Source organism: Paenalicyclobacillus macrosporangiidus, from assembly GCF_900116805.1.
GTDB lineage: Bacteria > Bacillota > Bacilli > Alicyclobacillales > Alicyclobacillaceae > Alicyclobacillus_H > Alicyclobacillus_H macrosporangiidus.
Genome location: NZ_FPBV01000025.1, coordinates 1 through 48,672, shown reverse-complemented (window position 1 = coordinate 48,672; position 48,672 = coordinate 1). Strand labels below are relative to the sequence as shown.

Here is a 48,672-nt window from a genome sequence, read left to right as displayed (position 1 = left end):
CAAGCCTCATCGACAAATTTTGGCCAACACGATTGGAACTGAGGTGGTTTGACCCTGACAAAACCCAGTTGTTGAGAGCAACTGCATAGCGCCTGTTCATTCATCTTCTGGAAATCGATCTTCTCCAGCAGCCGCCGCGTGGTCAGGTCCGCCAGCCCGATGCCGAGCGCGTTGCCGTGGGACGCCTCGCTGAGGTCGCGCGCGAAGATGTACTGGATGCGCGGCCGCTCGGGTTCCGGCACGCCGTGAATGCGGATGCGGCCGATGATGTTGGTGTCCATGCCGGTGCCGCTGTAGTTCTTGCCGATCTCGTCGACAATCAGCAGGTCCGCATCGTCCACCGGCAGCTTCGGCATCCACGCGGCCGACAGGCGCAGGAGCTCGGGCTCGCGCTCCGGGATGCGCGCGGGTTCGACGGCCTCGATGTGGGCGGTCTGCTCGAAGGCGTTCTCCAGGATGGCCAGGCCGCACAGGACCTTGCCGGAGGCGAGCACCACCTTCGCCACCTCGGGCATGTGATCGCGGATGCCCGGCACCCCGTAGGCGTGGATCTCCAGGGCCTGCCGGTGCTTGCCGAGCCCGATGGCCATCATCTTCATCAAACCGCTTTCAATCCCGATGGGCGACTTGAAATCGGTATGCAGCTTCACCCGCCCGACCACGACGACGCCGTCCGCCGCCGCCGCGTAAGCGTCCATGAAGACGGGCATCCCCTGCGGTGTCGTCCCAATCTGCACCACGTCCATCGAGGAGCGAATGGGCGCCTCGCAGAACGCCTCCGTCACGCCGAGGCTCTCCAACACCTCCCGCTGCCCCTCGGCGGTGGCCCCGCCGTGGCTGCCCATCGCCGGGACGATGAACGGCTCGGCCCCCAGTTGTTTCAAAGTGCGCACCACCGATTGCAGAATGAGGGGGATGTTGGCGATCCCGCGGCTGCCCGCCGTGATGGCCACCCGCATCCCGGGCCATACGCACGGCTGTGCCAAGCCCCGCTCGCCGCCAGGTTCCCGCTGCGGAGCGTCCGCAACGGCCAGAACGCGCCGCAATTCCGCCTCCACGCGGGCGGGGATGTCTTCGACCACGGGCCCTTCGAAATGCTGACGCACCCGCCGCCACTTCGGAAATCCCATCCGAATCCCTCCTTGTGCGCCGCCCTTGCGCGGAGGTCATCGGATGCTTCGCCGTGGATGGGCACCCGCTGCACTCCGGGGGCGACGTGTCCATCCGATGGTTGACAAGCAAATTCCGTGCCAAATCGAGTGAGGAGGACGAGAGAGGTGCGCCGATTGCCACAGCGCCCGCGCGCCATCAGCTCATCAGCTGGCCGCCGTTGACCTCGATGATCTCGCCCGTGATGTAGCGCGCGTGCGGCGAGGCGAGAAAGAGGATGGCGCCCACCGACTCCTCCGGCGTGCCGGCGCGCCCCAACGGGATCTGGCGGACCATCGCCTCGTACGCGTCGCGCGGCGTGAAGCGCTCGTGAAAGGGCGTGTCAATCACCCCCGGCGCGATGGCGTTCACCAGGATCCCGTACTCCGCCAGGTCCTTCGCCAGGGCCCGCGTCAGATTGCTCACCCCCGCCTTCGCCGTCGCGTAGGCGATGCTGCCAGGGCCGCCGCCGTTGCGCGCCGCCACCGACGTGACGTTGATGACGCGGCCCCGGCTCGCCTTGAGCATCGGCAGCGCCGCCCGCGTCACCAGGTAGACGGATTTCAGGTTGACGTCCATCACCCGGTCCCACAGGTCTTCCTCCAGCTCTTCCAACCTCGCCCGCCGGATCAGCGCGCCCGCGTTGTTGACCAACACGTCGAGCCGGCCGAAGCGATCGCGCACCTGCGCCACCATCTCCGCCACCTGCGTGCGGTCCGCCACGTCCCCGGCCACCGCCAGGCTCCGCCTTCCCATCCGTTCAATCTCGGCGGCCAACGCCTGCGCAGCCTCGCGGTTCTCGTTGCCATGCACGACCACGTCGGCCCCGTGTTCTGCGAAGGCCACCGCCGCCGCCCGGCCGATGCCCGTGCTGCTGCCGGTCACCCACACCACTTGTCCCGTGAACGTGTACATGCGCTCCCCCTCCTCGCCGATTCCGTCGTCAAACTTTTCTGCTGCGCTATAATGATACATGCATACGCATTCTCCGGAAAGCATCGCAAGCGGAACCAGACAAGACAACACGATGGAGGCGTTGGCATGTCGGCACCCATCCCCACCCTGACGGAAGATCTCGCGCGCCTGCTGAACCCTGGGCAGGTGTCCGCGGGGGAGAGCATTCTCGAACAGCACAGCCACGATGAGTCCTACCACCGCGGCGGACGGCCGGACGTGGTGGTGTTCCCCGAGTCGACCGAGGACGTGGTGAAGGTGGTCCGGTACGCGGCCGAGCACCAGATCCCGGTGATCCCGTTCGGAACAGGCACCGGCCTCGAAGGCCACGTGGTCCCGGTGCGCGGCGGCATCAGCGTCGATCTGACGCGCATGAACCGCATCCTCGAGGTGCGCCCAGACGATTTCCTGGTGCGCGTCCAGCCCGGCGTCACGAAGAACCAGCTCAACGATGCGCTGAAACGGTACGGCCTGTTCTTCCCGGTCGATCCCGGTTCCGACGCCACCCTGGGCGGCATGGCGGCGACCAACGCCAGCGGCACCACCACCGTCCGCTACGGCGCGATGCGCGACAACGTCCGCGCTTTGCAGGTCGTGCTCCCGGACGGCCGCGTGATCCAGACCGCCTCGCTCGCCGCGAAATCCTCCTCCGGCTACAACCTGACCGCCCTGTTCGTCGGGTCCGAAGGCACGCTCGGCGTGATCACCGAACTGTGGCTGAAGGTGTACGGCATCCCGGAAAAGACCGTCGCCGCGCGCGCCCAGTTCCGCGACTTTCAGGCATGCGTGAACGCCGCCACGGCCATCGTCGGCGCCGGCATCCCGGTGGCCCGCATCGAACTGCTCAGCCAGGAGTTCGTCACGGCCTTCAACAAGTACAAAGGCGTCAACTTTCCGGTCGTGCCGACGCTGCTCATCGAATTCCGGGGCAGCGAGCAGGGCGTGCAGATTGACGTCGAGTTGGCCCAGGAGATCGCGCGCGACGAGGGGTGCTTGTCGTTCGACTTCGTGATCGACGAAGAGGCGCGCCACGAGATGTGGGAGATGCGCCACAACGCCCTGTACGCGTTTATGCACCAGTTCCCGGGGCTCGGGCACATGTCGACGGACGTGTGTGTGCCGCTCTCGAAGCTGCCGGACGCGTGCACCTTCGCCCAACGCCGTCTGCAGGAGACCGGCGTCCGCGGGGCCATCGTCGGCCACGTCGGCGACGGAAACTTCCACGTCAGCATCGCCATCGACACGAATGATCCCGCCGACGTCCAGCGGGTGCACGCATTCAACGAAGAAGTGGTGCACTACGCGCTCCAGCTCGGCGGCACCTGCACCGGTGAGCACGGCGTCGGCCTCGGCAAGATGAAGTACCAGGAGCTCGAGCACGGACCCGCCCTCGCCGTGATGCGCGCCATCAAGGCGGCCATCGACCCGCAGCACATCATGAACCCGGGCAAGCTGATTGACGAAATCCCCCACTGATCCGGGCCGGTTGGCGGCAAACGGCGCGGCCCCTGGGGCCGCTCCACGCAATCCCCAGGGGCCGCGCCCCGGATGGCCGCTCGTGCGGGTGCCGGTGAGCCTACCGTGCGGGTGCCGACGAACCGTCCGTGCGGATCAGCCGGTTTCAGCGAGCTCGTTCGGCCGGGGCCCGCGCCAGGCCATCGCGAGATAGTACACGGCGTAGTAGGCCACCAGAATGAACATGGCGCCGGCCGTCCACGGGTCGACAGTACTCGCCGCCGCAGCGGACGCATGCGCTCCGCCTGCCGGCACGAGCCCTCCCGCCGCCTTGCCCTGCCCGTTCCACAGGGCCTCCGCGGCGGCCAGGCGATACGCGATACGCGCCAGAAACAGCAGGATCACCAGGGCGCCGATGGCCCCGTGCGGGCGGTAGTACCAGCCGTCGTCCCGCCGCTCGTACCGGGTGTTGCGCAGGGCCAGCCAGGCCAACGCCGCCCCGGCGGCCACACCGGCCGCGTCCCACCAGGCGGTGGAAGGATGATACAGCGTGCTCACCAACAACAGCACGCCAATCACGATGAACACGCTCCCCCGCACCACCAACCGCCGTTTGACCAGAGGTTGCCAATGCAAAGTGCGCCGCACGCGGCGGTACACGCTCCACGCGATGAGGGCCGTCACGACGACCAGAACTTCCGTTTGATGCGACAATGGACACCTCTCCTTCACGTCACGTCGTTTCTTTACAAGTCCTGCGGCGTATCACGAGTCGCGCGGCGACGGCGGTGATTCCGTGCGCCCGTCGTGCGGCGGCTCCTCCCGCACTTCCCGAGGCGGTGTCCGATCCCCCGCTTTGCCCAACCGCCCCGCCCGGCGTGCCGCGTCGCGGAGCAGGTATTCGATGTGCGCGTTCACGCTGCGCAGTTCGTCCGCAGCCCACCGCTCGAGGATGGCGTACAACTCCGGGTCCAACCGCAGTGGATACTGCTTCTTCGGCATGACGCGGGCCTCAGTACAGCGATCCCGTGTTGATGACCGGCGCCGCCGCGCGGTCCGACGTGATGGCCACCAACAGGTTGTTCACCATGTTTGCCTTGCGCTCCTCATCCAACTCGACGAACCGTTCCTTCTCCAACTGCCGGATGGCCGCCTGCACCATCGTCACCGCTCCTTCCACGATGCGCTCCCGGGCTGCCACAATCGCTTCCGCCTGCTGGCGCTGCAGCATTGCGCTAGCAATCTCAGGCGCGTACGCGAGGTGCGTCAACCGCGCCTCCAGCACCTCCACGCCCGCGACCTTCAAGCGCTCTTCGAGTTCGCGGACCAGCTCACCGGCCACCTCCTCGGGGTTGGCGCGCAGAGACAACTCCCCGGTTTGATAGGTGTCGTAAGGGTACCGGCTTGCGACGTGCCGAAGCGCCGTCTCGCTCTGGATCTCGACGAACTTCTCATAATCCTCCACGTCAAACAGCGCCTTGGCCGAGTCGATCACGCGGAACACCACCACCGCGGCAATCTCGACCGGATTCCCCCGCACATCGTTGACCTTCAGCTTGGCGCTGTTGAAATTGCGCACCCGCAGCGACACCTTGCGCCGCCAGGTGAACGGCACCGTGATCCACAGTCCGCTCTCCCTCACGCTGCCGAGATAGGTGCCGAACAGCACCACCGCCACGGCCTGATTCGGCTGCACGACGAACACGCCGGAGACCAACACCACAGCAATGAGCCAGAGGACCACGGCCAGAAGGACATGCCTCATCAACAATTGCCAGACGCCCCCGACGAGCAACAAGACAAACAACAACACGCCGACATACCCGTTGAGCTTCCACGTACGACGCTCGTTCATCCTCCAGCCTCCGTTTGCGATTGATACCAATATGATATCACATTCGTATCGACCTGCGCGCGCCTAAACCAAACGGGCGCCCATATCGGGCGCCCGCTCCATTCCCGGTATTCCCCACTCAGCGCGCTTCGCGCCGGCGCGGCAGCGAAAACCACAGTTGGTCGAGCCAGTCCAACTCCTCCTGCGTCAACGGCTGCGTCTCGGCCACTTCGGCCGCGCGCAGGGAGGCATCCAACTGCTCCGGCCTGCTCGCGCCGATGATGGCCGACGTGATCCCCGGCTGCTGGATGACCCACTGCACCGCCGTCGTCGCCATGTCCCGATCCCGCTCCTGGCACCACGCACGGTACCGCTCCACCGCGGCGAACACCGCGTCGTTCCAATAGCGGGTCTGGTACATTTGGCCCGCGTTGGTCACCCCGCCGAGGGCGAACCGGGTCCCCGGCTCCACGTCTTGCCCGGGCCGGTAGCGCCCCGTCAACATCCCGCCCGCCAGCGGGTTGTAGGTGATGAGCCCAATCCCCTCGCTCTGGCACAGCGGCACCAGTTCTTCCTCAATCATACGGAACAGCAGGTTGTAACGAGGCTGCACGCTGGCGATGGGATTCCAGTGAAACCGCGCCGCCAGCCCCATCGCCTTGGCCACCTGCCAAGCGCGCCAGTTGGACACGCCGATGTAGCGCACCTTGCCCGCGCGCACCAGGTCGTCGAACGTCTGCAGGGTCTCTTCCATGGGGACGGTCGGATCGAATTGGTGGGCCTGATAGAGGTCTAAGTAGTCCGTGCCGAGACGGCGCAGGCTGGCGTCGATGGCGTCCAGGATGTGCTTGCGGGAAAGCCCCCTGTCGTTCGGGCCCGGGCCCATCGCACCGTGGCACTTCGAGGCGAGCACGACCTTGTCCCGCTTGCCCTTGAGCCACCGCCCGATGATCTCCTCCGTCCTCCCCAGTTGTTCGTAGCTGCCGCCGAGCGGATACATGTCCGCGGTATCGATGAAGTACACTCCGGCGTCGAAGGCCTTGTCGAGAATGGCGTGAGACGTTTTCTCGTCCGCCTGGTTGCCGAAGGTCATGGTCCCCAGGCACAGGCTGGGTACGCGCAGTCCGGTACGACCGAGGTGCCGGATCTCCATGAAAGCATCACTCCTCCACATAGGGGATGGTCAAAGGCCCCAGCGGCAACACGGCCACCGTCATGTTCGGGCCGTATTTCCCCCGCAATTCCGCCAGGGTGGCCTCGATGTCGTGCGTCGGTTGAAGCATCGCCGCCCGCACGTCCTCATCCGGCAGGGACGAGTACACGTACACGTCCGCCCATGTCTGGATGACGGCCTGCTTCTGGACCTGCCACTGATCGAACATCTGGAACGAAGGGTCTTCAATCATCTGCAGGAGTTCTTGCGGCGTCCGCCGCATCCGCAGGATCTTCGCGTAGTTGCCGTGGTCAGGGAGCCCGTCCGAGCACTCGCTGGCACAGATGATGGTGCCGCCCCGCTTGACGATCTTGTGCGCCGCGCTCATGCCCTTGACCGCCTGGTACAGATTCTGGTCCAGGGGATAGCCGGAGTTGGACGTGATCACGACGTCGAACCGGTGCGGGCAGCGGATCATCGCGTGCTCCTTCGCGAACCGGCATCCCGCCTCGTGGGCAGCCGCGAGATCGCCCGCGAACACCGCCGTGATCTCCTTGTCCCGGTTGAGCGTGACATTGAGGATGAAGTCGGGCGGACACATGCCGTTGACCTCGCGCGCCATCTCCTGCAACGGGTTACCCTCCATGTGCCCCCAGGTGGCCAGGGGATGGCCAATCATGCGGGCATTGTGGAAGGTGAGGATCGTCTCAATTCCCGCTATTCCCGGCATGATCCCCTTCGGGCCGCCGGAAAAGCCGGCGAAGAAGTGCGGCTCGATGAACCCGGTGACAATGCGGACATCCGCCTCCACGTACGCCCGGTTGAGGTACACGTCGCAGCCGAACCGGCTGTGCCCCACCTTGACCAGCTCGTCCCGGTTGTGGCAGTGGTGGTTGATGACCCGGACATGATTCACCACCCACTCGCCGAGCATTTGGATGAACTCCTCCCGCGTCTGGTCGCGGTGCGTCCCCGTTCCGTTGATGATCACGATGTTCTCCAACGGCACGTGGGACAGCTCCTCCAGCAGCCACGGCACCAGCTTGTGATTCGGTGTCGGCCGGGTGATGTCGGAGATGACGATGGCGACGCGGTCGGTCGCTTTGACACGCTCGCGGAGCGGAGCGCTTCCGATGGGCTGGCGCAGCGCCGCCATCACCGCCGCCTTGTCATCCGGCAGCGCAGGCAGGTGCTTGGGCTCCACCACCAAGGCGTCGTCCGGCACCTCGATGGTCAGGCCGCCCCGGCCGTACAGCAACGTGGTCTGCATGCGGATCACCTCCTCCTCGCTGACACCCACCTCGGTGACACCGTCTATCTTACCGCGAACCACGCTGGATTGCGCGTCCAGCCTCACGCGACCGCGGTTTCCTTCTCATGCCTGCGATCCCGGCGCCCAACCGGTGATCCCGTGGCGCATGTAGCGCCGGCTCTGGATCACGTAGTGCTCCGCCCCGGCCCGCAGGCGCACGAGGTCCTCTTCGGTCAGTGCGCGCACGACCCGCCCGGGGCTGCCCACGACCAGCACCCGCGGCGGAATCTTTTTCCCCTCGGGGATGAGCGTCCCCGCGCCAATCAGCGCCTCCTCCCCGATCTCCGCATGGTTGAGGACGATGGCACCCATCCCAATCAGCGCGCCGTCGCCGATGGTGCACCCGTGCAGGATGACGTTGTGCCCGACGGTCACGCGGTTCCCGATGCGCATCGGCGCGTCCGCATCGACGTGCAGCACGCACCCGTCCTGAATGTTCGTCTGCTCGCCGATGACGATGGGCGCGTTGTCCCCGCGGATGACCGTGTTGAACCACACGCTCGACTCCCGTCCAATCTGCACGTCCCCGCTGATGTGCACGCCGGGTGCGATGTACACCGTCTCGTCCAACTTCGGCTCCGTATTCTCCAACCGGTACCGCATGTCTGTCACCTCCTGAGGAAGGCGAGGATGGGCCCCCATCCAACGCCCTGGTGCTGCAGCAGGAAGGCTGGGTGGAAGCCGCAAGGCACACGTCACCCAGCCATCCGGTTTCTGCTAGAATACCCAATCTTCCAACGGCGGTGCAAGGATGAATCACACCGTTCCGGCTGCGGCCGCCGCGTCGGGCGCCGGGGCACGAGAGCCCACGACGGACCGCTCCGGATCGAGCAAGAACAGCCAAATACACGCGCCGAGGATGAGGACCGCCGCCTCCACGTAGAAGGGCGCCGTCCATGAGCCCCCTTGGACCAAGGCACCAAAGACAATGGGAGACACCACACCGGCCAGGTTGCCGCCCATGCTCATCATCCCGGAGACGGTGCCCGAGTACGCACCGCCCACGTCCATGGGAACGCACCACTGCGGACCGATCATGCCTTCGAGGAAGAACAGGGACACCGCCAGGCAGGCGACCGCCACGTACGGATTGGCCGTCGTCGCCGCCGGGATCAAGGCGATGGCCGCCACGACCAGCGCCGGCACAGCGACCACCTTGCGCGAGAATCGCGCGTTGCGGGTGTTCCGGTAGATGCGGTCCGTGATCAACCCGCCCAAGGTGTCCCCAATCACGCCGGCCAACAACGGAATGGAAGCGAAGAATCCCATTTTCAACAGCGTGAAGTGTCGGTACTCCTGCAAATAGGTGGGCAACCACGTCGAGTAAAAGTAGAACGCGTAGTTGTAGCAGAAATATGCCATCATAATGAACCACATGTTTCCGGACGAAAGCAGCTTCCGCCAGGGCACCTGTGGCTTCTTCAGGGTGTCCACCGGCGGAATGAGGTTCCCTTGCGCGTCCACCCCCCGGATGTACGTCAACTCCGCCCGGTTCACCCACCGGTGCTCTTCCGGGATGTTGCGATACACAAGGAAGAACAGGATGGCCCACAGAATCCCCAGCCCGCCGAACGCGTAAAACACGGCCCGCCATCCGTAATGCAGGATGATGGTGGCGGCGATGGGCGGCACGATGGCGGCGCCGAACCGGCTGCAACTGTGCGTGATGCCCTGGACAAATCCGCGTTCCTGCTTGCGGAACCAGAGCTGCATCGCGCGCGTGGCGGTCGGGAAGGCGCCCGCCTCTCCCAGACCGAAGAGGAATCGGATCACGATGAATGCGGCATACGTGGCTGCCTGCGCCGTGATGATGGTGAAAATCGACCACCAGGTCACGATGGACGCCAGGACGCGCCGCGGCCCGAACCTGTCGCCCAACCATCCGCCGGGCACCTGTCCAATCGCGTACGCCCAGACGAACGAGCTGAAGATCACCCCCATCTGCACTTTGCTAAACCCGAAGTCGCTGCTGATGGAGGGCGCGGCGACGGAAATGTTGGTTCTGTCGAGGTACGTGATGAGATACATCAGACAGATGACGCCGAGGATCACCCATCGGAAGTGCGTTCTCCGACCTTCCTGTTGTACGGACATCCCGTATCGGCCTCCCCTGAATCTTGAAATGCCGTCGTTTTGACCATCTTGACCGTCCATAAAACACGTTTAGTTTCCAATATTCAGTATTTTATTTGCGAAGTGGCTCCTGGCCCGGTGCGTTCAGCACTCGGGCCGCTGCAGCCATACCGCCTCCGCCGCTCGCACGCCCGCGCCGAGCTCCACGTCACGTCCGATGTGCCGCAGCGCCAATTCCAGGACGGCGAGCATCTTCAGCACATCCCCTGCGTCCGTGTACCCCATGTGACCGAGGCGGAGCAGTTTCCCCTTGCATTTTCCGAGGCCGCCGCCGACGGCCATGTGAAACGTCTCGCGCAGCACCTGGCGGAACGCGTCCGCGTCCATCCTCGGATCGTCCCACACCACCGACGTCAGGGTGGGGCTGGCGTGGGCATCGTCCACGAGCAGCGGCAATCCGAGTGCCCGCACGCCCGCCCGGGTCATGTCGCGCAGTGCGGCGTGCCGCCGATAGGACGCCTCCACGCCACCCCCGGCCTCCATCATCCGGCACGACTCCAGCAGACCACCCACCAGGGCGATGTTCGGCGTGTACGGGGTGTGCCCCTGCGGCAGCAGCGCCCGGTACTTCTTGAGATCCAGATAGAACGACGGGCACTTGTGCCGCTCCATCCTCCGCCACGCCTTTTCGCCCACCGCCACCAAGGAGATGCCGGGCGGCAGCATCAGCGCCTTCTGGCCCCCCGTCGCGACCACGTCAATCCCCCAGGCGTCCATGTACAACGGCGTCCCCGCCAGGGAGCTCACGGCGTCGACGACGAACACCGCGTCTGTCGCCCGCACGACGGCCGCCAGCTCCCGGACCGGGTTGACGGCGCCCGTGGACGTCTCGCAGTGCGTGGCAAACACCGCCTTGACCTCCGGATGCTGGCGCAGGACGCTGCGGAGGGCTTCGGGATCGACCACCTGGCCCCATTCGGCCTTCACCTGTAACACCTCGGCCCCGATGTGCGCGGCGATGTCCACCAAATAGTCGCCGAAGTAACCGATGTTGCAGATGACGATGGTGTCTCCCGGGCCGACCAGGTTGACCATCGCGGTCTCCAGGGCCGACGCGCCGCTCCCGCACAGGATGTACACGTCCGATTGCGTCTGAAAGACGGGCTTGACCGCCTGCTCAGCCGCCAGCAGCACCTCCTGGAAGGCGCCCGTGCGGTAGTCCATCACCGGGTGATCGAACGAGCGCAGGATGGCCCGCTGGATCTCGCGCGGCACCTGGACGGGGCCCGGCAGGCGCAGGTCCATCTTCTCCGAGAACAACAGCCTCTCCCCCTCCGTCTCCGTCATCCGGCCGCGGAGGCGGCGTCACGCGCCCGCGTGCCGGTCCGGGTACTTGTCGTACACCACGCCTTGGTCGTACAATGCCTGAATCTCCTCCGCCGAGTAGCCGGCCTCCCGCAACGTTTCGGTGGTGTGCTGGCCGAGCCACGGGCCGGGCGTCCGGATGGACAACGGCGTCCCCTGGAACTTGACGGGAAGCCCCAGGGACCGCATCCGCCCCATGATGGGGTGATCCAACTCCACCACCATCTCCCGGGCTTGCACGTGCGGATGGGCCAGCACCTCGTCATACCGGTACACCGGCCCGCCGGGCACGCCCGCCTCGTCCAACTTGGCGACCCAGTAGGCGGTCGGCCGCTGCACGGTGATGGCCTCGATCTCGCGCTCCAGCGTATCGATGTGTCTCATGCGCAGGCCGAGGTCCAGGAACCGCGGATCCTCAATCCACTCGGGCCGCTCGATGACCTGCCGGCAGAACCGCTCCCACAGGCGCTGGTTCCCAGCCCCGACCGTCACGTATCCGTCCTGCGTCCGGTACGCTTGGTAAGGGGTCGATCGGCGATGGCGCGTGCCGGTCGCCTCCGGCAGCTCGCCGCCGCCGAAGTACGCGCCCGATTCCCACACGGTCCAGGCGAGGACGGCGTCGACGAGCGACGTCTCCAGGTACTGCCCTTTCCCGGTTCGCAGCCGGTGCACGTACGCGGCGAGGATCCCCTGCGCGGCCGCGTTGCCGGCCGCCAGATCCGCGATGGCGATGCCGACCTTCGCCGGCCGGCCGCCCGGTTCGCCGGTCATCCGCATCAGGCCGGTGAACCCCTGGGCGATGATGTCGAACCCGCCCTGATGGGCCAACGGCCCGGTCTGGCCGAAGCCGGAGATGGAACAGTAGATGATGTCCGGGTTGACCGCCTTGACCGCGTCGTAGTCGACCCCCAGTTTCCGCGTGGTGCCCGGGCGGAAATTCTCGATGATCACGTCGGCCCTCTCGGCCAACCGGAAGAACACCTCCTTTCCGCGGGGATGCTTGAGGTCCAGCGCCAAGCTCTTCTTATTGCGGTTGGGTATGGCGGCGCAGTAGCTCTCGCCGTTGACGAAGGGCGCCAACCGGCGCGAGTCGTCCCCGCTGGGGAAGCGCTCGATTTTCGTCACCTCCGCCCCCATATCGGCGAGCACCATGGTGCAGTAGGGCCCTGCCAGAAACTGCGTCATGTCCAGGATCTTGACGCCATCGAGCGGCAGCATCCCTGCACCCCTCCCGTCTCCTCGGCCCCCTCACGACCAGGTGAAATTCGGACGCCGTTTCTCCAGGAACGCGCGCACGCCTTCCTGGTAGTCCTCCGTCTCGTACGAGTCCAGCACCAGCTGGCGGATGTCCTCCGTCTCCTCCGTCACCCCGTCGAGGATGCGGCCGATCACGTACTTCGATCCGCGCACCGAGAACTGCGCGTTGCGCGCGATCATCCGCGCGTACGCCCACGTCTCCCGCTCCAGGTCCTCCGCGGGCACAATGCGGTCGACGAGACCGATCCGCAGCGCCTCCTCCGCGTCCAACAACCGGCCGGTGAACAGGATGTCCTTGGCTTTTGCGGGACCGACGAGATCGACCAACGTCTTGGTGGCTGGCAGGTTGTACACGTGCCCCAGCTTCGCCGGGGTGATGCCGAACTTCGCCGTCGGATCGGCGAACCGGAAGTCGCACGCGACGGCGATCTCGCAGCCGCCCCCGACGCAGTACCCCTGCACCATGGCGATGGTCGGTTTGGACAGGTGGTGAATGGCGTGCTCCGCGGCCACCGTCGCGCGGTTGTACTGCATCGCGCCCTCCTTCGTCGCCCGCAGCGTCAGGAACTCGCTGATATCCGCCCCCGCCGCGAACGCCGTCGCGTCGACGCCGCGGAAGATGACCACCTTGATGGCCCGGTCGGCCTCGCATTCCCGCATCAACTCGGACAAGCGCACCCACATGGCGTGATTGAGCGCGTTCCGTTTTTCCGGGCGGTTGAACACCACTGTCGCGATCTCGCCTTCCTTCACCAGGTACAGCCAATCCTCCACGCCTGCCATCCGGTTCCCTCCCTGGTCTGTGATGTCTGCTCGGTGCCCTGCGTGTCGTTCCGTCCCGAGGTGAGGGAGCGGCGCCACCAAACGATTCACACCAGCACTTCGTTCAACGGTGCGCCCCCTCGCTGCCCTCAGCGGATGACGCCCCGGTCCCGCAGCGCCTGCAGCCGGTCCGCCCCGACGCCGAGTTCGGACAGCACCTCGTCGGTGTGCTGCCCGAGCAACGGCGCCGCGCGGCGGACGGTGGGCTGCTCCTCCGAATACTTGGTGGGAATGCCGAACATCTTCATCCGGCCAATGACCGGGTGCTCCACCTCCACCACCATGTCCCGCGCCAGATAGTGCGGATCGCGCACGACATCGTCGAGGGTGTAGATGGGGCCCGCCGGTACGCCCGCCGCCTCGCACCGCTCCAGCCAGTGGGCCGAGTCCTGCGTGCCGAACACCTCCTCGATGAGCACTTCGAGATCGTCGGCGTGGCGCGCCCGGTCGGAGTTCGTCCTGAAGCGCGGATCGTCCAGCCACTCCGGCCGGTTCACCACCTGCCGGCAGAACTTCTCCCAGTTGCGCTGGTTGGCGCAGCCCAGCACCACGTATCCGTCTCGCGTCCGGTACGCCTGGTAGGGCGCGGACACGCGGTGGCGCGATCCGGTCCGCTTCGGCAACTCTCCCGCCCCGAAGTAGGCAGCCGCCTCCCACGCGTACCACGGCAATCCCGACTCGGCCAGCGAGACGTCCACGTGCTGTCCAATCCCGGTGCGCTGCTTTTGGATGTACGCCGCCAGGATGCCGTAGGCCGCCGTGAGCCCCGCGCCGATGTCGTACACCGCCACGCCCGCTTTCGCCGGCGGCTTATCCGGATAGCCCGTCATCGCCATCAGGCCGGTCATGCCTTGGGCGATGAGATCGAACCCGCCCTTGTGGGCGTATGGCCCCGTCTGCCCGTAGCCCGAGATGGACCCGTACACCAGCCCGGGGTTGATCTCGTGAAGCGTCTCGTAGTCGATCTTCAGCGACTTCGTCACCCCGGGCCGGAAGTTCTCAATCAGGATGTCCGCCGTCTTCACCAACTCGTAGAACAGCTCCAGTCCCTCTGCCGATTTCAGGTTCAGGCACACGCCCCGTTTGTTGCGATTGATCTGGAAATAGCAGACCGACTCCCCGTTGACGAACGGCCCCATCTGCCGGGAATCGTCTCCGCCGTTCGGCTTTTCAATCTTGATGACGTCGGCGCCCAAATCGGCGAGCACCATGGCGCAGAACGGCCCGGCCATGATCTGCGACAAGTCCAACACCCGGATGCCTTCCAATGGAAGCAAGTTCTCCACTCCTTTGCCTCGATGCGATGCTGCACTGTGTCCGCGCCGGCCCCGGACATCAGGGGCGCGGGGCGCCAGCCCGCGTGACGCGCGGGCGCGGGTAGCGTGGGCCCGCGGGCCGGGGGGCCCGCCGCGGCCCCCATGGCGCGCGCAGGTTGGGCGGCGCCAGGCCCGCGGGAACCGGCGCGATCGAAAAGGGATGTTTTCATCACAATTCCGACAGCAATTTGCGTGCCAAGTGGTGCGGTGCCGGCCCGCGGCATGGGGGATGTCCAGGGGGCGCCGTGCCAGAGGCGGCGGATGAAACCCGTGTGCGGTGGAAGGGGCGCAATCGTCAGGCCATCATCGTGCCTGCGCGCAGAAATGGGTTGCAAATGGGGGAAATGGGTGGTGAATGGGTTGTAAATGGGGGAAATGGGTTGTCAACAGGGGCCCCCATAGAGGCATTTTATGTACGAATTGTGCTTAACCCATCAGGCGCACGCTCGAATAACAACAACTCTGTATTTACGAACATACATGAATACACCGATAGCGACAGTTTTGTCCGTATCCAGGCCCGCCGGCAGCATGGTCCGCTTCATTAAATCACGTTCTTCACCTTATGCCATTGCCCGGGACCCGCCGTAACATCAAAACCGGCGGAGGGATATCCCGCAGGCACGGTGAGAGCCGCATGAACCGTGGCGCCGAAGGCTTAGTAAGAAAACCCAGCTTATCCGCCTGTTTCGATCTCGCCGACAGGCCGCTTTGTCCGAAAACCCGGCCTATCCGCCCGATCACGGGCACCGTCAGCAACACGTCCCCTCCGATAGGCGGCAAAATCGGATAATCCCACAAATCAGCCCGGGCCAGTTGACCTGATTACCGTCCTTTTCGGACAGACAGCGGCCGGCTCAAGAACCCCCAGCCGACCCCACCCCTTCCTCCCCGGCACCGCGGCGTCGCTGCAGATACGCCATCCCGAGCGGCGTGATCATCGTCCCCTGCCTCCCGCGCGCCGGCGCCACCAGACCCAATTCCTGCAGCACCTTCAACCGGGACCGCATCTGTTCCGCCGTCAACCGCGCAGAGGTCACTCGTTCGGCCAGCGCGCGTCGGCCGAGCCCCCCACGGTTTGACCCCGCCTCTGCGAGCAGCGCGAGGATCTCCAGGAGCACCGGTTGTCCGTCCAGCCAGCCCAGATCCCGTCCGGCGCCGGCCTCACCCTGGGCACCCATTCCCGCCGCCTTGTGCGATCGCGCGGCTCTCACCGCACCCTTCCTCGCACCAACCTCCCCGGACCTCGCGATCCCAGCCGTCCCAGCCGTCCCAGCCGTCCCAGCCGTCCCAGCCGTCCCCGCTCCCGCCGCCATGCCCGCCGGCGACACCCCTGCCGGCACCCCGTCTCCCACGGCCGACACCCCCGCGAGCGCGCGACGCAGCGTCGGCGGCAGTTCGGCGAAGCCCACCTTGCCGTCCGCGACGCCTTGCACGTACAGGGCGCAGTTCTGCAGCTCACGCACATTGCCCGGCCACGAGTACGCCGTGAGCCACTGGCGCAGGCGCGGATCGAAGCGAAAGCGGCCGGCGTCGCCGAGAAAGTGCAGGAAGAGGCGAAACACGTCCTCCAAGCGTTCGCGCAGGGGCGGGATCTCCAGTGGAAACACCGCCAGGCGATAGTACAGGTCGCGCCGAAACTGGCCCGACTCCACCATCTCGGCCAGATCCCGGTGCGTCGCCGCAATGACGCGGATGTCCAGCGATCGCACGCGCGTGCCACCCACGCGCAGGATCTGCTTCTCTTGCAGTACCCGCAGGAGGCGCACCTGCACGGCGGGGCTGGCATCACCGATCTCGTCCAGGAACACCGTTCCCCCGTCGGCGAGCTCCAGAAGCCCCGCCTTGCCGCCTTTGCGCGCCCCCGTGAACGCGCCCTCCTCGTATCCAAACAGCTCGCTCTCCATCAACGTCTCCGGCAGAGCGCTGAAGTTGACCGCCACGAACGGCCGGCCCGCCCGCCCGCTGGCATTGTGGATCGCCTGCGCGAACATCTCCTTCCCGACACCGCTCTCCCCGAGCAGCAACACCGTCCCGTCCGTGCGGGCCATCTTGGCGGCCAGCGCCTTCGCCTCCAGGATGCGCGGGCTCTCCCCCAGGATGTCGTCCATCGTATAGCGCGCCACATGCCCCAGGCTCCCGCCCGGGGTGACACTCCGACCCGCCTTCGGCCCCCCGTCGGTCCGGACACTCCCGTCGGACTTCACACTTCCGCCCGCCTGAACACCCCCGCCCGCCAGCAGCTCCCGGTAGAGCGTCACCATCTCCTTCGTCCACTTCACCGACAGCCGCTCCGCCTGGCGATCCAACTGCAACCGGTACAGGATCTCCACCACCGTCGTCACGTCAATCGTCCGGGTTCCGATGTCGATCACGCTCTTCACCGTCCCCGGCACCAGATGCCGCTTCCCCGGCGTCACTGCCACCGTCACGTGCTCGGGCACCGGCGATCCCGGCGACCACGGGATGTACGCCAGGTGACCCAGGCCCGCCTCCTGCAACAGCTCGCGCAGGGCGATGGCGTCCTGTTCAAACAGGATCACCAACAACACCGGCGTGCCCCGCGGCAAGTCCAGGAGGGGTTTGATGCGGCGCGGATCGAAGGAGCGGCGGCAGACCATCACCGGGCACGCGAGATCGCCCCATCGGCGGCCGATCTCCTCCAGGATGGCCGGCGTCGACACCAGGCACAGATCCGCCTCCGGGCGCGGACCCAGCGCATCGAGGCTGCGCGCCTCCAGCCACACCACGTCACGTACGTCCTCGAGCACCTGGCGCAGCTCTTCCGAAAGCGACTTGCGCGCGTACTCGTCCGCCGTCACCAACACCAACCGCTTCATGCCGCGCACCCCCAGCTTCGTCCTCTCCCTTGCCCCGATCTTATCACCCAATCCGGGGCCGCTGTTTCGAGACACGTAGGAAAAACGAATCGGGTGTAGAAATGTAGACATTGTCACACAAGTTCGAAAGGAGCATGCCCCATGTCGACGCGTTCCGGCGGCCACGCCGTCGTCGAGGTCCTCGCCCGCGAAGGGGTGCGGCACGTCTTCTCGGTCCCCGGCGAGAGCTACCTCGGCGTCCTCGACGGCCTGTACCAGCATCCTTCCATCCGACTGATCGTGAACCGCCACGAGGGCGGCGCGTCCTTCATGGCCGAAGCGTACGCGAAGGCCAGCGGCGAAGTCGGCGTATGCGCCGCGACGCGCGGTGTCGGATCCGCCAACCTGGCCATCGGCCTGCACACCGCGATGCAGGACTCCACCCCCGTCGTCGCGCTGCTCGGGCAGATTGAGCGCCCGTTCAAATACCGGGAGGCGTTCCAGGAGGTCGATCTCGCTGCCTGGTTCAGCCACATCTGCAAATGGACCGTGCAGATTGACGACGCCGCCCGCATCCCCGAGCTGCTGCACCGCGCCTTCGCCGTCGCGCGGTCGGGCCGGCCCGGTCCGGTGGTGGTGGCCCTGCCCCACGACATGCTGGAGGACGCCTGCGACGCGCCGGCCCTCGAACCGTACCGCATCCCCGCCCCCGCCGCACCCGCCGAGGCCGTGGCGGAGGTTTGGGAGGCGGTGCGGCATGCGCATCGGCCCGTCATCCTGGCTGGCGGCGGCGTCCTGCGCGCCGGTGCGACGCCGCAGCTGACGGCGCTGGCGGAGCGGCTGCAGATTCCGGTCGTGACCGCGTTCCGCCGGTTCGACGCCTTCCCCAACACGCACCCGTGCTACGTCGGTTGGCTCGGCTTCGGTCCGGCACCGCACGTGCTCGAGGCCATTCGGTCGGCCGACCTGGTGCTCGCCATCGGCACCCGCTTCTCCCAGGTGACCACGCAGGACTACAGGCTCCTCTCGCCGCAGTCCCGGCTCATCCACGTGGACATCGCGCCGGAGGTGCTCGGCCGCGTCTACCCGCCGTCCATCCCGGTGGTCTCCGACGCCGCCCGCTTCCTCGACGTCCTGCTCGGCCTGGTGCCCTCCGGACAAACGGAAGCCGCTGCGGCCCGCGCCGCCTGGGTGGCGGACCTCCACCAGCGCTACTTGGCGCACTCGACGCCGCCCGCCGATTCCCGTGACGACGTGGTCGATCTCGACGGCTTCATGCACGACCTCAACCGCTTCCTGCCCGAGGACGCCATTCTCACCAGCGACGCCGGAAACTTCTTCGGCTGGCTGGTGCGGTACCGGCGGTTCCAACGCCCGGGGACATACGTCGGCCCCACCTCCGGCGCAATGGGCTACGGCCTACCCGCCGCCATCGGCGCCAAACTGGCGCATCCGGACCGGCTGGTGATGTCGTTCTCCGGCGACGGCGGCTTCCTCATGACCATTCAGGAGCTGGAGACGGCGGTGCGGCACCAGGTGCCGGTGGTGGCGGTGGTCATCAACAACCACCTGTACGGCACCATCCGCGCCCACCAGGACCGCCGGTTCCCCGGGCGCGTCGTGGGCACCGAGCTCGGCAATCCCAACTACGCCGAGCTCGCCAAGACGTTCGGCGCCTTCGGCGTGCAGGTGACGCGCAACCAGGACGTGCTGCCCGCCCTGCAGGAGGCGGTGGCGGCCGGGCGGCCCGCGGTGGTCGAGGTGCTGACCGATCCCGCCATCCTGTCGGCCAACCAGCGCAAACGCTGAAAGGAGGTCGTCGCCATGGCCGGCGCCTTGGCCGGCGTGCGCGTGTGCGATCTGTCGCGCGTGTTAGCCGGGCCCTTCTGCACCATGACCCTGGGCGATCTCGGCGCGGACGTCATCAAAGTGGAATCCCTGCAGGGGGACGACACCCGCGCCTGGGGGCCGCCGTTCGTGGGCGAGCACAGCGCTTACTTCCTGTCCGCCAACCGCAACAAGCGCTCCATCGCCGTCGACCTGAAATCCCCGGAAGGCCTGGAGGTGGTCCGGCGCCTGGCGCAGACGAGCGACGTGGTGATTGAGAACTTCCGCCCCGGCAAGGCCGCGGAATTGGGACTCGGGTACGCCGAGTTGGCCCGGCACAACCCGGGCCTGGTGTACTGCTCCATCTCCGGATTCGGCCAGACCGGCCCGTACCGGGATCTGCCCGGCTACGACTTTGTCGTCCAGGCCATGTCCGGGCTGATGAGCGTCACCGGGTTCCCGGACGGGCCGCCAACCAAGGTCGGCGTCGCCGTCGGCGACGTGTTCACCGGCCTGTTCGCCGCCGTCGCCATCCTGGCTGCGTTGCGGCACCGGGATCGAACCGGGGAAGGTCAGCACATCGATCTGGCGCTGATGGACGCCCAAATTGCCGCCCTCGTCAACATCGCCAGCAACGCGCTGGCGGGCGTGGTGCCGGGACGGCTCGGGAACGCCCACCCGAGCATCGTGCCGTACCAGACGTTCCCGGCCTCGGACGGGGAGTTCGCGGTGGCCGTCGGCAACGACGGGCAGTTCCGCCGCCTGTGCGCCGCCCTCGGCCACCCGGAGTGGGCCGAGGATCCGCGGTTTCGCACCAATCCCGACCGCGTCGCCCACCGGGATGCCCTCATTCCTCTGTTGGAGGAGGCGTTTCGGCGGCGGGATCGCAAGCATTGGATGGAGGTGCTCACGGAGGCGGAGATCCCGTGCGGGCCCATCCAGACGGTCGATGAAGTGTTTCGCGATCCGCACGTCCTCTCCCGCGGCATGCTGCGGACGGTGGCGCGGCCGGACGGGGCGGAGACGCGATTGGTCGGCAGCCCGCTGCACCTGTCGGCGACCCCGGTCGATACCTACCGCCACCCGCCTCGCGTCGGCGAACACACGGACGAGGTGCTGCGGGAGCTCGGGTACGGGGAGGCCGACCTCGCCCGGCTGCGGGCGCGAGGGTGCGTACGGTGACGCACGACGGCGCAGTACGGCGGCACTGCATGACGGTGCACCACGACGGTGAAGCACGACAGTACACCATGACGGTACAGCACGACGGGGAAGGATGACCCAGAGAGGAGCGAGATTGTGCTCGATTTCAGCCTGACGGAAGAACAGTTGGCCGTGAAGCACCTGGTGCGCAAGTTCGTCGACGAGGAGATCCTGCCGCACATCCGCGAGTGGGACGAGCAGCATCACGTGGAGACGAGCGTGTTCAAGCGCCTGGCCGAACTCGGCCTGATGGGCGTATGCATCCCGGAGAAGTACGGCGGGGCGGGGATGGACTACAACACCCTGGCGATTGTCTGCGAGGAACTGGAGCGCGGGGACACGGCATTTCGGACCGCCGTCTCGGTGCACACGGCGCTCAACTCCCTGACCCTTCTGCAGTGGGGCACCGAGGCGCAGAAGCAGAAGTACCTGGTGCCGCAGGCCCGCGGGGAGAAGATCGGCGCCTTCGGGTTGACGGAGCCGGGCGCGGGATCGGACGTGGCCGCCATGCAGTCCACCGCCGTGCGGGACGGGGACGTGTACATTTTGAACGGATCGAAGATTTGGATCTCCTTGGCCGACATCGCCGACCACTTCATCGTCTTCGCCTACACCGACAAGAGCAAGCGCCACCACGGCATCTCCGCGTTCATCGTGGAACGCACCTTCCCGGGCTTCAGCAGCCGGCCCATCCGGGGCAAGCTCGGCATCCGCGCCGGCAACACGGGCGAGCTCATCTTCGACAACGTCCGCGTTCCGGTGGAGAACCGCCTCGGCGAGGAGGGCGAAGGCTTCAAGATCGCCATGTCGGCACTCGACAACGGCCGCTTCACCGTGGCGGCCGGGGCCTGCGGGACCATCGCCGCCTGCCTGGAGGCGTCCCTGAAGTACTGCCACGAGCGGCAGACCTTCGGCAAGCCCATCGGACAGCACCAGTTGGTGCAGCAGATGATCGCGAAGATGTCCGCCAACCTCGAGATCTCGCGCCTGTTGGTGTGGAAGGCCGGCTGGCTCAAGAACCAGGGCGTGCGCAACACCCGCGAGACGTCGCTGGCCAAGTGGATCGCCTGCGACGCGGCGTGGGAGGCCGCGAGCGACGCCGTGGAGATCCACGGCGCCTATGGATACTCGAACGAGTACCCGGTGGAACGGTACCTGCGCAACGCCAAGGCGCCGGTCATCTACGAGGGCACCCGCGAGATCCACACCCTGATGCAGGCGGAATACGCCCTGGGCTACCGGGTGGACAAACCGTTGCGCAAAATGCTGCCGGCGTGGCCCTTCCAGGAGTGAACTGGAGCGGACCCAGGTCCGGCCGGGCGGGCCGAAACTGGGCAGGGGGGGGGCTGCCGGCCCCCGCTGCCCGGCAGGGCCCCCGGCCTTCACACATTCGCCCAGCGATCCGGGTGAAGAAGCGCCGTGGACCGCCGCATTCCCACCGTTGTAGGTTGCGCATGGGGGTTCAGTGGGAGGCGAATGGGGGAAATGGGTTGTCAATGGGTTGTGAATGGGGGGCCCACGACTGTCGTCGTCGAGTGGTAACAACTGAAGTGTACTTATACATCCGGAACGTCTGGTCCATAAAAACCGATTTGCCTTTATTCGACCGGCCCTATGTGTCCATAGCAACCGTTTTGCATTTAACCAGGCCAACCGGAGGCCTCGCTGGCATCGATAACATAACATTTCCACTTTATCTGCCCGCTCCTGCCTCAACATAACGCCGAAACGGTGTCTATCGCGTCTTCCCCACGTGCAGATAACGTGCATTCGGTTTTTACCACTTCTCACAAACGACTGCCCGCGCCCTGGCCTCCCGCGCCCTGGCCTCCCGCGCCCTGGCCTCCCGCGTCCCGGCCTCCCGCGCCCCGGCTCCCGCGCCCCAGCCCCAGCCCCAACCCCTGCCTCAGCTTCCGCCCCCGCCTCTCCCTCCACAGCACATCGCCCCGGCAGGATTCCGCCCGCCGGGGCGATGATACAGTCCCCTGCAATCCTGTGAACCCCCTCCGAATGGCACAGTCAGATCCGCCACGGACACCGCTGACGAACGCCTATCGCTTGAACGACGCCGCACCGTCGTCCACGAACACGACGCTGCCGTTGACGAACGACGCCTCGTCGCTCGCGAGAAACGCCACCACGTTCGCCACCTCTTCCGGCGTTCCCGCCCGGCGCCGCATCTGCGCCTGCTCCACCGCAGCCCAGACGCGGGCATCCGCCTTCCATCCCGACACGATCCCGGTGTCGATCAACCCCGGCGCGATGGCCACCACGCGGATGTTGTATTTGGCCAACTCAAGCGCCGCGGCCTTCGTCATCATCGCCACCGCCGCCTTGCTGGCGTGGTATGCGAACTGCCGCCGATCCGCCAGAAACCCGTACACGGAGGCGGTGTTGATGATGACCCCGCCCTGTTCCCGCATCGCTCGGGCGGCCGCCTGGATGCCGTGGAACACGCCGGTTTGGTTGACGGCGATGACGCGCAGATATTCCTCCTCCGGCAGATCGAGCAGAGAATACGGCTGGCTCGTCCCGATGCCCGCGTTGTTGAACATGACGTCGATCCGCCCGAACGTCCGCACCGCCTCGTCCACCAGTCGAAACACCTGTTCCCGCACGCTCGTGTCAACTCGCACGAAGATCGCACGGCCGCCCGCCGCGCCGATGCGCGCCACCGTATCCTCGCCGGACTCCGGCCGTACATCCGCCACCACCACGGCGGCCCCTTCTTCCGCAAACCGAAGAGCGGTGGCCCGGCCGATGCCGCTGCCCCCGCCGGTCACCACCGCCACCTTGTCCTTCAACCGCATCTCCGTTCTCGCCTCTCCCTTGTTTATCCAAAAGCCCCGTCCCCATGCCTCTGTCTCTACTCCCCGCCGAACAGCCGCCGCGGGTTGTCCACAAACATCGTGTGCAACTGCGCGTCCGTCACCCCTGCCTGCCGCAAGACCGGGACGACGTCTTCGAACAGGTGTGTCGGGTGCCAGGAGGCCATCAGCGCCTGCACCTGCTCCGTCATCTTGAACGGGCGACCGCACCAGCAATTGACCGTGTCGTGGGACAGCACGATGCGATTCGCATGACCCATGCCGATGAGGCCAATCAGCACCGTCTCGCGCAGATGATCCATCGGGCAGCCCACGATGCCCTGCAGCCCGAATCGGTCAAACGCAATGGTGACGCCGTACTCCAGCGTCTTCCAGTGGTACGCCACATCCGTGTTGCCGTCCATATGGCCGATCACGATGCGGCTCGGATCCGCCCCCTCCGCGATCAACAGCTCCGCCTGCTCCGGACCCATCGTCCCCTCCTGGGTGTGCGTCACGATGGTGACGCCCGTCTCCCGTTGGACCCGCGCCGCCTGGCGGAAGAACATCTGCTCATACTCCGTAATGCCCCCTCGGCTGGAGCCCAGTTTGATGATGCCCGGCTTGATGCCCGTCTTGCCGATGCCCTGGGTGATCTCGGTCATGAACATCTCGTAGATCTCCGCTTCTGCGTCTCCGAACGCGCGGCGCACTTTGAAGTACGCGGGCGCCCCCTCCCCCTCGTAGTAGTAGCCGGTCGCACAGATGATCTGTAGCCCAGTCCGCTCGGAGATCTCCCGCAAAAACTCGGGATCCCGGCCGCAGTCGTTCGGCGTCGGATCGACCACCGTCTGCACCCCGTGCGCCTGCAACCGCCTGGCCACGTCGATCCCGATGCGCAGCGCCTCCTCTCGATCCAACGGCCCCAGCGTGACGTCCCCCTGGTACCCCGGATATCCGAATAAAAAGTGCTCGTGCATCAGGGTCTTGCCCAGTTGCTCCACCGGGACCGGTCCCGTGACCGTGTTCACCATCCGCGCCATGCCGCCGCCCCCTTCGTGATCTCGGTTCCCGACGCCGCGCCGCCCCTCCGGCCGGACCGACCGCAGAACAGCGCGGCCGTGTTTGACCCCCTGCTTCCCCGCCGTTTTCCCTCTCTACGCTTGCTCTATCCCTGCGCCTCTTGGTACCGCTTGCGCTCCTCCTCCTGCAAGAGCCGCCACATCACCTTGCCCGTGCCGGAGAGCGGCAGGGCGTCGACGAATGCCACCATCCGCGGGCACTTGTACGCCGCCATGTGCTCCCGCGACCAGGCGATGATCTCCTCTTCCGTCACCTGGCCGCGGTGGGACGGCTTGAGGACGATGTACGCCTTGACCGTCTCGCCCCGGCGCGGGTCGGGCACGCCGACGACGCAGGCCTGCTCCACCGCCGGGTGCCGGAAGAGGATGGACTCCACCTCCGTCGGCCAGACCTTGAAGCCGCTGGCGTTGATCATCCGCTTCAGGCGGTCGACGATGAAAAAGTACCCTTCCTCGTCGACGTAGCCGATGTCCCCCGTGCGGAAAAAGCGCTTGCCGTCCACCTGGACGAACGCTCGCTCGGTTTCCTCCGGCCGCCGCCAGTAGCCGAGGAAGACCTGGGGCCCCGAGACGACGATCTCGCCCTGCTCGCCGGGGCCCAGCTCGCGCAGGGTATCCGGATCGATCACGCGCGCGTCCACATCGAACACAGGTATGCCGGCACACTGCAGCTTCGGCCGGTCGGGTGGGTTGGAGTGGGTCTGCGAGATGGTCTCCGACAGACCGTACCCTTCCGCGTAGCGTAGGCCCGTCAGCTCGTACAGCCGCTCGCCGACGGCCTGTGGCAGAGGCGCGCCGCCGCCCCCGATGCGCTTGAGCGACGACAGGTCGTACTGGGGCAGGTTGGGGTTGGCGAGGAAGTCGACCACCATCGTCGAGATGTTGATCCAGCCGGTGCACTGGTGGCGGGAGATGAGTCGCCCGGCCAGATCCCGGTTCCAGCGCGTCATCAGCACGATGGTGCTGCCGGCGAAGATGGGCGCGTGCATGCTGTGCACCATTCCCGTGACGTGAAACAGGGGTAAGGTCGCCAGTACCACGGCGTCCTGGGTCATCGCCGACCAGACCACCCCGCCGACGGTGTTGGCCTGCACCGTGGCGTGGGTGTGCATGCACCCTTTGGGACGGCCCGTCGTGCCCGAGGTGTACGGGAGCACGGCGAGATCGTCCGCGACCGCCTGCGCCGGCGCTGGGCTACGCTCCAGCGCCAGGGCGTCCCGCCAGGCGACGGCCGCCGCGTCGTGCAGAGGGATCCGAGGCGCCGCGACGAACTCGGGGGTGTCTGGATCCGCGTCTGGCCCGAGGTAGTCGGAATAGGCGGCCACCACCACCCGCTGCAGGGTCCCTTGCCCGACCAACGGCTGGATGCGCGGAAACAGCTCCTGCCCCACGATGGCCACCTTCGGTTCCGCGTCTTCGATGTAAAACACCAGCTCCTCCGTGACGTTCATCGGGTTGACCGGGACCACCACTGCGTCCGCGCGCAAGATGGCGTAATAGGCGACGACAAAGGAAGGGGAGTTCTGCATGTACAGGAGGACGCGGTCGCCCTTGGCGACACCGAGATCGTGCTGCAGAAACCCGGCGAAGTGGTTGACGTCCCGGTACAGCTCGCTGTAGCGGATGGCGTGGCCATAGTAGTGGATGGCCACCTTGTCCGGGTAGCGACGGGCCGAGACCTCCAGGTTGTCGAACAGGGTGGTCCGCGGGACCGTCAGGGATTTCGGAACATCCTTCGGCCAAAATTCGAAATGGCGGTCGGGCACAACCCATCCCCCTTTCGTCAATCCATCCATTCGCCCACTTTCACGTGGCCCTTGAGCAGATTGCGCGAGATGATGTACCGCTGGATCTCGTCGGTGCCGTCGAAGATCCGCCACACGCGCATCTCCCGGTACCAGCGCTCAATCGGCAACTCTTTGGTGTAGCCCATGCCGCCGTGAATCTGCAGGACCCGATCGCACACCCGGTTGGCCATATTGGCCCCGTACAGCTTTGCCATCGACGCCTGGTGGCGGTTGTCGAGCCCCTGATCGTGCATCCACGCGGCCCGCAGGGTAATCCACCGCGTCGCCTCAATCTCCACCGCCGAATCGGCGATCATCCACTGAATCGCCTGCCGCTCGGCGATGGGTTTGCCGAAGGTGACGCGCGTCTTGGCGTGATCGATGGCCATCTGCAGCAGCCGCTCGGCGGCCCCGACGCCGCGCGCGGGGATGACCCAACGGGCCTGGCCGATCCACTCCAGGCCGAGCTTGAATCCCCAGCCGACCTCGCCGAGCACGTTCTCCTCCGGCACCCGAACGTTCTCGAAAATGAGCGCCGCCGGATCCCACTCGCCCATCGTCGGGATCCGTTCCGAGCGCCAACCCATCTCGCGGTCGACGAGGAAGCACGTGATGCCCCCGCGCGCCCCTTTTTCCTTGTCTGTGACGGCGAACACCATGGCGAAATCCGCCTCGTTGCCGTTGGTGATGAAGATCTTCTCGCCATTGAGCACCCACTCGTCGCCGTCCTTGACGGCGGTCATCCGGATGCTGCTGGGGTCCGAACCGGCCCCGGGCTCCGTCAGCGCAAAACAGGAGCGCCGCTCCCCGTTGATGGTGGGAATGAGGTACCGCTTCTTCTGTTCCTCATTGCAGTAATAGAGGATGTTGTCGGCGGACCCGCCGAACGAGAAGGGTACAAACGTGCGGCCGAGCTCCATGTGCACCAACGCGGTCATCATGGCGCCGAGGTTGGCGCCGCCGTACTCCTCCGGCGTGTTGATCCCCCAGAAGCCCAGCTCCTTGGCCTTCAACTGCAGGTCTTTCAACTGCTCGCGGGTGATGCCCGGTTTGCCCTCGCGCTCGTTGCGCAGGACTTGCGGCTCGAGTGGCATCAGCTCCTTTCGCACGAACTCTCGTACCGTCCGCTGCACCATCTTCTGCTCCGGAGTCAAAGTGAAGTCCACAGATGTAACCCCTTTCATGATGTAACGAATGTTCGGTCGGTAGACTCATCATAACCTTTCGATATTTATGACCGGCCTCCTGCCGAGCAGAACCTGCTCCATCGACTTTTTTCCCGCAGATCTTGTTGACACTTGTCGAACTATGTCAGATAATCTACTAAAGACAGAGAGAGATTTTGTAACATACATAGAAAGTGTGATAATGGCAAACCAGTGGAAACGCTGGGACGCAAAGCCACGGGTCTACGGACGAATGTCTATGACAGCCGGGCTGCCACACGGAACGCCGATCAGACACGGCGATGGGGCAGCCCTGCGCATATTCGCAGGGCTGCCCGTTTTTGATGTGTGCGGAGTCACGCATACAGGGGTGCTTTTGATTCCATGGGCCGGGTGATGTGAAGTGAAACTTGTCTGCGAAAGACAGTATCTTTCGGCATGGGCTTCTCCGCGTTGGACGTGGCGATCCGTCTCGCCCACGCGGCCCATGCTTCCCAGCCTCGTCCTCGGGGCTGGCCTGCGGCGTCACCAAACAAAAGCTCCCCACCTCGAAAGGCCTCAATCTCATGGATGTTTGGCCCCAAGACGGCTTGCTGCTGGGTTTCAACGCCCCTACTCCATCTGTTCTGCGTTGGCTGGCCGTCGTCATCCCGTACAGGGTGGCACCGGGCATGGCCGGAATCCCGTGGTGATCCCGGCGCCTTGCCCTGCCGGTGAAGCAGATGGCGGCGCACGTGAAGCTGCAGTCGTTGGCCACCTCTTTTCAGCGGTGAAGGTGAGGTGAGCCCAATGGCCGTGGCATCCTTCACGCACAAAGCAACCTTGCCTTCCTGCGGTGACGAGACGGTGTTGTCGCTCCTGAATGACGAGGCGTTGATCAGTGCCTATCGCGGCGGCAATGAACAGGCCCTCGCCGTGTTGTTCGAGCGCTACCGGCCTTTCATCCAATGGAAGTCACGCATGTATTACATCAGCGGCGGCGATCGCGAAGACCTGGAGCAAGAGGCGCGCATCGGCCTGTTTGAAGCCATTGAATCGTATCGCCCGGGTGGGCCCCCATTTGGGCCGTTCGCTCGCATGTGTATCACGCGCCAGATCCTGCAGGCGGTGAAGGTCGCCAACAGCCGAAAGCACCGGCTCCTCAACAACGCGATCTCCCTCGACGCGCCCGTGCACGGCGAGTACGAAGAAGATCGATCCCTCGCCGAAATCCTCGCGGATCCCTGCACACCCACTCCGGAAGACATCGCCATGGCGCGCGAGCACCTGCACGGAATCCGTGACGCGTGCGACACGCGCACACTTCCGCTGGTGCGGAGAAACCGCCACGACACGCACCTGACACCCTTGGAGCGGGACGTGCTGTTCCTCTTCGCCGTCGGGTATTCGTATCACGAGATGTCCCAGCGGCTGCGGAAGAGCAGCAAGGCGGTGGACAACGCGCTGCAACGCGCGAAAAAGAAACTCGCCCAGCACCTGTCCCGCGCATGACGGTGGAACCAAACGACAGACCAGCGCGGGAAACGCGCGAGGGCCGGGCGCCCACCTTGGCGTCCGGCCTCGTCGTACGAAGGCCTCTGTTCACTTGGCCCGGATGTAGTACACCCGCGTCGCGTCGTCCCTCTGCTCCGACAACAGTTCATGCCCATGCACCCGCCAAGCCATCCCGCGAAGCGTCGGGGCATCGGGCGCAGCGGCTTGCGAAGCACTAGCGAAGCCCGGCGCCCCTACGCCCCTACAGTTTTCTCAACAACACCTGCCGCACGGTGTGATCCTCCGCTTTCTCCAGAATCAGGTGGGCGCGATTGCGGGTCGGCGCGATGTTCTCCCGCAGGTTGACCGCGTTGATCTCCTCCCAGATACTGAGCGCCGTGCGCTCCGCCTCTTCCGCCGTCAGGTCCGCGTAGCGGCGGAAGTAGGATTTCTCGTCCCGGAACGCCGTCTCCCGCAGCGTCTGGAACCGCTCCACGTACCAGCGCTTGATGTGCTCCTCCTTGGCATCCACATAGATGGAGAAGTCGAAGAAGTCAGAGACGAACACCTGGGGTGCCCGTTTTCGGCCGCCGTCCGGGTTGGTCTGCAACACGTTGAGCCCTTCGAGGATCATGATGTCCGGCTGGCGGATGCGGATGAACTCCCCGGGAACGATGTCGTAGGTCAGGTGCGAGTACACCGGCGCCAGCACCTCCGGCTTCCCCGACTTGACGTCGGCGACGAACTGGATGAGTCGCCGCACATCGTAGCTCTCCGGGAACCCCTTGCGCTTCATCAGGCCCCGCTCCTCGAGGACCCGGTTCGGGTAGAGGAAGCCGTCGGTGGTGACGAGATCGACCTTGGGATGATTTGGCCACCGGGCGAGAAGCGCCTGGATGATGCGCGCCGTCGTGCTCTTGCCCACGGCGACGCTCCCCGCGATCCCGATGATGTACGGCACCTTCGCCTCCAGATGCCCGAGAAACGTGTTCGTCGCCTGATACAGATTCTGGGTCGCCGCCACGTACAGATTGAGCAGGCGCGACAGCGGCAGGTAGATGTCCGCCACCTCGTCCATGGAGACCCGCTCGTTGATGCCCCGCAGCTGTTCCAGCTCCGCCTCTGTCAGCGGCAACGGCGTGGAGTCGCGCAGGTGGCGCCACTCCTCGCGGGAAAAGGTGATATACGGTGAAAACCTCTGCCTGGTTCCCTGGTTCGTCATACGGTTCCTCCTCTGGAGCTGGCCGCAGTAACCGTGCGCGTGAGCCGGGACAACCGCATCTGCAGCCCCATCGCCAGCACGGTGAATCCGAGGATCATGGCGATCACGCCGCGCCAAGCAAACGCGCTCCAGAACAATCCCCCGCAAAATCCGCCCACACTCGATCCCATGTAGTAAAAGAGAAGATAGAGGGAAGACGCCTCCGCCTTGTTCCCGGCGGCACGCCATCCCACCCAGCCGCTCGCGATGGAGTGGCTCGCGAAAAATCCAAACGTGAACACGGCCAACCCCAGCACTTTCCACACCAAGCCCATGGGAAGCGTGATGAGCGCGCCGAGGGCCATCGTGCTGGTCCCGATCCACAAGGTCAGGCGACGCCCGTGGCGGTCGGCCACCCGCCCCATCCAGGCAGAGCTGAACGTGCCCACCGTGTACACGACAAACAACCACCCCACCGCGGTCTGGCTCAACCGGTACGGCGGGGCCATCAACTGATAACCGATGTAATTGTACAGAGCGACCTGCCCGCCCATCAACAGAAACGCGATGCCAAACAGGCACAGCAAACCTGTATCTCGCAGGTGTCCCGCGTACACCCCGAGAGCCCGGCGAAACCGCTGGCGAACAGGTTCATTCACTCGCCGCGGCTGAAAGTTCCGCGCGACGGGCAAGATCCACCAGAACACCACACCCAGGACCACGCCAAGGGCGCCGAGAAATCCAAGCGCCCACCGCCACGACAGCCAGTCGCTGATCATCCCGGTGATGATCCGCCCGGACATCCCGCCCACCGTGTTGCCGGCGATGTACAGGCCCATCGCGTATCCCAGGCTCTTGGGATCGACTTCCTCTCCCAGGTACCCCATCGCGATCGACGGCAATCCCGCGAGCGCGATGCCCTGCAGGGCGCGGACCACCAACAGGCTGGCAAAATCCCGGACCCACGCGGAGATGAGCACCAAGATGGCCGAAGCCAAGAGGGAGAAGGTCATCAGCCGCTTGGGGCCATACCGGTGTGACAAGGACGCCATGAAGAGCATCCCGATGGCCAGCGCCGCGGTGGTCACCGACAGCGACAGGCTGGAGACCGCGGGAGAGACTTGGAAGTGTTGGGAAAAGGCAGGCAATAAGGGCTGGATACAATACAGGATGGTGAACGTCACCCAAGCGCCGATGAAGAGCCCGAAGCTCGCCTTGCGAAACTCCGGAGTCCCCTGCTGAATGTAAGTCACCTGCATCGCTCCCGGCATTCGGTCGTCACGTTCCTATGATGTTCCGAAATCCGCAAAATGGCAAGCACCAGGCCCCCCAGCGGCGTTCCAGCGGGTCTTGCGGGTCGCTCGCTCAGATCGCTTGGAATGCTCGAATCGCTTGGAGACTAAGGAGGCCCCTCTCGCATCGTCTTCCCTAGGTTGTACGGGGATGAGAGCGTGAAGCGGGTGACACGGATGGATTCGAGCCACCGTTGAACGCGCCCGAAAGAGTGTACGATCGCAGATCGGGTACCGGGTGCAGAGGGGAAACGAATTGAACGGAGAACAGCCTGGCTGATTCGGGAGCAGGGGAGGCCGGGCCGGGGGCGAAGGCGGGGGCGTGGCACGGGCGGATGGGGACATGGGTGGATGGTCGCGGGCCTGTGCAGGGACGGGACGGGGCCAAAGTGGTTGTGAAAGACTTGTGTTTACTGAAGTTCTTCACCTTATCGGATCGGCGAAGCCCGAGTTAACATCAAAATGTTTTGTATTGCCCTGTTTCCACGAGCCGTTAATATCACGATTGTTACTATCGCCTCCCACTCGGCGGTTTCCGCCCTCGACACCTCCCGCTCTTGCCACTTTTCACCCCTGCCGCCCGCGTCTGGGGCCTGGGCCAGCCTGAGCACCAGCGGCCACCCGCCCGAGGCTCGGGGCCCCGCTCTACCGGCGACCTGCGCCGCGCCGCCGGAGCCCCGACCGCCCACATCACCGGCGCCCCGCCGGCTCCCGCACCGGCGACCGACCTCCAGCCGGGCCCCCGGGCCGCACACCAGGGTCCCCGGTCCCCCGCCGGGGCCCGGCCTCTACGCCCCTACCACCCGAGCGCTTTCTTGCCCGCCTCCAGCGCCTGGATGATGCGGTCGACGTCGTACACCGCCCCGCGCCAGGTGCCGCCGCTGACGTTCTGCAGCGCCGCCCACAGACGCGTATCGTCCGGCAAGTCCGGGTCCGGGCTGAGTCCCGGGTGCGGATCGCGGCGTGCCAAAATCGCGTCCCCATCCGCCGGCGTCCCGGGTTCGTCCCCATCGCCGACGAAGTTCACCCGGCCCTCGAGGCGGTTCAAATCAATCTCCACCTCAATCCAATCGCCGTCGCGCAGCTTCCCGATGGGCCCGCCCGCCAGGGCCTCCGGCCCCACGTGGCCGATGCAAGCGCCGGTCGACACCCCCGAGAAGCGCGCGTCCGTGATGAGGCACACGTGCTTGCCGAAAGGCAGGTGCTTCAAGGCGGACGTGAGCTGGTACGTCTCCTCCATCCCTGTGCCCGACGGCCCGCGCCCGGCCAGCACCATGACGTCGCCCGCCTGGATGGCGCCCCGCTTGATGGCCGCAATGGCATCCCGCTCTGACGTGAACACCTTGGCGCGACCCCGATGGCGGTAGACGCCGTCCGCGCCGACCACCGACGGATCGATGGCCGTCGACTTGATCACCGACCCTTCCGGCGCGATGTTGCCCACCGGGAACGTCACCGTCGACGTGAGGCCACGCGCCCGCGCGCGGTCGGGGCTCATGATGACATCGTCGGGATCGATCCCGTCGGCCTCCTTCAACCGCGCCCGCACCGCGTGCCTGCGCTCCGAGTCCTCCCACCAGTCGAGCACCTCGTCCAACCTCACGCCAGCCACGGTCTTGACCGACGTGTCGATCACGCCGAGCCTCCGCAGGTGCAGCATCACCTCGGGCACCCCGCCGGCGAGGAAGGCCCGCACCGTCGGGTGGTATTCCGGCCCGTTGGGCAGCACGCTCACCAGGCGCGGCACCTCCCGGTTGACCCGGATCCAGTCCGCCACCTCCGGCACCCGGCAGCCGGCCGCGTGCGCAATGGCCGGGATGTGCAGCAACAGATTGGTCGATCCGCCGAAGGCCGCATGCACCACCATCGCGTTCTCGATGGCCGCGTCCGTCAGGATGTCCCGCGTCGTCCAGCCGAGCTCCAGCAACTGCAGTGCGGCGCGCGCGGACTGACGTCCGATCTCGAGCCAAATGGGCTGCCCGGACGGCGCCAGGGCCGAGTGCGGGATCGCCATGCCGAGCGCCTCCGCCACCACCTGGCTGGTCGCCGCCGTGCCGAGGAACTGGCATCCCCCACCGGGCGTCGCGCACGCCCGGCACCCCATCTCGGCGGCCTCCTCAAGGGAGATCTCGCCGTGGGCGTAACGCGCCCCGATGGTCTGCACCTTGCCCGCGTCCTCGCCTTCCTCGGCGGGCAACGTCACCCCGCCCGGCGCCAGCACGCAGGGGAGGTGGTGCATGGATGCCAGCGCGATCATCATCGCCGGCAGCCCCTTGTCACAGGTCGCCACCCCAATCACCGCGTGGCGCGTCGGCAGCGATCGGATCAGGCGGCGCATCACCAGCGCCGCATCATTGCGGTACGGCAGCGAGTCAAACATACCCGCTGTGCCCTGGGATCGGCCGTCGCACGGATCGCTCACGTACCCGGCGAACGGTACCCCGCCCGCGGCCTTGACCTCCTCGGCTGCGGCCCGGGCCAACAGGCCCACCTCCCAGTGGCCGGTGTGGTACCCGAGTGCCACAGGCGTCCCGTCCTCCGCTCGGATTCCCCCCTGCGTACTCAGGATCAACACCTGCCGGCCGTGCAGCCGCGACGGGTTCCACCCCATCCCGACGTTCTGCGTCCAACCAAACAGGTTTCCGCTCGGTTCATTCAACAACATCTCCGGCGTCAACGGCAGTTGCCCCGCCGGGCCCTGTGCCCTCGTCTGAACCTGATATTGCGCTGTATCCGTTGAACCGATCACCCGTGCCAGGGAACCCGTCTTCTCCTGCATCCCTCTCGCTCCTCCCTGCTGCAGTCGTCCGCCGTGGTCGTCTTCCAAGGTCGTCCGGGCTCCGCCGTCCGAACATCCCGGCTGGCGTGAGCGCTTCCAAATTCCAAAATAAAAATGCAACGGCACGCGGCGCAAGGCCACGCCGTGCTCAAGGGGGTGGAACCCCCTCTCATGTCCTCTAGCAAAAAACGTGCCAGCCCCAAATTCGTCCGCGTCTCCGTGCTTTGGGAGTTCGTCCATACCAACTATCCAAGGGTTGCATACATGTGTTGCAGCGAGAGGAGGGAAGTGTACATGTTGACACACGCTCATTGCATCCGCTTCGTGGGCCAACACGTCGTGTTCCGCACGCGGGACGGGGTGCTGCACCACGGCATCCTCCACAACGTCACGCCCCACGGCATATACGTGCGGCCGATCCGCGGCTCCACCACGCGGCTGGCGAGCGGCACCTCGCATCCCGACGTCCACCTGCTGGGGGAGTTGCCCGCCGGCAGGCCGGATCAAACCCCCGGAGCGACAGGTGATGTGACGGAGGCATGGTGGCCGTTCTTCTTTTTCCCGTTCTTCGCCCTCTTGGCGCTCGCCCCGTGGGCTTGGTGGTGGTGATCCCCTGTTCGCTCTCCTGCCCGTCCGGCCGCAGCGCCGTCCTGCGGCCGGTGTCTACGTTCGCCTGCGATCCCGCTTCCAAACCGGGTTCCCTCCCCACCGACCGCACCGGTATAATGGCCACAGGAGACATGCGAGCGTTTTCGCCACCTGCCTTCCCCAGGTTTGGGGAGGCACTGCGACCGAGGAGTGGTCCTGTGTGGAGAATCAGCTGAAGACCCTGAGAACTTGGTTGGGGGACAGCCACCGGATCACCGTGCTCACCGGCGCGGGCATCAGCACCGAGTCCGGCATCCCGGACTTCCGATCCGAGAAGGGTGTCTGGCAGGACGAAGCGCTCCTCGCGGCGATGACCGATCATCACCTGCGCAACAATCCGGATGATTTCTGGCCGAAATACAAACGGACCTTCCTGCGCCCGGAATATCTGCGCGCCCAGCCGAACGAAGGCCACAGGGCCCTCGCACGCCTGGAGGCGCAAGGCAAGAGGGTCACCATTATCACGCAGAACGTCGACGGCCTGCATCAACTGGCGGGCAGCACCCGGGTGTGGGAGGTTCACGGAAGCGCGCGGTCGGCCCGCTGTCCCCGGTGCGGAACCGAATACGGCCTCTCGCACATCCTCAGCGAGGACGTACCGCGGTGCACCTGGGAAGACGTCAAGGGCTCCGTCTGCGGGCGGGTGCTGCATCCCGACACGGTCCTGTTCGGACAGGCCGTCCGCCATTACGGGGAAGCCCTGCACGCCGTCCAAGACTGCGACCTGCTTTTGATTATCGGCACCTCTCTCACCGTCGAGCCCATCGCCAGCCTGCCGAGGTTTGCGGACCGCGCGTCCACGCGCATCGTCCTTCTCAATCTGGATGAAACCGACTTCGACGACCGGGCCCACCTGGTCATCCACGCCAAGGCGGGAGAGGTGCTGCGTCAGGCCGTTCCCGCCGGCGGGGCGGCGCCAGCCTGACCCGGTCCCACGGACAGCGCAAGACTGACCCTGATGAACCGTGCCACCCTGATCCACCCCACGGGCAGCGCCATCCCGATCCGAACCGACGGATAACGCCAGCCTGAACCCCTGACCCGCTCCAATGGATTTCCCAAACCACTTCAGGTCCTTTCGCGGCCGGCCGCCTGAAGCCGCACGTCCCGGACGCGCCACGCCCCGCCGGTCCACCGCGCCAGCGCACGTACAGACAGCACCTCCGGGACCTCGTCCGCCAACCGCGACAGGCGCAGCAGGAGGTCGGGGAGCAGGCCGGTGCCGGGATCGTCCGCATCCAAGAGCACGCCGGCCATCTCGCGCGCGTCCACGTCGGTGATGGGGACGAGGCGCACGCACGTGCGCGGAGGCCGGACCACCTGCGGATCCCAGACGGGCTCCGGCGGATCGGCGCGGCGGGCGAAGACCAAGGGGCCGAACAGCGGATCGACATCGATGCCCAGCACCAGGACAGGACTTCTCGCCATCTCCTCCACCTGGTCCGCCTCGGCCGCCTCCGCGACGATGCCCGCGCACGCCAGGATCGCGCGTGCCTCTTCTGCGCTGAGCAAGCGCGCGTCCTCGCCCTGGACCGCCCGCAGCCGCTGGCGCGCCGCATCACACGCGATGCCGTCGAGGTCGGGGATGCGCCCGGGCGTCTTGGCCCGGTACTCCGCGTACTGCGCCGCCTTCGCCAGGGCCCTCACCGCCTGCTCCGGGAACGGATACACCGGCACCCGCTGCACATCCGCGTCCAGGGTCCGCACCATGTACTCTCCCGTCGTGAGGAAGGTCGCGATCACGGGCTTCGTCTCAGTCGCCCCGGCTGCAGTGCCGCCCGCCTTGCTCTCGCTTGCACTCGCTTCAGCGACGCCGGACTTCGGGACCGCCCCCGCGCCCGCTGCAGCATTCCCCGCCTCGGCCGCGCCTGCGCCCGCCGCCTCGCGGATGGCGTCTTGAATCGCCTGGGCGACCGCCTGCTCGTCCCGGGACCCGACTGGGACGAACAGCACCAGCACCGCGTCGACCCCCGGATCGCGCAGGACCTGCGGCAACACCAGGCGGTATCCTTCCGCCAGTGCCTCGAAGCCGAGATCGATGAGGGGCGGCACGAACTCGAGCCCCTCCCGCCGCAGGGCATCCACGGCGATGACCGCGCCGCCCGCCGAGTTGGTCACCACGGCCACCCGGCGGCCCTTCGGCAGAGGCGCAAACGCCAGCAGGACGGCGGCGTCGAACAGCTCCTGCAGCGTGTCCATCCGCAAGATCCCCGTCTGCTGGAAGAGCGCCTCCACCGCCTGTTCGCTCGCCTCTGCCGCGGCCGCGCGCGCCTCCGACACCATCGCTCCGGCCGGGGTGCGCGCGCTCTTGACCACCAGCACCGGTTTGCGGCGCGTCACGCGCCGGGCGATACGGGAGAACCGGCGCGGGTTCCCGAACGATTCCAGGTAGAGGACCACCAGGTCGGTGGCGGGATCATCCTCCCAGTACTGCAGGACATCGTTGCCCGAGACATCCGCCTTGTTACCCAGGCTGACGAAGCTCGACACGCCGATGCCCGCCCGCTCGGCGTACTCCAGGATGGCCACCCCAAGCCCGCCCGAGTGGCTGGCGATGGCCAGTCTCCCGCGCCTCAACGGATGCGGGGCGAAGCTGGCGTTCAGGCGGACGTCCGGATCCGTCGTCAACAACCCCAGGCAGTTGGGGCCGATGAGTCGGCACCCGGCCGCGCGAAGGCGGCCGACCACCGCGTCCTGCAGGGCGCGGCCCTCCGCCCCCTGTTCCGCGAACCCGGACGAGAGGATGGTGACGGCGCGCACCCCCGCCGCGACGCAATCGTCCACCACCGGCAGCACCTGGCCGGCGGGTACGGCGATGACGGCGAGATCAATCCGATCCGGCACCCCCCCCACCGACGGATACGCCTTGACCCCGGCCACCGCCTCCGCGTGGGGGTTGACGGGATACACGACGCCGCGAAAATTCCCTGCGATCACGTTGCGCAACAACAAGTGCCCCAAGCTGTCCGGGTCCCGCGAGGCGCCAATCACCGCGACCGTGCGCGGCCGGAAGAACGGGTGCAGCGACGCGGCCGTCGCCAACTTCTCGCGGGCCTCCTGGAGAGCGCGCGACCGCTCCGTCTCCCCGAGCGGCAGCACCAGGTGGTATTGGTTGTGTTCCAGCCGCCGTTTCACCTCGTAGCCGCTCGAGTGGAACACGTCCAGCATCTTCTGGTTCTCCGCCAGCACGTACGCCTCGAAACGGGTGAACCCGTGCCGCCACGCCCGCTGTGCCAGGTGCTCGAGCAGGAGGGTCCCGAGCCCCTTGCCGTGCAGCTCGTCGTCCACCAAGAAGGCCACCTCGGCCGTGTCTTCGTCCACCGGGGTGTAGGTGCCGATGCCGAGCGCGCGATCGCCCGCCACGCACACCAGCGACAGCCCGTCCGGCCCGCGCCCCCGCACCATGCGGCTAATCTCCTCGTCGCTGACCTCCCGCACCATGTGGAAAAACCGGAGGTACAGCGAACCCGGCGAGGCGCGCCGAAAGAGGTCGCGGATGAGGGATCGATCCCGCTCCTCGTCCCGCGCCTCCCTCAGCTCCGCCACCCGGCCGTCGCGCAGAATCACCCGCGCCATCCTCGCCCCTCCTAGGCCATCACCAGCAGCACCTTTCCGAGCGTGCCACGGTTCTCCATCACCGTGTGCGCCTCCGCCGCCCGCTCCAGCGGATACCGCCCGCACACTGGCACCTGCAGCCGCCCCGTGGCCACCAGTTCCAACACCCGCTCCGCCGAAGCGCGCAGCGCCTCCGGTCGGAACCGGCGAGTCGTCCCCATGCTGTACCCCAACACCGACCGGCACGTGCTGTGCAGCTCGGCGGTGTCCACCTGCCCGTAGGCGCCGGCGGCGTTCCCGTACACCACGAGGCGTCCGAACCGCGCCAGGCAGCGCAGGTTGTCGGCGAACGCGGGCCCCCCCACCGCGTCGAGGATCACGTCGGCGCCGCGCCCGTCCGTCGCGGCCAGCACTGCATCGGCGAAGCCGCCCGCGGAGTAGTTGATCACCACATCCGCCCCGTAGCGGCGCGCGTGTTCCGCTTTCTCGTCGCTGCCCACCGTGCCGATGACCTGCCCGGCCCCGAGGATCTTGGCCAACTGCAGGGCCACCGTCCCGACGCCGCCCGCGGCGGCGTGCACCAGGACGGTCTCACCCGGCTGCAAGCGCGCCACCTTCGTCAACAGCTCGTAGGCCGTCACGCCGACCGTCGCCAACGCCGCGGCGGTCTCCAGGTCCACCCCGTCCGGCACGGGATACGCCAGCACCGCCGGCGCCACCGCGTACTCGCTGTAGGCACCGCCCTTCGGGAACGCCATCACCCGCTGGCCGACGGCCAGCCCGGTCACCCCTTCCCCGACGGCGTCGACGGTGCCCGCGAGATCGAGCCCCGGCACGAACGGTGGCGCCCCGGCATGATGGTAGTTCCCGTATCGCGCCTTCACGTCCGCAAAATTCACACTCGCCGCCGCGACCCGGATTCGCACCTCGCCAGGCCCGGGCTCCGGCACCGGCTGCTCGACCACCTGCAACACATCCGGTCCGCCCAACCGGGAGACCACCACGGCTCTCATAATACCCTCTCCTTCTGTGGCTGAAATGCAGCGCTCATCGGCTGACACAAGAGTTTCAAAATGAAACGAAGAGACAGCGTCACCATCGAATCGCCGGCATCTGCCCCGACCCGAATTCAGTATACCGAAAACTCAGTTCACTGTCCCGCGGGCGACGGACGCGGTACAATGGCTGACAGAACCAGAACCCAGGCGCGGGCGATTCCGCCGGAAAGGACGCGATCCCGTTGACACGCCAAGAAGCCTTCCAAAAGATCCACGAGGAGCGCAAGCGACAGGACCACCTGCATCCCGAATGGCACGGGCATCAACACGGCTTGGTGGTGTTGGCGGAGGAATTCGGTGAAGTGGCCAAGGCCCTGTACGAGTACCACCAGGACCCAACCGCCGACCGGTATGAGGAATTGAAAGAGGAATTGGTACAGGTCGCCGCCGTCTGCGTGCGGTGGTTGGAGCATCTGGAGTGAGCCCGACCCGGCCGGCAGGCGGGCTCACTCGAGTGCAGCGGAAACGAGGACAGGGTCACGCCCACCACGCTTCCGCAGGCGATTCCCGGAGAAGGCAGCGTTTTAACATCTCGACGGCTTTCGTGAAGCCTTCGTCCACAGACGCCAGGATGTCTTCATGTTCGATGCTGAGTACTCCGTCGTACCCAATGACCCGTAACGTGCTGATGATGCGTTTCCAGTCCGATTCTCCCATTCCGTAACCGACGCTCCTGAATGTCCAGGCCCTGTGCAACACATCCTGATACGGTTTTGTATCCAGCACACCGTTCACTCGGATGTTCGCAGGATCCAACTGGACGTCCTTGGCGTGCACATGAAATATCGCACCGTGTTCACCCAGGACTCGAATCGCTTCCACGGGATCAATGCCTTGCCAGATCAGATGACTGGGATCAAAGTTCGCGCCGATCTGGGGACCGACGGCCTTTCGCAACCGCAGCAAGGTCTCTGGATTATAAACCATGAACCCAGGGTGCATTTCAAAGGCAATCTTCACGACACTGTACCGTTGCGCGAACTCTGCCTCTTGCTGCCAATATGGAATCAGCTTTTGGTTCCACTGCCACTCGAGAATCTCCTGATAGTCCGTTGGCCAAGCGCAGGTTACCCAGTTCGGATAGCGTGCAGCATCCGAGTCACCAGGACATCCGGAGAACACGTTGATGGTATCGACACCGAGTCGATTGGCCAATTGCACCGTCTTCCTCCATGTCTCATGGGCCCTCCGAGCGACGTCGGCGTTAGGATGCAGCGGGTTCCCATGACAACTCAAGGCACTGACGACCAACCCCCGTTGACGGATGGCTTCTTGGAAGGACAGCAGTCGATGGTCGTCTTCCAGCAACGAATCAGGATCGCAATGGGCATTTCCAGGGTAGTTTCCTGTTCCCAGCTCTATGGCATCCAATCCGTGGCTTTTCACCGTGTCCAACATCATCTCGAAAGGCTGGTGCTGAAACAGAACCGTCAGAACCCCAATACGCATGGAGAACTCCTCCTTGGTGTTCGGTAAATTTCGCGCAAACCGCCCTCGCCCTGGCTTGGGTCTGCCCCGTGTCGCCTCGTGTTATTCCGATGGTACGTCCACCCAAGCACGACTTCTTTGGCTCTGCAAAATGGCTTCGTTGACCAAAGCGCATTGGTATGCGTCCGCAAACGTCGCGAACGGAGGTTGCGGAGGACGGTTCCCCGCTTCACAGGCCAAGTACCGGTAGAACGCAAGCATCGTATTTTTCAAGCCATCTGCCCACGCCTCATTGTGACCGCCAGGATAGTGACAGAATGTCCGAGCTCGCTCATGCAGAAGGGTCGGATCATCGAGGACGATCTCATTGGGACGGTCTCGGTGCCCGATCCACAGTCGTTCTGGTTCTTCCTGGTTCCAACAGGCGGAGGCCTGGCTCCCGTCAATCTCCACAGTCAGCTTGTTCTTCCGGCCCGCACTCACCTGGGAGACGAGAAAGGTGCCGCTGGCGCCTCCATCCATACGAAACAGGACCGCACCATAATCCTCCGTCTGTACGGACTCGTCGTACACGTGTTTCTCGTCGTTGGCGATACCGAAGGTCTGCCTTGAGGTTGCAGGCCGCCTGCGGACAGGGATGACCGTTCGCAAATCCGCGCAGACCGACACAACCCGTTGACCAGTGACATGTTGAACCAAGTCTATCCAATGGGAGCCAATGTCCGCGATCGCACAGAGCGGGCCTCCCTCTCGCACGCGGATTCGCCAGTTGTAGTCCGTGTCGTAGAGTAACCAATCTTGCAGATAGTGCCCGTGTACGAGGTAAACGGTTCCCAAATGTCCATCCGCGACCAACGCCCGCAAATGCTGAACCATTGAATAGGCTCGGTAGTTAAAGTTCACTCCGCCAATGACGCCGTGTTGTTCCGCAAGTTCACATAGCTCCCTGCACTCTCCCGCGGTGATGGCGAGAGGTTTTTCCGACAGCACGTGCTTTCCGGCCAGGATTGCGGCCTTGTTGATCTCGAAGTGAAGGTGATTCGGAGTACAGTTGTGAATCACGTCTATTTCCGGGTCATGTAATACTTCCCGATAGTCACCGTACGCTTTGGGAACACCAAGTTCCTCCGCCTTCTGTCGAGCTTGATCGAGACTGCTGCCGACCACGGCGACTACGTCGGCAAAACCCAGTCGGCGCACGGCTTCTATGTGAGCTGGCCCGATGAAGCCGATTCCAATAACCGCAGCCCTCAGTCGTTTCACAGTGTAACCCCCTCGACGCGGTTGCCCGTTTGCTCCGAACCGGAAACGTCCATGGTAGAACCGCGCACGACAATGCGGTGCGACAATACCACCTGCCTGCGCCTGGGTGCCCGACCTTCCACAATGTCAAGCAGCATGCGCATCGCATGGCGGCCAATGTCATACTGCGGTTGGTGGACGGTGGTCAACTCCGGCTCGACCAGCATGGCTAAAGGAATGTCATCAAATCCGATGACCGACAGATCTTCCGGAACTCTGATCCCCAAACTCTTCGCAGCCTTGATGGCACCTACAGCCATCTCATCGTTCGCGGCAAAAACCGCCGTGGGCGGATTGTCGAGCGACAGTAGCTTGAGCATGTTATGGTAACCCGATTGAACGGTAAAGTCCCCTTCTTGGATCAGACGATCATCCAGCTCCAGGTCGTGTAATTGGACCGCTTGGCGATATCCCTTGACGCGATCACGAGACAATACCACCGCCATGGGGCCCGAAATGTGAGCCACACGTCGATGTCCCGATTCGATGAGAAATTCAGTTGCCGCTCGAGCCGCACCGACATTATCGATGGAAACCGTAGGAATATCCAGGCCGTCGACGTACTCACAAGCAAGTACAAGCGGTACATGTTCACTGACTTCTTGGATTTCCTTGTTCGGAATCCTTGCAGTAGCCAGGATCAATCCATCTACCGCCCGTTCCCGAGATAATTCGATGAACTCGCGCTCCAGCGACAAGCGATTTCCGGTATCTCCAAGCAGAACGTAATAACCTCGCTCGTGCGCAACATCTTCAAACCCCTGCACAATCTTCGCAAAGAAAGGGTTTGTAATATCCGGAAGAACCACCATGATCGTCTTTGCCGACATTCGGCGTAAATTGCTGGCCAGTCGGTTGGGCTTGTAGTTCAATTCTTCAATGACGCGCAGCACGCGTTCCTTTGTCTCTTTGGAGACATGGGGGCTTCCTGCGAGAACTCTGGACACTGTTGCACTCGATACATTTGCCGCCTTTGCGACATCGGACATTTTCACCAAGTCTGGTCAGTTCCTTTCCGTGAGTCCCACATCGCTCGTTTTAATCCAGTGTCCACGGCAGTAGCCCCATTGGCAGGGGACTCGGCCGCTGACAGGTACTTGTCACCTCGTACTTATGCCCCGACGCCGAGGACGTGTATATACCGTGCATGACTTCCAAAATATGAAATGCCATCTCACCATGGACACGATGGGCTCTCCCCGTCCGCAGCGCATGCGCCATGTCGGCTACGCCGATCCCGCGTGAATTATCCGAGTAACCATGGGTGAGGGGGATTTCATCCCATCGCTCGGCTCCTTGTCGACGAATGCGTACAGGACCTCCGAAAGTGTTTGGATCGGGTACACTGAGCGTGCCTTCCGTTCCGTAAATCTCGATCTTGCGGGTGATCTCGGAGTGGATCACATCGAAACTGGTGATAAGATTCCCGATGGCTCCGTTGTCGAATTCCAGTATCGCCACCACGTGAGTCGGTACCTCCACGGTGATCCTTTGTCCAAATTTCGGTTCGCTGGTAATGAGCCGCTCTGGAAAGGTGATTCTAGCCGATCCCGACACGTGTCGAATGGGACCCAAGAGATGAACGAGAGCGGTCAAGTAGTAAGGACCCATGTCAAACAAGGGGCCTCCACCGGTCTGGTAGAAGAATTCTGGGTCAGGGTGCCACGACTCAGGCCCGGATTTCAACAGAAATGCCGTAGCACCGATCGGTTTGCCGATCCATCCGTCGTCGATCAGCTTCCGGCACGTTTGTAAGCCTCCACCCATGAAGGTCTCGGGCGCACACCCAACCAACAACCCCTTTGATTTCGCCAGGTCCAGAATGCGTCGACCATCATTGAGATGTATGGCCAGTGGCTTTTCAACATACACGTGTTTGCCAGACTCGAGAGCGGCCAGTGTCACCTCGGCATGTGCCTTAGGAACCGTGAGATTGACGACGATATCAATCTCTGGATCTGCCAATAGTTCATCCACACTGCAGGCTTTTGGAATCCCGAACTCTGTGGCCCTCATCTGTGCCCTCTCGAGCACCAGATCGGCACATGCGACCACATCGAGAACGTCAAAGTTCTTCAAGTTCTTAATATAGGTACTGCTGATCACTCCGCATCCGACAACGCCTACCTTTACGCGTCCCATGTTCCTTGCCTCCACTTTCACCTGATTGTAAGACTCAACAGAAAGACCTGAGAGCTTAGCCTTTCAAAGCGCCTCCAGCCAGACCCTTGATAACCTTCTCCTGTGAGACAAGATACACAGCCAGGACAGGCACAGTTGCCAAGGTGAGTGCAGCCATCAATCCCGGGACATTCACCGAGAACTCACCGTAGAACTTCTGAAGCCCGAGGGGCAGGGTCATGTTCTCCGGGCTGTTGATCAAAACGAGTGCAAAGATGAACTCCATCCAGATGTGGATGAAATTATAGATCACCACAGTGGATAGAGCCGGACCGGACATAGGCAAGACGATTCTCCAAAACACACCGAAATCCGTCGTTCCGTCTATCCTGGCCGCTTCCTCCAGGGCGTCCGGTATCTCCTTCATGAACTGTGTCAGGATGAAGATTGAAATTGGCAAACTGAATGCCACATAGGGGCCGACCAATGCAATCAATCTGTCATATAGACCCAAATGGTTTGTCAAAATGAACGTCGGGATCAAAGTGGCATGCACCGGAAGCATCATGCCCGACACAAATAGCAAGAACAGGGGCTTATTCAGGCGAAACTTCATACGGCTCAAGGGATAGCTGGCCAGCGCAGCGAGTAGAACCACCAGGAACACAGATGTAAAGCTGATGATCACGCTGTTCACAAAGTACCTGCTCAACCCCATCTGGAACACGGAAGAATAATTCGTTAGGTTGATGGACGTGAACAGGGAAAACGGGCTTTGAAAAAATTGCTGCTGGGTCTTAAAGGACGTCGCCAGCATGTATAGAAACGGATACCCGGTGAACACCAACAGAGCCGCCGCAAGACCGTAGAGCAACACTCTCTTTATCAATGCGACCATACCTCAACCCCCTCTCCGCTGTCTGACAAACTCCAAGTACTGGATGACAACGGTCACTATGAACGCAACCAAGAACATCGAAAACGCAATGGAGCTTGCATAACCCATGTTGAAGTCCACAAAAGCCGCCTTATACATGTAGGTTCCCAACAACTCTGTCGCGTGATCGGGACCACCACCGGTCATGATGTAAAAGAGATCAAATGACTTGAGAGAGCCCACGATGGCCAGAATCGCACTCGACACAATCGTTGGCATGATCAAAGGCACTGTGATCCGCCAGAACTTTTGCCATGCAGTCGCTCCATCCAATGAGGCGGCTTCATACAGTTCCTCTGGAATCGCCACCATGGCGGCTTTGAATAGAATCATATAGAATGGGGCATATTGCCACACAACCACCAACAGAACCGCGTACACCGCGATTCTCGGATCACTTAACCATTGGATCTGCCAGTTTTGAATCCCGACCGTCCGAATCAGGTGATTCAATGGACCATTGAGAGGATCGAAGATGTACGTCCACAACAACCCGATGGCCACCGTCGACATGAGAAAGGGAAAGAAATACACAGTCCCGAAGATTCTTCTCCCTCGAATCGGCGACAGCAGAATTAATGCCATCACCATTCCCAGGGGAATCTGTACACACACCGATGCCAAAATGACGAGCACATTGTTCTTCAGCGCTGTCCAGAAGATAGAGTCTCTTAAAAGATGGACATAGTTCTTAAATCCGATGAAGGTCATCGTACTCTGTCCATCCCATGCAAAGAAACTATCGATCAGCGTATCAACAATCGGATACATGACGTACACAACGTACACAAACAGAGCAGGCAGGATGAATGATGTGATCACCGCTACTTTTCGCCATCGCCCTGTTCGGTACTCGGATGAGCGTGCAGGGACCACGGTCATTTGAGCGCCAGTACCTGTGACAGATTGTACGGCTTGCTGAGTGTTCCCAGACACAACGGTTCCTCCCCGCTGCAGCAAACTTGACATTGCGTGTCGTTTTGTTAAGGGACGCGTGACACCTTTTGTTCACGCGCCCCTTAGGCGAGAACCACGCTACGAAAGCCTGCTATTTGAGAACCTCCTTAGCCTTGTCCTCCACTTTTTTAAGTGCGTCCTTGGGCGATTCAGTCAACCCGAAGATCGCCTGCGTTGCGTCCAGGTGCACCTGTGCCAAGTCGGGCGGGAGGGTCTGATCATACGGCCATTGCATATATTTGGCATTCTGGGCCAGATCGGAGAATATCTTCACAAACGGGTCGGACGAGGAAACCCCAGTGACCGCAGTCACGGAACCGGTTTTGTTCGCATACTCCTGGGCGGTTTCCGTGCTTGTCAATTCTTTTACCAGGTCTACAGCGAGATCCGGGTACTTGGTCTTGGAGGAAACAGACCAAACGGGAGCGGTGACTGCATTCACGTCTGACGGATCACCCTTCCCACCAGGTACCGTCGGAAATGGAATTACCCCTACTTTCTTTTCGAAATCCGGAGACTCTTGCCGCCAGTTGTTCACGAATGAGTTGGACATGACCATCATGGCCGCCTGCCCGGAATACATCAGCTGCCGCGAACCACCCTGGTCATAGGACAAGCCGTTGAAGCCGGGATTGAAGGCGCCCATCTTAACAAGTTGCTGGATATATTCCCCCACCTTGACGTAGTCAGGATCGTCAAATCCGCGTCCTTGACGATGGAAGGCGGAATTGAAGAGATCTGGGCCGGCGATGCGGTCCGCCAAATACACGAAGAAATAGTCACCTGTCCACTTGGTCTGATTTGCCAGAGCAAATGGGTGATGTTATTCTTCTTCAATGTCTGAATGACTGACAGCAAGTCATCCCAAGTCTTCGGCGGCTGCAGGTTCAGTTTTTGGAATATCTCTTTGTTGTAGTAAACTGCGGTGACACTGAGACCAAGTGGAACCCCATACACCTTGCCGTTGAAAGTTGCGTTGTCGAGTGCGGCTTTCAAATAGTGACTGGAATCAATCTTGCCCGCGAGGTCCAACACCTGGCCGGCGTCCACGAATTGCTTTAGCCACCCTCCGCCCCAGGAATGGAAAACGTCCGGACCATTTCCTCCCGACATTGCCACCGCAAACTTCTGTTTGTACTGGTCGTTCGGGATCCGCAACATCTTCACTTGCACACCGGGATGACTTTGCTCAAACCGCGCTACCGCATCCTTATAGACTTGCTCCTTGGCCCCAGGGTCTATATACCAAAAATTTAATACCTTTTGGCCACCACTTGCACCGCCTCCTGCCGCAGTGTTCGCCGTATTCCCTGCCTGCGGAACACTGCCACCACAAGCGGTTGCGAGCACCATGGAGGATGCCAACAGAACGCCCGTAATCGTTTTCAAGATGCGTGAAAACTTGAATGTTTTAAGAGACAGTGTACGCAAGGAAACTCCCCCCTTGTAATCTACAATTTGACCGAAACCCGTGTCCACGGTTTACCACCTTTCTTCAAAACTGGCTATCCCCCCTTTCAAGCCAGCAGCGGAAGCAAATATTCTCGTGCGTAGCGCAAGCTGATGTTAACGCTTTCCAATGCCGGCCTTCTGCATCGATCCTGCTCCACAATCCACCACTCCACGCCATACCGATGACCCTCTCGAACGACGGAAACGAGATCCACACCTCCTGTCCCCAGCTCCGCGAAGAACTGCTCTTCATCAAGGGTCATATCTTTCAAATGGACCAGAAGGGTCCGGGGTCCGAGTCTCGCCAACCATTCAACCGGGTCCTCTCCGCCCTTTTTCAACCAGTAGACGTCAAGTTCCGCCTTCACCCAGTCAGGATCCGTCTGTTCAAATAGAATGTCTAATCCCGTACGGTCACCGAATTTGGTCAACTCCCAGTTGTGGTTATGGTAACTGAAGATAAATCCACTCTCGGCACATCGTCTTCCAACTTCATTCAGTATCAATGCAATTCGCTTGTAATCGTCTTCAGTCTGGCGCCGCTCTACGGGCACTGACGGACATACGATGTGCCGGTTCCCCAGTTGTTCCTGTTCTTTCAATACGGTCTCCAACTGGGTTTCCAACTGCACGAACGGAACATGAGCGGAAGCCACCCGGAGGCGGAATTTCTTCAATAAACGCCCCGCTTCTTCCACAGACAGTCCCCATGTGCCCGCCAGTTCGACGGCCTCATAACCAATCTCCTCGATTTTGGCCAATGTGCCGTGAAGGTCCACCTTACACTCCTCTTTCAACGTGTACATCTGAAGTGCGATGTTCGACATTTCGCCACCCCATTTGTAATCGATTACATTAATGATTGATCTAGATTGTGATACTTGCCCCAAAACCACACTTGAGAAGGATGCCGAAACGGACTCATGGAAAAAATGTGAACGGACGAAACCGATTACACAGAAGGTGGGAGAAACTGACTTGGTGTGCTTCTATCAGGCGCTATGCAGTTGCTCTCAACAACTGGGTTTTGTCAGGGTCAAACCACCTCAGTTCCAATCGTGTTGGCCAAAATTTGTCGATGAGGCTTG

At 63.9% G+C, this 48,672-nt stretch carries 39 protein-coding genes, 1 pseudogene and 1 riboswitch; of the genes and pseudogenes, 8 read left to right on the top strand and 32 right to left on the bottom strand.

Annotated elements, in window-relative coordinates; translation table 11 throughout:
* Together BM357_RS16150 and BM357_RS16145 are read right to left on the bottom strand one after the other, a co-directional pair.
* A partial coding sequence (locus BM357_RS16150; protein ID WP_074955862.1) for a nickel pincer cofactor-dependent isomerase, group 22 occupies positions 1 to 1,130 on the bottom strand: 1,130 nt, incomplete at its 3' end.
* A 178-nt stretch (positions 1,131 to 1,308) separates the two neighbouring features.
* Entirely contained in the window at positions 1,309 to 2,064 is a 756-nt protein-coding gene (locus BM357_RS16145) for an SDR family NAD(P)-dependent oxidoreductase (RefSeq protein ID WP_074955859.1), read from the bottom strand.
* 126 nt (positions 2,065 to 2,190) lie between these two features.
* Here BM357_RS16145 and BM357_RS16140 point away from each other — a divergent pair, with 126 nt between their 5' ends.
* Positions 2,191 to 3,579 carry an FAD-binding oxidoreductase gene (locus BM357_RS16140; RefSeq protein WP_074955857.1) on the top strand — a complete coding sequence of 463 codons (1,389 nt, stop codon included), beginning with the start codon at positions 2,191 to 2,193 and terminating at the stop codon, positions 3,577 to 3,579.
* A 135-nt stretch (positions 3,580 to 3,714) separates the two neighbouring features.
* On the opposite strand, the gene BM357_RS16135 is transcribed toward BM357_RS16140, so the two are convergent.
* The 12 genes from BM357_RS16135 to BM357_RS20530 all read right to left on the bottom strand — a co-directional run bounded on the left by BM357_RS16135 (position 3,715) and on the right by BM357_RS20530 (position 17,530).
* Positions 3,715 to 4,272: a CcdC protein domain-containing protein gene (locus BM357_RS16135; RefSeq protein WP_074955854.1), complete on the bottom strand. Its 558-nt coding sequence runs from the start codon at positions 4,270 to 4,272 to the stop codon at positions 3,715 to 3,717.
* A gap of 51 nt (positions 4,273 to 4,323) precedes the next feature.
* Positions 4,324 to 4,560 (bottom strand): type II toxin-antitoxin system antitoxin, encoded by a 237-nt coding sequence (locus BM357_RS16130; RefSeq protein WP_074955851.1) that lies wholly within the window; start codon positions 4,558 to 4,560, stop codon positions 4,324 to 4,326.
* A gap of 10 nt (positions 4,561 to 4,570) precedes the next feature.
* Complete coding sequence (locus tag BM357_RS16125) at positions 4,571 to 5,413, bottom strand: SPFH domain-containing protein (RefSeq protein WP_074955848.1); 843 nt, start codon at positions 5,411 to 5,413, stop codon at positions 4,571 to 4,573.
* Between the two features lie 118 nt (positions 5,414 to 5,531).
* Positions 5,532 to 6,545 carry an aldo/keto reductase gene (locus tag BM357_RS16120; RefSeq protein ID WP_074955845.1) on the bottom strand — a complete coding sequence of 338 codons (1,014 nt, stop codon included), beginning with the start codon at positions 6,543 to 6,545 and terminating at the stop codon, positions 5,532 to 5,534.
* A gap of 7 nt (positions 6,546 to 6,552) precedes the next feature.
* The gene (gene larA, locus BM357_RS16115) at positions 6,553 to 7,815 is read right to left on the bottom strand and encodes a nickel-dependent lactate racemase (protein WP_074955882.1); all 1,263 of its coding nucleotides are present in this window, start codon (positions 7,813 to 7,815) and stop codon (positions 6,553 to 6,555) included.
* 105 nt (positions 7,816 to 7,920) lie between these two features.
* Positions 7,921 to 8,460 (bottom strand): gamma carbonic anhydrase family protein, encoded by a 540-nt coding sequence (locus BM357_RS16110; protein WP_074955842.1) that lies wholly within the window; start codon positions 8,458 to 8,460, stop codon positions 7,921 to 7,923.
* A 153-nt stretch (positions 8,461 to 8,613) separates the two neighbouring features.
* On the bottom strand, positions 8,614 to 9,951 hold the full coding sequence (locus BM357_RS16105; protein ID WP_074955839.1) for an MFS transporter: 1,338 nt from the start codon (positions 9,949 to 9,951) through the stop codon (positions 8,614 to 8,616).
* Positions 9,952 to 10,074: 123 nt separating this feature from the next.
* Positions 10,075 to 11,250: a pyridoxal-phosphate-dependent aminotransferase family protein gene (locus BM357_RS16100; RefSeq protein ID WP_074955836.1), complete on the bottom strand. Its 1,176-nt coding sequence runs from the start codon at positions 11,248 to 11,250 to the stop codon at positions 10,075 to 10,077.
* Positions 11,251 to 11,295: 45 nt separating this feature from the next.
* Entirely contained in the window at positions 11,296 to 12,513 is a 1,218-nt protein-coding gene (locus BM357_RS16095; RefSeq protein WP_074955833.1) for a CaiB/BaiF CoA transferase family protein, read from the bottom strand.
* A gap of 30 nt (positions 12,514 to 12,543) precedes the next feature.
* Complete coding sequence (locus tag BM357_RS16090) at positions 12,544 to 13,335, bottom strand: enoyl-CoA hydratase/isomerase family protein (protein WP_074955830.1); 792 nt, start codon at positions 13,333 to 13,335, stop codon at positions 12,544 to 12,546.
* 128 nt (positions 13,336 to 13,463) lie between these two features.
* Positions 13,464 to 14,651 (bottom strand): CaiB/BaiF CoA transferase family protein, encoded by a 1,188-nt coding sequence (locus tag BM357_RS16085; protein WP_074955879.1) that lies wholly within the window; start codon positions 14,649 to 14,651, stop codon positions 13,464 to 13,466.
* Positions 14,652 to 15,547: 896 nt separating this feature from the next.
* Positions 15,548 to 17,530, bottom strand: coding sequence for a sigma-54 interaction domain-containing protein (locus tag BM357_RS20530; RefSeq protein ID WP_281245613.1), 1,983 nt, complete (start codon positions 17,528 to 17,530; stop codon positions 15,548 to 15,550).
* A 141-nt stretch (positions 17,531 to 17,671) separates the two neighbouring features.
* On the opposite strand from BM357_RS20530, the gene BM357_RS16075 reads away from it, so the two are divergent.
* The 3 genes from BM357_RS16075 (at position 17,672) to BM357_RS16065 (ending at position 21,832) form a co-directional block, all read left to right on the top strand.
* Positions 17,672 to 19,318 (top strand): thiamine pyrophosphate-dependent enzyme, encoded by a 1,647-nt coding sequence (locus BM357_RS16075; protein WP_074955824.1) that lies wholly within the window; start codon positions 17,672 to 17,674, stop codon positions 19,316 to 19,318.
* A gap of 15 nt (positions 19,319 to 19,333) precedes the next feature.
* Positions 19,334 to 20,518, top strand: coding sequence for a CaiB/BaiF CoA transferase family protein (locus tag BM357_RS16070; RefSeq protein WP_074955821.1), 1,185 nt, complete (start codon positions 19,334 to 19,336; stop codon positions 20,516 to 20,518).
* 117 nt (positions 20,519 to 20,635) lie between these two features.
* Positions 20,636 to 21,832 (top strand): acyl-CoA dehydrogenase family protein, encoded by a 1,197-nt coding sequence (locus tag BM357_RS16065; RefSeq protein WP_074955818.1) that lies wholly within the window; start codon positions 20,636 to 20,638, stop codon positions 21,830 to 21,832.
* A 758-nt stretch (positions 21,833 to 22,590) separates the two neighbouring features.
* Here BM357_RS16065 and BM357_RS16060 read toward each other — a convergent pair.
* From BM357_RS16060 to BM357_RS16045, 4 genes are all read right to left on the bottom strand, one after another.
* Positions 22,591 to 23,349 (bottom strand): SDR family NAD(P)-dependent oxidoreductase, encoded by a 759-nt coding sequence (locus BM357_RS16060; protein WP_074955815.1) that lies wholly within the window; start codon positions 23,347 to 23,349, stop codon positions 22,591 to 22,593.
* A 56-nt stretch (positions 23,350 to 23,405) separates the two neighbouring features.
* Positions 23,406 to 24,389 (bottom strand): phosphotriesterase family protein, encoded by a 984-nt coding sequence (locus BM357_RS16055; protein ID WP_029421300.1) that lies wholly within the window; start codon positions 24,387 to 24,389, stop codon positions 23,406 to 23,408.
* 125 nt (positions 24,390 to 24,514) lie between these two features.
* Complete coding sequence (locus tag BM357_RS16050) at positions 24,515 to 26,194, bottom strand: long-chain fatty acid--CoA ligase (protein ID WP_139234763.1); 1,680 nt, start codon at positions 26,192 to 26,194, stop codon at positions 24,515 to 24,517.
* Positions 26,195 to 26,211: 17 nt separating this feature from the next.
* Positions 26,212 to 27,399, bottom strand: a complete 1,188-nt coding sequence (locus BM357_RS16045; RefSeq protein WP_074955807.1) for an acyl-CoA dehydrogenase family protein — start codon at positions 27,397 to 27,399, stop codon at positions 26,212 to 26,214.
* 176 nt (positions 27,400 to 27,575) lie between these two features.
* A riboswitch (cyclic di-GMP riboswitch) is annotated at positions 27,576 to 27,660 on the top strand.
* A 510-nt stretch (positions 27,661 to 28,170) separates the two neighbouring features.
* Between BM357_RS16045 and BM357_RS16040 the strand changes: the two genes are divergently transcribed.
* On the top strand, positions 28,171 to 28,872 hold the full coding sequence (locus BM357_RS16040; protein ID WP_083430600.1) for a sigma-70 family RNA polymerase sigma factor: 702 nt from the start codon (positions 28,171 to 28,173) through the stop codon (positions 28,870 to 28,872).
* Between the two features lie 244 nt (positions 28,873 to 29,116).
* Here BM357_RS16040 and coaA read toward each other — a convergent pair whose 3' ends face one another.
* The 3 genes from coaA to BM357_RS16020 all read right to left on the bottom strand — a co-directional run bounded on the left by coaA (position 29,117) and on the right by BM357_RS16020 (position 34,126).
* Complete coding sequence (gene coaA / locus BM357_RS16035) at positions 29,117 to 30,076, bottom strand: type I pantothenate kinase (RefSeq protein WP_029421306.1); 960 nt, start codon at positions 30,074 to 30,076, stop codon at positions 29,117 to 29,119.
* Positions 30,073 to 31,308 (bottom strand): MFS transporter, encoded by a 1,236-nt coding sequence (locus BM357_RS16030; RefSeq protein WP_074955873.1) that lies wholly within the window; start codon positions 31,306 to 31,308, stop codon positions 30,073 to 30,075. The genes coaA and BM357_RS16030 overlap by 4 nt, the downstream gene beginning before the upstream one ends.
* A gap of 835 nt (positions 31,309 to 32,143) precedes the next feature.
* On the bottom strand, positions 32,144 to 34,126 hold the full coding sequence (locus tag BM357_RS16020; RefSeq protein WP_074955801.1) for a YjhG/YagF family D-xylonate dehydratase: 1,983 nt from the start codon (positions 34,124 to 34,126) through the stop codon (positions 32,144 to 32,146).
* A gap of 294 nt (positions 34,127 to 34,420) precedes the next feature.
* On the opposite strand from BM357_RS16020, the gene BM357_RS16015 reads away from it, so the two are divergent.
* Together BM357_RS16015 and BM357_RS16010 are read left to right on the top strand one after the other, a co-directional pair.
* Positions 34,421 to 34,735, top strand: coding sequence for a hypothetical protein (locus BM357_RS16015; RefSeq protein ID WP_074955798.1), 315 nt, complete (start codon positions 34,421 to 34,423; stop codon positions 34,733 to 34,735).
* 199 nt (positions 34,736 to 34,934) lie between these two features.
* Positions 34,935 to 35,699 carry an NAD-dependent protein deacylase gene (locus tag BM357_RS16010; RefSeq protein ID WP_175511561.1) on the top strand — a complete coding sequence of 255 codons (765 nt, stop codon included), beginning with the start codon at positions 34,935 to 34,937 and terminating at the stop codon, positions 35,697 to 35,699.
* 143 nt (positions 35,700 to 35,842) lie between these two features.
* Here the strand turns inward: BM357_RS16010 and BM357_RS16005 are convergent, their stop codons facing one another.
* The gene (locus tag BM357_RS16005) at positions 35,843 to 38,350 is read right to left on the bottom strand and encodes a bifunctional acetate--CoA ligase family protein/GNAT family N-acetyltransferase (RefSeq protein ID WP_074955795.1); all 2,508 of its coding nucleotides are present in this window, start codon (positions 38,348 to 38,350) and stop codon (positions 35,843 to 35,845) included.
* A gap of 11 nt (positions 38,351 to 38,361) precedes the next feature.
* A complete protein-coding gene (locus BM357_RS16000) occupies positions 38,362 to 39,342 on the bottom strand; it encodes a quinone oxidoreductase family protein (protein WP_074955792.1) in 981 nt (326 codons plus the stop codon).
* A 227-nt stretch (positions 39,343 to 39,569) separates the two neighbouring features.
* Here BM357_RS16000 and BM357_RS15995 point away from each other — a divergent pair, with 227 nt between their 5' ends.
* Positions 39,570 to 39,809: a nucleoside triphosphate pyrophosphohydrolase family protein gene (locus tag BM357_RS15995; RefSeq protein WP_035462102.1), complete on the top strand. Its 240-nt coding sequence runs from the start codon at positions 39,570 to 39,572 to the stop codon at positions 39,807 to 39,809.
* Between the two features lie 55 nt (positions 39,810 to 39,864).
* Here BM357_RS15995 and BM357_RS15990 read toward each other — a convergent pair whose 3' ends face one another.
* The 9 genes and pseudogenes from BM357_RS15990 to BM357_RS15955 all read right to left on the bottom strand — a co-directional run bounded on the left by BM357_RS15990 (position 39,865) and on the right by BM357_RS15955 (position 48,411).
* On the bottom strand, positions 39,865 to 40,836 hold the full coding sequence (locus BM357_RS15990; RefSeq protein ID WP_074955789.1) for a sugar phosphate isomerase/epimerase family protein: 972 nt from the start codon (positions 40,834 to 40,836) through the stop codon (positions 39,865 to 39,867).
* 81 nt (positions 40,837 to 40,917) lie between these two features.
* Positions 40,918 to 42,078, bottom strand: a complete 1,161-nt coding sequence (locus BM357_RS15985) for a Gfo/Idh/MocA family protein (protein ID WP_074955786.1) — start codon at positions 42,076 to 42,078, stop codon at positions 40,918 to 40,920.
* Positions 42,075 to 43,115 carry a LacI family DNA-binding transcriptional regulator gene (locus tag BM357_RS15980; RefSeq protein WP_139234761.1) on the bottom strand — a complete coding sequence of 347 codons (1,041 nt, stop codon included), beginning with the start codon at positions 43,113 to 43,115 and terminating at the stop codon, positions 42,075 to 42,077. Before BM357_RS15980 ends, BM357_RS15985 begins: the two co-directional genes overlap by 4 nt.
* Before the next feature lie 40 nt (positions 43,116 to 43,155).
* On the bottom strand, positions 43,156 to 44,259 hold the full coding sequence (locus tag BM357_RS15975; RefSeq protein WP_074955783.1) for a Gfo/Idh/MocA family protein: 1,104 nt from the start codon (positions 44,257 to 44,259) through the stop codon (positions 43,156 to 43,158).
* A 55-nt stretch (positions 44,260 to 44,314) separates the two neighbouring features.
* Positions 44,315 to 45,136 (bottom strand): carbohydrate ABC transporter permease, encoded by an 822-nt coding sequence (locus tag BM357_RS15970; protein ID WP_074955780.1) that lies wholly within the window; start codon positions 45,134 to 45,136, stop codon positions 44,315 to 44,317.
* Positions 45,137 to 45,139: 3 nt separating this feature from the next.
* On the bottom strand, positions 45,140 to 46,111 hold the full coding sequence (locus BM357_RS15965) for a carbohydrate ABC transporter permease (protein ID WP_245784048.1): 972 nt from the start codon (positions 46,109 to 46,111) through the stop codon (positions 45,140 to 45,142).
* A 112-nt stretch (positions 46,112 to 46,223) separates the two neighbouring features.
* Positions 46,224 to 46,901 carry an extracellular solute-binding protein gene (locus BM357_RS20525; protein ID WP_281245612.1) on the bottom strand — a complete coding sequence of 226 codons (678 nt, stop codon included), beginning with the start codon at positions 46,899 to 46,901 and terminating at the stop codon, positions 46,224 to 46,226.
* Positions 46,902 to 46,999: 98 nt separating this feature from the next.
* Positions 47,000 to 47,293 (bottom strand): annotated as a pseudogene (locus BM357_RS20520) (extracellular solute-binding protein); the annotation flags it as partial.
* Between the two features lie 356 nt (positions 47,294 to 47,649).
* Positions 47,650 to 48,411, bottom strand: a complete 762-nt coding sequence (locus BM357_RS15955) for a sugar phosphate isomerase/epimerase family protein (RefSeq protein WP_074955777.1) — start codon at positions 48,409 to 48,411, stop codon at positions 47,650 to 47,652.
* Positions 48,412 to 48,672 lie beyond the last annotated feature (261 nt).

Excerpts from the sequence above, each read along its gene's own strand:
- BM357_RS16145 (WP_074955859.1), bottom strand. The coding sequence starts at position 2,064 with ATGTACACGTTCACGGGACAAGTGGTGTGGGTGACCGGCAGCAGCACG.
- BM357_RS16140 (WP_074955857.1), top strand. The coding sequence starts at position 2,191 with ATGTCGGCACCCATCCCCACCCTGACGGAAGATCTCGCGCGCCTGCTG.
- BM357_RS16130 (WP_074955851.1), bottom strand. The coding sequence starts at position 4,560 with ATGCCGAAGAAGCAGTATCCACTGCGGTTGGACCCGGAGTTGTACGCC.
- BM357_RS16125 (WP_074955848.1), bottom strand. The coding sequence starts at position 5,413 with ATGAACGAGCGTCGTACGTGGAAGCTCAACGGGTATGTCGGCGTGTTG.
- BM357_RS16120 (WP_074955845.1), bottom strand. The coding sequence starts at position 6,545 with ATGGAGATCCGGCACCTCGGTCGTACCGGACTGCGCGTACCCAGCCTG.
- larA (WP_074955882.1), bottom strand. The coding sequence starts at position 7,815 with ATGCAGACCACGTTGCTGTACGGCCGGGGCGGCCTGACCATCGAGGTG.
- BM357_RS16110 (WP_074955842.1), bottom strand. The coding sequence starts at position 8,460 with ATGCGGTACCGGTTGGAGAATACGGAGCCGAAGTTGGACGAGACGGTG.
- BM357_RS16105 (WP_074955839.1), bottom strand. The coding sequence starts at position 9,951 with ATGTCCGTACAACAGGAAGGTCGGAGAACGCACTTCCGATGGGTGATC.
- BM357_RS16095 (WP_074955833.1), bottom strand. The coding sequence starts at position 12,513 with ATGCTGCCGCTCGATGGCGTCAAGATCCTGGACATGACGCAGTTTCTG.
- BM357_RS16090 (WP_074955830.1), bottom strand. The coding sequence starts at position 13,335 with ATGGCAGGCGTGGAGGATTGGCTGTACCTGGTGAAGGAAGGCGAGATC.
- BM357_RS20530 (WP_281245613.1), bottom strand. The coding sequence starts at position 17,530 with ATGAAGCGGTTGGTGTTGGTGACGGCGGACGAGTACGCGCGCAAGTCG.
- BM357_RS16075 (WP_074955824.1), top strand. The coding sequence starts at position 17,672 with ATGTCGACGCGTTCCGGCGGCCACGCCGTCGTCGAGGTCCTCGCCCGC.
- BM357_RS16070 (WP_074955821.1), top strand. The coding sequence starts at position 19,334 with ATGGCCGGCGCCTTGGCCGGCGTGCGCGTGTGCGATCTGTCGCGCGTG.
- BM357_RS16060 (WP_074955815.1), bottom strand. The coding sequence starts at position 23,349 with ATGCGGTTGAAGGACAAGGTGGCGGTGGTGACCGGCGGGGGCAGCGGC.
- BM357_RS16055 (WP_029421300.1), bottom strand. The coding sequence starts at position 24,389 with ATGGCGCGGATGGTGAACACGGTCACGGGACCGGTCCCGGTGGAGCAA.
- BM357_RS16045 (WP_074955807.1), bottom strand. The coding sequence starts at position 27,399 with ATGAAAGGGGTTACATCTGTGGACTTCACTTTGACTCCGGAGCAGAAG.
- BM357_RS16040 (WP_083430600.1), top strand. The coding sequence starts at position 28,171 with ATGGCCGTGGCATCCTTCACGCACAAAGCAACCTTGCCTTCCTGCGGT.
- coaA (WP_029421306.1), bottom strand. The coding sequence starts at position 30,076 with ATGACGAACCAGGGAACCAGGCAGAGGTTTTCACCGTATATCACCTTT.
- BM357_RS16020 (WP_074955801.1), bottom strand. The coding sequence starts at position 34,126 with ATGCAGGAGAAGACGGGTTCCCTGGCACGGGTGATCGGTTCAACGGAT.
- BM357_RS16015 (WP_074955798.1), top strand. The coding sequence starts at position 34,421 with ATGTTGACACACGCTCATTGCATCCGCTTCGTGGGCCAACACGTCGTG.
- BM357_RS16005 (WP_074955795.1), bottom strand. The coding sequence starts at position 38,350 with ATGGCGCGGGTGATTCTGCGCGACGGCCGGGTGGCGGAGCTGAGGGAG.
- BM357_RS16000 (WP_074955792.1), bottom strand. The coding sequence starts at position 39,342 with ATGAGAGCCGTGGTGGTCTCCCGGTTGGGCGGACCGGATGTGTTGCAG.
- BM357_RS15990 (WP_074955789.1), bottom strand. The coding sequence starts at position 40,836 with ATGCGTATTGGGGTTCTGACGGTTCTGTTTCAGCACCAGCCTTTCGAG.
- BM357_RS15975 (WP_074955783.1), bottom strand. The coding sequence starts at position 44,259 with ATGGGACGCGTAAAGGTAGGCGTTGTCGGATGCGGAGTGATCAGCAGT.
- BM357_RS15970 (WP_074955780.1), bottom strand. The coding sequence starts at position 45,136 with ATGGTCGCATTGATAAAGAGAGTGTTGCTCTACGGTCTTGCGGCGGCT.
- BM357_RS15955 (WP_074955777.1), bottom strand. The coding sequence starts at position 48,411 with ATGTCGAACATCGCACTTCAGATGTACACGTTGAAAGAGGAGTGTAAG.